The 45,304-nt window shown below is 63.2% G+C and carries 45 protein-coding genes and 2 pseudogenes (1 of these 47 only partly in view); 16 read left to right on the forward strand and 31 right to left on the reverse strand.

The window, feature by feature from the left end:
- From truA to accD, 5 genes are all read left to right on the forward strand, one after another.
- Nucleotides 1-680 carry the 3' portion of a tRNA pseudouridine(38-40) synthase TruA gene (gene truA, locus B7Y64_RS05260; protein WP_024814417.1) on the forward strand. Its footprint begins 190 nt before the window's first position, so the window shows 680 of its 870 coding nt (coding positions 191-870); its start codon lies off the left edge, out of view; it ends in the stop codon at nucleotides 678-680.
- A 14-nt stretch (nucleotides 681-694) separates the two neighbouring features.
- On the forward strand, nucleotides 695-1,456 hold the full coding sequence (locus B7Y64_RS05265; RefSeq protein ID WP_291324001.1) for a phosphoribosylanthranilate isomerase: 762 nt from the start codon (nucleotides 695-697) through the stop codon (nucleotides 1,454-1,456).
- The gene (gene trpB, locus B7Y64_RS05270; protein WP_291324000.1) at nucleotides 1,434-2,717 is read left to right on the forward strand and encodes a tryptophan synthase subunit beta; all 1,284 of its coding nucleotides are present in this window, start codon (nucleotides 1,434-1,436) and stop codon (nucleotides 2,715-2,717) included. Before B7Y64_RS05265 ends, trpB begins: the two co-directional genes overlap by 23 nt.
- The gene (gene trpA, locus B7Y64_RS05275) at nucleotides 2,714-3,523 is read left to right on the forward strand and encodes a tryptophan synthase subunit alpha (RefSeq protein ID WP_024814414.1); all 810 of its coding nucleotides are present in this window, start codon (nucleotides 2,714-2,716) and stop codon (nucleotides 3,521-3,523) included. Before trpB ends, trpA begins: the two co-directional genes overlap by 4 nt.
- A 114-nt stretch (nucleotides 3,524-3,637) precedes the next feature.
- Nucleotides 3,638-4,510 carry an acetyl-CoA carboxylase, carboxyltransferase subunit beta gene (accD, locus tag B7Y64_RS05280; RefSeq protein ID WP_291323999.1) on the forward strand — a complete coding sequence of 291 codons (873 nt, stop codon included), beginning with the start codon at nucleotides 3,638-3,640 and terminating at the stop codon, nucleotides 4,508-4,510.
- Nucleotides 4,511-4,614: 104 nt separating this feature from the next.
- Here the strand turns inward: accD and B7Y64_RS05285 are convergent, their stop codons facing one another.
- Nucleotides 4,615-5,166, reverse strand: a complete 552-nt coding sequence (locus B7Y64_RS05285) for a YggT family protein (RefSeq protein WP_291323998.1) — start codon at nucleotides 5,164-5,166, stop codon at nucleotides 4,615-4,617.
- Nucleotides 5,167-5,243: 77 nt separating this feature from the next.
- Here B7Y64_RS05285 and B7Y64_RS05290 point away from each other — a divergent pair, with 77 nt between their 5' ends.
- The 4 genes and pseudogenes from B7Y64_RS05290 (at nucleotide 5,244) to B7Y64_RS05305 (ending at nucleotide 8,746) form a co-directional block, all read left to right on the forward strand.
- Entirely contained in the window at nucleotides 5,244-5,882 is a 639-nt protein-coding gene (locus tag B7Y64_RS05290) for an LON peptidase substrate-binding domain-containing protein (protein WP_291323997.1), read from the forward strand.
- 187 nt (nucleotides 5,883-6,069) lie between these two features.
- Nucleotides 6,070-7,614 (forward strand): lysine--tRNA ligase, encoded by a 1,545-nt coding sequence (gene lysS / locus B7Y64_RS05295; RefSeq protein WP_024814411.1) that lies wholly within the window; start codon nucleotides 6,070-6,072, stop codon nucleotides 7,612-7,614.
- 246 nt (nucleotides 7,615-7,860) lie between these two features.
- Nucleotides 7,861-8,025: pseudogene (locus B7Y64_RS05300) on the forward strand (diguanylate cyclase response regulator); the annotation flags it as partial.
- A 52-nt stretch (nucleotides 8,026-8,077) separates the two neighbouring features.
- A complete protein-coding gene (locus tag B7Y64_RS05305) occupies nucleotides 8,078-8,746 on the forward strand; it encodes a mechanosensitive ion channel family protein (protein ID WP_291323996.1) in 669 nt (222 codons plus the stop codon).
- A gap of 19 nt (nucleotides 8,747-8,765) precedes the next feature.
- Here the strand turns inward: B7Y64_RS05305 and nagZ are convergent, their stop codons facing one another.
- The 21 genes from nagZ to B7Y64_RS05410 all read right to left on the reverse strand — a co-directional run bounded on the left by nagZ (nucleotide 8,766) and on the right by B7Y64_RS05410 (nucleotide 27,841).
- Nucleotides 8,766-9,935, reverse strand: a complete 1,170-nt coding sequence (gene nagZ / locus B7Y64_RS05310; RefSeq protein WP_291323995.1) for a beta-N-acetylhexosaminidase — start codon at nucleotides 9,933-9,935, stop codon at nucleotides 8,766-8,768.
- A 69-nt stretch (nucleotides 9,936-10,004) separates the two neighbouring features.
- Nucleotides 10,005-10,406: a holo-ACP synthase gene (gene acpS / locus B7Y64_RS05315; RefSeq protein ID WP_291323994.1), complete on the reverse strand. Its 402-nt coding sequence runs from the start codon at nucleotides 10,404-10,406 to the stop codon at nucleotides 10,005-10,007.
- A gap of 57 nt (nucleotides 10,407-10,463) precedes the next feature.
- Nucleotides 10,464-11,261, reverse strand: coding sequence for a pyridoxine 5'-phosphate synthase (locus B7Y64_RS05320; RefSeq protein WP_291323993.1), 798 nt, complete (start codon nucleotides 11,259-11,261; stop codon nucleotides 10,464-10,466).
- Entirely contained in the window at nucleotides 11,258-12,019 is a 762-nt protein-coding gene (gene recO / locus B7Y64_RS05325) for a DNA repair protein RecO (protein ID WP_024814405.1), read from the reverse strand. Before recO ends, B7Y64_RS05320 begins: the two co-directional genes overlap by 4 nt.
- A gap of 161 nt (nucleotides 12,020-12,180) precedes the next feature.
- On the reverse strand, nucleotides 12,181-13,185 hold the full coding sequence (gene era, locus B7Y64_RS05330; protein ID WP_291328478.1) for a GTPase Era: 1,005 nt from the start codon (nucleotides 13,183-13,185) through the stop codon (nucleotides 12,181-12,183).
- Nucleotides 13,182-13,865, reverse strand: a complete 684-nt coding sequence (gene rnc / locus B7Y64_RS05335; protein ID WP_291323992.1) for a ribonuclease III — start codon at nucleotides 13,863-13,865, stop codon at nucleotides 13,182-13,184. The genes era and rnc overlap by 4 nt, the downstream gene beginning before the upstream one ends.
- A complete protein-coding gene (locus B7Y64_RS05340; RefSeq protein ID WP_114656816.1) occupies nucleotides 13,866-14,228 on the reverse strand; it encodes a DUF4845 domain-containing protein in 363 nt (120 codons plus the stop codon). It lies immediately after the preceding gene.
- 35 nt (nucleotides 14,229-14,263) lie between these two features.
- The gene (gene lepB / locus B7Y64_RS05345) at nucleotides 14,264-15,238 is read right to left on the reverse strand and encodes a signal peptidase I (protein ID WP_291323991.1); all 975 of its coding nucleotides are present in this window, start codon (nucleotides 15,236-15,238) and stop codon (nucleotides 14,264-14,266) included.
- Complete coding sequence (gene lepA, locus B7Y64_RS05350) at nucleotides 15,238-17,046, reverse strand: translation elongation factor 4 (RefSeq protein ID WP_111865523.1); 1,809 nt, start codon at nucleotides 17,044-17,046, stop codon at nucleotides 15,238-15,240. Before lepA ends, lepB begins: the two co-directional genes overlap by 1 nt.
- Nucleotides 17,047-17,556: 510 nt before the next feature.
- On the reverse strand, nucleotides 17,557-19,023 hold the full coding sequence (locus B7Y64_RS05355; protein WP_114656818.1) for a DegQ family serine endoprotease: 1,467 nt from the start codon (nucleotides 19,021-19,023) through the stop codon (nucleotides 17,557-17,559).
- Nucleotides 19,024-19,530: 507 nt separating this feature from the next.
- Nucleotides 19,531-20,148, reverse strand: coding sequence for an RseA family anti-sigma factor (locus B7Y64_RS05360; protein ID WP_291323990.1), 618 nt, complete (start codon nucleotides 20,146-20,148; stop codon nucleotides 19,531-19,533).
- Nucleotides 20,149-20,218: 70 nt separating this feature from the next.
- On the reverse strand, nucleotides 20,219-20,845 hold the full coding sequence (gene rpoE / locus B7Y64_RS05365; protein WP_024814397.1) for an RNA polymerase sigma factor RpoE: 627 nt from the start codon (nucleotides 20,843-20,845) through the stop codon (nucleotides 20,219-20,221).
- 13 nt (nucleotides 20,846-20,858) lie between these two features.
- Complete coding sequence (locus tag B7Y64_RS05370) at nucleotides 20,859-21,287, reverse strand: hypothetical protein (RefSeq protein ID WP_291328480.1); 429 nt, start codon at nucleotides 21,285-21,287, stop codon at nucleotides 20,859-20,861.
- 193 nt (nucleotides 21,288-21,480) lie between these two features.
- Nucleotides 21,481-22,725 (reverse strand): beta-ketoacyl-ACP synthase II, encoded by a 1,245-nt coding sequence (gene fabF, locus B7Y64_RS05375; RefSeq protein WP_024814396.1) that lies wholly within the window; start codon nucleotides 22,723-22,725, stop codon nucleotides 21,481-21,483.
- 48 nt (nucleotides 22,726-22,773) lie between these two features.
- Nucleotides 22,774-23,013 carry an acyl carrier protein gene (gene acpP / locus B7Y64_RS05380; RefSeq protein WP_003058049.1) on the reverse strand — a complete coding sequence of 80 codons (240 nt, stop codon included), beginning with the start codon at nucleotides 23,011-23,013 and terminating at the stop codon, nucleotides 22,774-22,776.
- Between the two features lie 103 nt (nucleotides 23,014-23,116).
- Nucleotides 23,117-23,863, reverse strand: a complete 747-nt coding sequence (gene fabG, locus B7Y64_RS05385) for a 3-oxoacyl-ACP reductase FabG (RefSeq protein WP_291323989.1) — start codon at nucleotides 23,861-23,863, stop codon at nucleotides 23,117-23,119.
- Complete coding sequence (fabD, locus tag B7Y64_RS05390; protein ID WP_291323988.1) at nucleotides 23,860-24,810, reverse strand: ACP S-malonyltransferase; 951 nt, start codon at nucleotides 24,808-24,810, stop codon at nucleotides 23,860-23,862. Before fabD ends, fabG begins: the two co-directional genes overlap by 4 nt.
- A gap of 58 nt (nucleotides 24,811-24,868) precedes the next feature.
- Nucleotides 24,869-25,846: a beta-ketoacyl-ACP synthase III gene (locus B7Y64_RS05395; protein ID WP_291323987.1), complete on the reverse strand. Its 978-nt coding sequence runs from the start codon at nucleotides 25,844-25,846 to the stop codon at nucleotides 24,869-24,871.
- Nucleotides 25,846-26,898, reverse strand: coding sequence for a phosphate acyltransferase PlsX (plsX, locus tag B7Y64_RS05400; RefSeq protein ID WP_291323986.1), 1,053 nt, complete (start codon nucleotides 26,896-26,898; stop codon nucleotides 25,846-25,848). The genes B7Y64_RS05395 and plsX overlap by 1 nt, the downstream gene beginning before the upstream one ends.
- Nucleotides 26,899-27,006: 108 nt before the next feature.
- A complete protein-coding gene (gene rpmF, locus B7Y64_RS05405) occupies nucleotides 27,007-27,189 on the reverse strand; it encodes a 50S ribosomal protein L32 (RefSeq protein WP_005794249.1) in 183 nt (60 codons plus the stop codon).
- Between the two features lie 100 nt (nucleotides 27,190-27,289).
- Entirely contained in the window at nucleotides 27,290-27,841 is a 552-nt protein-coding gene (locus B7Y64_RS05410) for a YceD family protein (RefSeq protein WP_291323985.1), read from the reverse strand.
- Between the two features lie 25 nt (nucleotides 27,842-27,866).
- Here B7Y64_RS05410 and B7Y64_RS05415 point away from each other — a divergent pair, with 25 nt between their 5' ends.
- Both B7Y64_RS05415 and B7Y64_RS05420 read left to right on the forward strand, forming a co-directional pair.
- Nucleotides 27,867-28,466, forward strand: a complete 600-nt coding sequence (locus B7Y64_RS05415) for a Maf family nucleotide pyrophosphatase (RefSeq protein WP_291323984.1) — start codon at nucleotides 27,867-27,869, stop codon at nucleotides 28,464-28,466.
- Nucleotides 28,463-29,278 carry an SAM-dependent methyltransferase gene (locus tag B7Y64_RS05420; RefSeq protein WP_024814389.1) on the forward strand — a complete coding sequence of 272 codons (816 nt, stop codon included), beginning with the start codon at nucleotides 28,463-28,465 and terminating at the stop codon, nucleotides 29,276-29,278. The genes B7Y64_RS05415 and B7Y64_RS05420 overlap by 4 nt, the downstream gene beginning before the upstream one ends.
- Before the next feature lie 136 nt (nucleotides 29,279-29,414).
- Here B7Y64_RS05420 and B7Y64_RS05425 read toward each other — a convergent pair whose 3' ends face one another.
- The 4 genes from B7Y64_RS05425 to B7Y64_RS05440 all read right to left on the reverse strand — a co-directional run bounded on the left by B7Y64_RS05425 (nucleotide 29,415) and on the right by B7Y64_RS05440 (nucleotide 32,668).
- Nucleotides 29,415-30,473: a S49 family peptidase gene (locus B7Y64_RS05425; protein WP_291328483.1), complete on the reverse strand. Its 1,059-nt coding sequence runs from the start codon at nucleotides 30,471-30,473 to the stop codon at nucleotides 29,415-29,417.
- Nucleotides 30,474-30,564: 91 nt separating this feature from the next.
- Nucleotides 30,565-30,942, reverse strand: a complete 378-nt coding sequence (locus tag B7Y64_RS05430; RefSeq protein WP_024814387.1) for a Rieske 2Fe-2S domain-containing protein — start codon at nucleotides 30,940-30,942, stop codon at nucleotides 30,565-30,567.
- Nucleotides 30,943-30,978: 36 nt separating this feature from the next.
- Nucleotides 30,979-31,650, reverse strand: a complete 672-nt coding sequence (locus tag B7Y64_RS05435) for an HAD-IA family hydrolase (protein WP_114655621.1) — start codon at nucleotides 31,648-31,650, stop codon at nucleotides 30,979-30,981.
- A 7-nt stretch (nucleotides 31,651-31,657) separates the two neighbouring features.
- Nucleotides 31,658-32,668, reverse strand: coding sequence for an RluA family pseudouridine synthase (locus B7Y64_RS05440; protein ID WP_291323983.1), 1,011 nt, complete (start codon nucleotides 32,666-32,668; stop codon nucleotides 31,658-31,660).
- Between the two features lie 583 nt (nucleotides 32,669-33,251).
- On the opposite strand from B7Y64_RS05440, the gene B7Y64_RS05445 reads away from it, so the two are divergent.
- From B7Y64_RS05445 to queF, 4 genes are all read left to right on the forward strand, one after another.
- Entirely contained in the window at nucleotides 33,252-36,395 is a 3,144-nt protein-coding gene (locus tag B7Y64_RS05445; RefSeq protein WP_291323982.1) for an Rne/Rng family ribonuclease, read from the forward strand.
- Nucleotides 36,396-36,631: 236 nt separating this feature from the next.
- Nucleotides 36,632-37,408 (forward strand): peroxide stress protein YaaA, encoded by a 777-nt coding sequence (gene yaaA / locus B7Y64_RS05450; protein WP_291323981.1) that lies wholly within the window; start codon nucleotides 36,632-36,634, stop codon nucleotides 37,406-37,408.
- 8 nt (nucleotides 37,409-37,416) lie between these two features.
- Nucleotides 37,417-38,319 (forward strand): 2OG-Fe(II) oxygenase, encoded by a 903-nt coding sequence (locus B7Y64_RS05455; protein ID WP_291328485.1) that lies wholly within the window; start codon nucleotides 37,417-37,419, stop codon nucleotides 38,317-38,319.
- A 66-nt stretch (nucleotides 38,320-38,385) separates the two neighbouring features.
- Complete coding sequence (gene queF / locus B7Y64_RS05460) at nucleotides 38,386-39,231, forward strand: NADPH-dependent 7-cyano-7-deazaguanine reductase QueF (protein WP_291323979.1); 846 nt, start codon at nucleotides 38,386-38,388, stop codon at nucleotides 39,229-39,231.
- 15 nt (nucleotides 39,232-39,246) lie between these two features.
- Here the strand turns inward: queF and B7Y64_RS05465 are convergent, their stop codons facing one another.
- The 5 genes and pseudogenes from B7Y64_RS05465 to B7Y64_RS05485 form a co-directional block, all read right to left on the reverse strand.
- A complete protein-coding gene (locus tag B7Y64_RS05465; protein WP_291323978.1) occupies nucleotides 39,247-39,516 on the reverse strand; it encodes a hypothetical protein in 270 nt (89 codons plus the stop codon).
- Between the two features lie 103 nt (nucleotides 39,517-39,619).
- Nucleotides 39,620-41,185, reverse strand: a pseudogene (locus B7Y64_RS05470) (methyl-accepting chemotaxis protein).
- A gap of 93 nt (nucleotides 41,186-41,278) precedes the next feature.
- A complete protein-coding gene (locus tag B7Y64_RS05475; RefSeq protein WP_291328491.1) occupies nucleotides 41,279-42,469 on the reverse strand; it encodes a DNA polymerase IV in 1,191 nt (396 codons plus the stop codon).
- A gap of 149 nt (nucleotides 42,470-42,618) precedes the next feature.
- Nucleotides 42,619-43,833 carry a type II toxin-antitoxin system HipA family toxin gene (locus B7Y64_RS05480; RefSeq protein WP_291328487.1) on the reverse strand — a complete coding sequence of 405 codons (1,215 nt, stop codon included), beginning with the start codon at nucleotides 43,831-43,833 and terminating at the stop codon, nucleotides 42,619-42,621.
- Nucleotides 43,834-43,871: 38 nt separating this feature from the next.
- Nucleotides 43,872-44,936, reverse strand: coding sequence for a helix-turn-helix transcriptional regulator (locus B7Y64_RS05485; RefSeq protein ID WP_291323976.1), 1,065 nt, complete (start codon nucleotides 44,934-44,936; stop codon nucleotides 43,872-43,874).
- Nucleotides 44,937-45,127: 191 nt separating this feature from the next.
- Here B7Y64_RS05485 and B7Y64_RS05490 point away from each other — a divergent pair.
- A partial coding sequence (locus B7Y64_RS05490) for a DUF4372 domain-containing protein (protein ID WP_291328493.1) occupies nucleotides 45,128-45,304 on the forward strand: 177 nt, incomplete at its 3' end.

Consider the following 45,304-nt stretch of genomic DNA (forward strand, 5'->3'; position numbering starts at 1 on the left):
CGGGCCGCACCGACGCGGGGGTGCACGGTCTCATGCAGGTTGTGCACTTCGACACGCCACTCCAACGCCCAGCGTCGTCCTGGGTGCGAGGCACCAACACCTTTTTGCCAGCGGATATTGCGGTGCAATGGGCGCAGCCGGTGCCCGATGGCTTTCACGCACGCGCAAGCGCCATTGCGCGGCGCTATGCCTATGTGCTGCTGCAGTCGCCCGTGCGGCCCAGCGTGGATGCGGGCCGTGTGGGCTGGGTTTTCTACCCACTCGACCATGCTGCGATGCTGCAGGCAGCGCAACAGCTGTTGGGCGAACACGATTTCACCTCGTTCCGGGCTTCGGCTTGCCAGGCCAAGTCACCCGTCAAGACGCTGCAGCGCATCGAGATCACCCGCACGCCATCCAGCATGGCCGCGCCGCCAGAAGGCTTCGCGCCCTGTTACTGGCGCTTCGAATTTGAAGCCAACGCTTTTTTGCACCACATGATTCGCAACATCATGGGGTGCCTGATTGCCGTGGGGCAGGGAAAAAAACCACCGCAATGGATCGGCGAAGTGCTGGCTGCGCGCTCACGCGACGCTGCGGCACCCACCTTTTCGCCCGACGGCCTGTATTTTCAGGGCCCGGTCTACGAACCCCATTGGGGCCTGCCCAACCGCACGGCTGCGTATGATTGGCTGCCCTGAGCACCATCATCACCATGAGCAGCCCGTCGTCCGAAAAGCCACTTCCCCTCCCCTGCATTCGCACCCGCATCAAGATTTGCGGCCTGACACGCGAACAGGATGTTGACGCTGCCGTTGCCGCAGGCGCGGATGCCATCGGTTTCGTGCTGTATGCGCCCAGCCCTCGTGCCGTTACGCCGCAAAGGGCTGCCGAACTGGCCGCGCGCTTACCACCGTTTGTCACCCCGGTGCTGTTGTTTGTCAACGAGTCTGCTTCAAATATCATAGCTGCTAGCGCTTTGCTGGCGGGCGCTACCATCCAATTTCACGGTGACGAAACGCCGGCGGAATGTCTGGCCGCCACCTTGGGTGGCGCCCGGCCGTTCCTTCGCGCCGCGCGCATTCCCCTTGGCGACGGTGCGGCACGGTTCGACCTCGTAAAATACGCCCATGATTACTCGAAAGCCCAAGCCATTCTGCTCGACGCCCATGTCGACGGTTACGGCGGCGGCGGCAAGGCATTCAATTGGTCACTCCTTCCACCAAGCGTAGCCTCTCATCTCGTTTTGTCTGGTGGACTCACGCCTGCAAACGTGACCGATGGCATTCTGCAAGTACGCCCGCGTTGCACCACGCTGGCCGTTGATGTCAGCTCCGGCGTCGAGGCCGATGGCCCCGATGGCCACCCCCAGCGGGGCATCAAGGACGCCGACAAGATCCATCGCTTCGTAGCCGCCGTGCGTGCGGCCGATGCACAACTTGCAAAGAATCCCCATGAATTCCTACCAGCACCCTGATCCCTCGGGCCACTTCGGCCCCTACGGCGGCAGCTTTGTCAGCGAAACCCTGACCCACGCCATCCAGGAACTGCGCGAGACCTACGCCCGCTACCAGAACGACCCCGCGTTTCTGGCCGAGTTTCACTACGAACTCAAGCACTTCGTTGGCCGCCCTTCACCGGTTTACCACGCTGCGCGCACCAGTCGCGAAATGGGCGGCGCGCAGATTTATCTCAAGCGCGAAGACCTCAACCACACCGGCGCCCATAAGATCAACAACGTGATCGGCCAGGCCATGCTGGCCAAGCGCATGGGCAAGCCGCGCATCATTGCCGAAACCGGTGCCGGCCAGCACGGTGTGGCCACGGCCACCATCTGTGCGCGCTATGGACTGGAATGCGTGGTGTACATGGGCGCCGAGGATGTGAAGCGCCAAAGCCCCAACGTGTACCGCATGAAACTGCTGGGCGCCACCGTGGTGCCCGTGGAATCGGGCAGCAAAACCCTGAAAGACGCGTTGAATGAAGCCATGCGCGACTGGGTGGCCAATGTGGACAACACTTTTTACATCATCGGCACGGTGGCGGGCCCTCACCCCTACCCCATGATGGTGCGCGACTTCCAGAGCGTTATCGGCAAGGAATGCATCGAGCAGATGCCCGAAATGCTGGCCGCCCAGAAGGCCGCCACCGAGCAACCCGATGTGGTGGTGGCCTGCGTGGGTGGCGGCAGCAACGCCATGGGAATTTTTCATCCCTACATTCCGTTTGAAAAGACCCGCCTGATCGGCGTGGAGGCGGCCGGCGAAGGACTGGAATCGGGCAAGCACTCGGCATCGCTGCAAAAGGGCAGCGCGGGCGTGCTGCATGGCAACCGCACCTTCATCCTGCAGGACGCCAATGGCCAGATCACCGAAACCCACAGCGTCAGCGCGGGCCTCGACTACCCCGGCGTGGGCCCCGAGCACGCGTGGTTGCAGGAAATCGGTCGTGCCGAATATGTGGGCATCACCGACAAGGAAGCGCTCGATGCCTTCCACTACCTGTGCCGCACCGAAGGCATCATCCCGGCGCTCGAGTCGAGCCACGCCGTGGCCTACGCCATGAAACTGGCCAAAACCATGCGCGGAGACCAGTCCATCCTGGTCAACCTCTCGGGCCGTGGCGACAAGGACATTGGCACCGTGGCCGACCTCAGTGGCGCTGATTTTTATTGCCGCCCCAGCTGCCAGGGGCAGTCCGTCAAGGGCGGCGAGCAACCCGTCAAGGTGGTCAAATGAGCCGCATCGAATCCACATTTTCCGCACTTAAGGCGCAGGGCCGCACGGCGCTGATTCCCTATGTGACCGCGGGCTTCCCGTTTGCCGATATCACCCCCGCGCTCATGCACGGCATGGTGGATGCCGGGGCCGACGTGATCGAGCTGGGTGTGCCGTTTTCCGACCCCATGGCCGACGGCCCTGTCATCCAGAAAGCGGGTGAAAAAGCTTTGGGTCTGGGTATCGGCATGGTTCAGGTGCTGGACCATGTGCGCGAATTCCGCAAGCGCAACAGCACCACGCCCGTGGTGCTGATGGGCTATGCCAACCCCGTGGAACGCTACGACCAGATTCACAGCCAGGGCGCCTTTGTGCGCGATGCGGCCGCGGCAGGCGTTGATGGCGTGCTCATCGTGGACTACCCACCCGAAGAATGCGAAGCCTTTGCCGCCAGCCTGCGCGCGCATGGCATGGACCTGATCTTTTTGCTCGCCCCCACCAGCACCGACGAACGCATGGCGCAGGTGGCGCGGGTGGCCAGCGGCTATGTGTATTACGTGTCGCTCAAGGGCGTTACGGGATCGGGCGCGCTGGACACCACTGCAGTCGAACAGATGCTGCCCCGCATCCGCCAGCATGTGCACATCCCCGTGGGCGTGGGCTTCGGCATCCGTGATGCGGCCACCGCCCAGGCGATTGGCAAGGTGGCCGATGCGGTGGTGATCGGCAGCCGCATCATCCAGCTGATTGAAGACCAAGAACACGCCAAAGTGGTGCCCATTACCATCGACTTCCTGCGTGGCGTGCGCAAAGCGCTCGACGCATAATGCAGCCCGGCGCGCGCCTCCACCAGGAGGCAGCGCGCCACAGATTCACTCCGGCCTGCCCACGAATGCCCACCGACTCCGGGCCGAGGCCGTGCCACCGAAGAGGAGAACACCATGTCCTGGCTCGAAAAACTTCTGCCCTCCAAAATCCAGCAAACCGACCCCACCGAGCGCCGCCAGGTGCCCGAAGGTCTGTGGATCAAGTGCCCGAGCTGCGAAACCGTGCTCTACAAGGCCGACCTGGAGCTAAACCAGAACGTCTGCCCGCACTGCAGCCATCACCACCGCATCGGCGCGCGGGCGCGGCTGAACGCCTTCCTCGACCCGGAAGGCCGCTACGAAATCGGCCAGGAAGTCTTGCCAGTGGATGCGCTCAAGTTCAAGGACAGCCGCAAGTACCCCGAGCGCCTGAAGGAAGCCCTGGAAAACACGGGCGAGACCGACGCCCTCATCGTCATGGGCGGTGCGGTCAAAAGCATCAACCTGGTGGCAGCCTGCTTCGAATTTGACTTCATGGGCGGCAGCATGGGCAGCGTGGTGGGCGAGCGCTTTGTGCGCGGCGTCGAAACCGCTATCGATCAGAAGTTACCCTTCCTGTGCTTTACCGCCACGGGCGGCGCGCGCATGCAGGAGGGGCTGCTGTCGCTCATGCAGATGGCCAAGACCAATGCCGCACTCACCCGCCTGGCCAAAAAAGGCCTGCCCTTCATCAGCGTGCTGACCGACCCCACCATGGGCGGTGTAAGCGCTGGTTTTGCCTTTGTGGGCGACATCGTCATCGCCGAACCCAAGGCCCTGATCGGATTTGCCGGCCCGCGCGTGATCGAATCCACCGTGCGTGTGACGCTGCCAGAGGGTTTTCAGCGCGCCGAGTTTCTGCAGACCAAGGGCGCCGTGGATTTCATCTGCGACCGCCGCGAACTGCGCAACACCGTGGCCAGCAGCCTGGCCATGCTGCAGCGCCTGCCTGCCGACGCCGTCGTGTAAAGCCGTGCGGCCGCTGCTCGGCTATCGACAGAATTACTATCAAATAAATAGCATGCTGCGCTTACTGGATAAGGGCTGCATGCTGATTTGGCACAAAATCACCCTCACCCCTGCAGCACGCCTGCTTGCAGGTGCCCCAGGATGATCATGGCAACCTGCAGCAACACCAGCACGGCCAGCGGCGATAAATCCACCCCGCCGACCAGCGGAATAATGCGCTGAAACGGCCGCAGCACCGGTGCACACAAACGTGCCACCACGTCCGCAATCGGCGAGCGGGTCGACATCCATGACATGACCGCATGGACAATCAGCAAACCAATCAGCCCCGAGATGGCCACCCGCACCAGGCCAAAAAGCGCCAGCCAAGGCAGCCAGGCCCAGGCGGCACCGGCACCCAGAATCAGCCACAGCAAAAAATACTGGACCAATTGCAGCAACACAGCTGCAGCCAGGCTGGAAAGGTCCCAACGCCCCACCGGCGCAATCACGCGCCGCAGCGGCATGACCAGCCAGTCAGTGAGTGCAAACACCAGCCCGCCAATCGGATTGGAGAACGGCACCCGCTGCCACTGCATGTACAAACGCAGCAGACACGCCCCGGTCAACAGGCCACCAACGACATCGAGCAGGAAAGAGGCGATCTGGTAGAGCATGGATGAGACAAATTGGAGTGGACCGGGTACGAAAGCAGACTGCGCCATGGGATGATAGCGACCGAAGAGCTTCGCCCATGACACAACCCCTCACCCTGTCATCCCTTCCGCTGTTTCCGCTCAATTCCGTGCTGTTTCCAGACGGAGTGCTGGCGTTGCGCGTGTTCGAGGTGCGCTACCTCGACATGGTGCGCAAATGCCACCATGCGGGAGCCCCGTTTGGCATCGTTGCACTCACGCAGGGCAACGAGGTGCGACAGGCCGGCGCACCCGATGAGCGATTTCACGACATCGGAACCCTGGCGGTCATCGAAAAGCTCGACAACCCGCAACCCGGACTGATCACCCTGCTGTGCCGCGGCAGCCAGCGTTTTCGCATCACAGAGCGCAGGCATTTGCCGCACGGCCTGTGGATTGCCGATGTGGAGCAACTGGCCACAGACCTTGCGGTATCCATTCCCGAGGACCTTCTGACCACCGCGACAACCTTGGCCCAGGTGCTGGCATCCTTGCGCGAACGCGACACCGGCTCCGGCACGGCCGTGCACCCCACCCCCGCCCAGCTGAACGACTGCGGCTGGGTCGCCAACCGCTGGTGCGAACTGCTGCCCATTCCCCTGGAACTCAAGCAGCGGCTGATGGAACTCGACAACCCCTTGGTCCGACTGGAACTGGTGGGGGATGTGCTGGAACGCACAGGAATTTCGCCTTCCTAGCCGAATGCCCCACAACCGCTATTTATTGCACCACGTCCTGGAATGGCCGCGCTCTGCCTTACATCATCGATAGAGTCGGCTTCATCCGCGCGTTGCCGATGCAGCCCGAACCCTGCCGATAACCCATAAAATCCACGGTTTGGCTGCCACCAGCCCCCACATTCCACGTCCCGTAGCCACGGCACCTATGTCAGAACAAAACCACGCCCCCGCCCCCCACGACGAAAACCAGCTCATCGCCGAGCGCCGCGACAAGCTGCGCGCCTTGCGCGAGGCCCATGCACAGGGCGCAGGCGTCACGTTCCCCAACGATTTCAAGCCGGCGCACCACGCTGCCACGCTGCAGGACCAGCACGCCAGCAAGGACGCACAATCGCTTGAAACCCACGCTGTTCATGTGAGCGTGGCGGGACGCATGATGCTCAAGCGGGTGATGGGCAAGGCCAGTTTTGCCACCGTGCAGGATGGTTCGCTGGGCGAAACCGGGGGGCGCATCCAGCTCTACATCACGCGTGACGCGCTGGGTGAAGACCTGTATGCGGCCTTCAAGCACTGGGATCTGGGCGACATCATCGGTGCCGAGGGCACGTTGATGAAGACCAAGACCGGCGAGCTGTCGGTCAAGGTGACCACCCTGCGGCTGCTGACCAAAAGCCTGCGCCCCATGCCCGACAAGTTTCATGGCGTGGCCGACCAGGAGGTCAAGTACCGCCAGCGGTACATCGACCTGATGACCGATGAGGCTGCACGCAAGCGCTTCGTGGCGCGCAGCCGTGCTGTCAGTGGCATCCGCGATTTCATGGTGCAGCACGGCTTCCTGGAGGTCGAGACACCCATGCTGCACCCCATTCCGGGCGGCGCCAACGCCAAGCCGTTTATCACGCACCACAACGCGCTCGAACAAGAGATGTACCTGCGCATCGCGCCGGAGCTGTTCCTCAAGCGCCTGCTCGTGGGTGGTTTCGAGCGGGTGTTTGAGATCAACCGCAACTTCCGCAACGAAGGCATCTCGGTGCGCCACAACCCCGAGTTCACCATGATGGAGTTCTATGCGGCCTACTGGAACTACCAGGACCTCATGGGCTTTACCGAACAGCTCGTGCGCGATGCCGCCCTGAAGGCCGCTGGCACGCTGCAGCTGTCGTACCAGGGCCGCGAGGTGGACTTGAGCCAGCCGTTTGCCCGCCTGACCATTCGCGAAGCCATCTTCCAGCACACCGAGGCCGGCGCGCATGTGGACGATGCGGCGTGGCTCATCAGCGCCCTCAAGAAGCTGGGCATGTCGGAACAAAAGAACCAGCTTTCCGGGCGCACCCTGGCCAGCCTGCAGGTGCTGTACTTTGAAGAGACGGTGGAAGACAAGTTGTGGCAGCCCACCTTCATCATGGAGCACCCCACCGAGATTTCGCCGCTGGCCCGCGCCAACGACCAGCGCCCCGAAGTCACCGAGCGCTTCGAGCTCTACATCACCGGGCGCGAATTCGGCAACGGCTTCAGCGAGCTGAACGACGCCGAGGACCAGGCCGCGCGCTTTCATGCCCAGGTGGCTGCCAAGGACAGTGGCGACGACGAGGCCATGTATTACGACCACGACTTTGTGCGCGCGCTCGAATACGGCATGCCGCCCGCCGGCGGCTGCGGCATCGGCATTGACCGCCTGATGATGCTGCTGACCGACAGCCCCAGCATCCGCGACGTGATCCTGTTCCCGGCCCTGCGGCGCGAGTCTTGACCGCCTGGTGCCGTTCAGGCGTGGGCGCCCGCCCGCATCCCGGCAGATGAAGGCAGGCGACCCCGCGGTGCAAAAAAGCCCGCCAGCCAATGCGGGCCACAAGGAAACACCGTGACAGCCCCCACGCCCCTGCCGCCCCCTTCGCCTGCGGCCCCACCCATCGGGGCCGCATTGGCGGACCCCCCATTTTCCGCGCTGGTCGTGAAAGACGTGGGCTCGGTGCGTGCTGCGCTGTGCGTCGCACCCACGCTGCACGGCGGCATCAGGACCTGCGTGCCCGATGACAGCACCAACGCAGAGAGCATGGTCATGCGGGCCGACCAAGTGCTTCATACCGCCAAGGTGCAAGGCCGCAACCGCTGCTTCAGTTTTAAGATGCCGATGGACACGGTGGAGCAGTTGAACGGCTGACTGCCGCTGTGCCGCCTTTTTTGACACCATAGTCCCCATGGCCATTTCCCGAATGCAACTCTTGAAAGCCCGCCTGCCCGAATGGGTGCAGGACTGGCTTGAAGTCATCATCCCCGGCTCGCAAATCCTGCTGATCCTGGTTGTGGCATGGCTGTTGCAGCGCACGCTGCGCCGCCTGGTGCGCCGCGCCAGCGCGCACTACCAGTTGCCCGATGAATTGCTGGTGCCCATCAACGGCCTGATCCGTTGGCTCATCATTGCCAGCGCGCTGTTGCTGGTGCTTGAACGCATGGGCGTCTCGGCCACGGTGCTATGGACGGCTTTCACGGGCTTCGCCACCGTGGGCGCGGTGGCATTTTTTGCCGCCTGGAGCGTGCTGTCCAACCTGTTTTGTGCGCTGCTCATCTTCACGGTGCGGCCTTTTCGCATTGGGGACTACATCGAGGTGCTGGACACCGCAGACAAGCCCGGCGCCAAGGGCCGCGTGGTGGATATCAATCTGCTTTACACCACGCTGGAGGACCATGGCGCAGCGGTGGGCCACACGGCGTGGCTGCAGATTCCAAACGCACTGATCTTTCAGCGCGTGGTGCGCCGCTTTCAGCATTACCCGCCACCCGCAGAGGCTGCGCCACCAACGGAGCCGACCGCGCCGGTGCAAGCCGTGGCCGCACCCCTGCAGCCGAGTGCCCTGCCCGTCAGCACCGCACCGGGGCCATAGAGCAGACCTGCGACAAAAGTCAGGGCAGCAAATCCAGCGCCTGCAAATAGGCGGGCTGGTACATCAGCTCATCCCACGCCTGCGGCAGGGTTTCGGGCAGCAGCGCCAGGCGACGCGATTCGCTGTCCACGCTGGGCTGCCAGCGGCCCTGTGAAAGGGCAGCGTCGAGGCCGTCGATGAGTTCGTCCACAGCCTCGCCGTTGCCCACGCTCTGGTTGCACAGCAGCACCAGGTCGCAGCCTGCGGCAAGGGCCGCGATGGCGGCGTCGGTGTAGCTGACCACCTGGCCGTCAAGGCGCCGCGCTCCCTCCATGCTGAGGTCGTCGCTGAAGATGGCGCCGTCAAACCGCATCTGGCGGCGCAGGATGTCCTGCAGCCACCGCTGCGAAAAGCCCGCCGGGCGGCTATCGACCTTGGGGTAGATCACATGGGCCGGCATCACGCTGGTGAGCGTGCTGCTGAGCCAGGGATACGGCGCGGCGTCGTCGGCCAAAATGGCCTTGAGGCTGCGCTTGTCCACCGGCACCTCGGTGTGCGAGTCGGCCTTCACAAAGCCATGCCCCGGAAAATGCTTGCCGCAGTTGGCCATGCCCGCCTGCAGCAGACCGTGCATCAGGCTCTTGGCCAGCAGCGCCACCACGCGCGGGTCGCGGTGGAAGGATCGGTCGCCGATGACGCCGCTTCGGGACGTGCCGGGCCGCCCCAAGCTTTCCGAGCCCCCTCGGGGGGCAGCCAGCGCTTGCGCTGGCGTGGGGGCCTCATCCGTCCAGTCGAGGTCCAGCACGGGCGTGAAGCTGAAGTCCACGCCACAGGCGCGCAGCTCGGTGCCCAGCACGTAGCCCGCCGCCGTGGCGGCGTTGATGGCGCGCAGCGCGCCACTGCCGGGCACGGCCTTGGCACCCTTGCCGTCATCCATCCACATGTCACCCAGCGCCCGCATGGGCGGCAGGTGGGTGAAGCCATCGGTGCGAAAACGCTGCACGCGGCCGCCTTCATGATCCACACAGATCAGCAGGTCATCGCGCACGGCCTTGATGCTGCTGGTGAGCTGCAGCAGCTGTGCGCGGTTTTCCCAATTGCGGGCGAACAGGATCACGCCGCCCGTCAGCGGGTGGGCCAGGCGGCGGCGGTCGGCGGCACTGAGTGTTGTGCCGGCGACGTCCAGGATGAGGGGTGCGTGTTCGGTCATCGGGCTTCCAATCGTGAAATTGCTATATAAACAATAGCTGACTGCGCTTATTCAACAAGCGCTAAATGGCTATTTTGCTTGAATTTTCTCCACCACGCAAAAGCTGGCGGCGTAGTCGGTTTCGTCGGTCACACTCAGGTGCGCCGTGAGGCCTTTGGCCTCGAACCATTCCCTGAGAGCACCGTGCAGCACGATCACCGGCTGGCCGCTGGGCAGAGACCCCACCTCACACGCGCGCCAGGTCATGGGCATGTGCATGCCCAGCCCGATGGCCTTGCTGAAGGCTTCCTTGGCGGAAAAGCGCGTAGCCAGGTAGCGCACGCCGCGCTCGGGCCACCGCGCGCTGCGCGCACGCCAGGTGGCCAGCTCGCCATCGGCCAGCACCTTTTCGGCAAACCGCTCGCCGTGGCGCTCCAGACTGGCCGCGATGCGGCGCACATCGCAGATGTCGGTGCCAATGCCGTAGATCATGGTTTTGAATGAAATATGCCTCTAGCGCTTGATAAATAAGCGCTAGCAGCTATCAAATCAGGAGTTTTTCTCTGCTGCAAAGCCTGCATCGATGCACGCTTGGTAGGCCTGCACGGTGGCGGCATAGCCCAGCTCCAGTGCATCGGCAATCAAGGCGTGACCGATGGAGACTTCGAGCACGCCGGGCACCTCGCGCACAAAGGCGGCGAGGTTGTCGCGGTTGAGGTCATGCCCGGCATTCACGCCCAGGCCGGCATCCAGCGCCGCCTGGGCGGCGGCGGCGTAGCGCTTCAGCTCCTCGGCTTGCTGCGGCGTGCCCCAGGCTGCGGCGTAGGGCTCGGTGTACAGCTCCACCCGGTCCGCACCCACGGCCCGGGCAGCGGCCATCTGCTCAGGCACCGGGTCCATGAACAGGCTCACACGCACGCCCAGGCTGCGGCACTCGGCAATCAGCGGCGCCAAGCGCTCGGCATCCTGCGGGAAGCTCCAGCCGTGGTCGCTGGTGAACTGGTCTTCGCTGTCGGGCACAAAGGTAACCTGCTGCGGCCGCATGCCCTGGCCCGCAAGCTCACGGATGAAGTCCATCAGGTTCTGCGACGGGTTGCCTTCGATGTTGTATTCGCGGTCGGTCCAGGCGCGCATCAGCGCCGCCAGTTCGAACACGTCCTGGCGGCGAATATGCCGCTCGTCGGGCCGGGGGTGCACCGTGATGCCCTGGGCACCCGCCTGCAGGCACAGCTGGGCCGCGCGCGTGACGCTGGGAATGCCCAGGTGGCGCGTGTTGCGCACCAGGGCGACCTTGTTGACGTTGACCGACAAGGCGGTGCGTTGCGGGATATGTTCAGACTTTTTCATAAGGACTGCAGGTCGATCATGAGCTGGCGGGTGCGCAGCGTGGGGCTGCCGCAATGGTATTGCAGCAAGGCCCGCAGCTGGGGTTTGAGTTCGGCGGCCACCGGGGCGCAGGCACGCAAGGTGGCGGTGTAGCTGGCCGCATCGTCCAGCGCGCGCTGCAGCGCTTGCCACTGGCTGCCGGGCAGGCCGGCACGGTCGGTGGAAGACGCCGCACGCAAGCCCCCTTCGGGCACCAGGGTGTAGCGCGTGTCGGGCAGCAGCGGCGCAAACGTCATGGTCTGCGCATCCAGGCTGGGCAGCAGGCCGATCTCGCGCAGCAGCAGCAGCTCGAAACTGCGCAGCACGGGCTCCAGGGCATCGCCATGCTCGCTGGCCAGCACCCGCACGACCCCCGCATAGGCATCGAACAGCGCAGGGTGCGGATCGGCGCGCGCCAGCAGGCGCAGCAACAGCTCGTTGAGGTACATGCCCGACAGCAGTGCGTCGCCCGTGGGCATCACATGCCCGCCCACCCACTCGGCGCCCTTGAGCGTGTGGATGTCGGCCGTGCCGTCGCCAGCCAGGGTGTAGGTCACCAGCAGGGGCTGCAGCGGCAGCAGCACAGGACGGAAGTTGGAGCTGGGCTTCTTGGCGCCCTTGGCCACCAGGGCCACGCGCCCCTGGCGTCGGCAAAACACTTCCAGAATCAGGCTGGACTCGCTCCAGTCGTAGCTGTGCAGCACGAAAGCAGGTTCATCGGCAATGCGGCGCACTGGCATGAAATAAACGCTACGCCATCCCTCAAAAGGCGGCGGAGCAGGCCATGCCAGCGGACGCCGTGGAACGGGCTTTGCCCGACCACTGGCGTCGTTCCCCTTCCCGCAGCGCGCAGCGATGCGAGAGAAGGGGGAAGCGGCGCAGCCGCTCAGGGGGATGGTCGCTATTCATAGCCGAACGAGCGCACGCGCGCTTCATCGTCTGCCCAGCCAGAGCGCACCTTGACCCACAGCTCCAGGAACACCTTGGCGTCCATGAGTTTTTCCAGTTCCTGGCGGGCTTCGGTGCCGATGCGCTTCAAACGCTCGCCCTTGTCGCCGATGACCATCATCTTGTGGTTGTCGCGCTCGACCACGATGGTGGCAGCGATCTTGACCATGCGTTTGTGCGCCTTGCTGGCTTCTTCATCGAACTTGTCGATGACCACCGTGGAGGTGTAAGGCAACTCATCGCCCGTAAAGCGAAACAGCTTTTCGCGCACGGTCTCGGAAGCGAGAAACTTCTCGCTGCGGTCGGTCAGCTCGTCTTCGGCGTACCACCAGGCTTGCTCGGGCAAGTATTTGGCGCAGATGCCAAACAGCCGCTCGATGTCGCCCTTGTTCTTGGCCGACATCGGCACGAATTCAGCAAACGGGTGGCGCTCCTGCATGCTCTTGAGCCAGGGCGCCAGTTCGGCGCGGCGGTGCACCATGTCGAGCTTGTTGGCCACCAGCAGCGTGGGAATGCCGGGCTTGAACAGCGAGAGCACCTTGGCATCGGCCAGCGTGAAGTTGCCGGCCTCGACGACAAACAGGATCAGGTCCACATCGCCAATCGCGCCCATCACGGTCTTGTTGAGCGATTTGTTGAGCGCCGTGGCGTGGCGGGTCTGAAAACCCGGCGTATCGACAAAGACAAACTGCGTCTGCTCCCGCGTGCGGATGCCCGTGATGCGGTGCCGCGTGGTCTGCGCCTTGCGCGAGGTGATGCTGATCTTCTGGCCCACCAGGGCGTTGAGCAGCGTGGATTTGCCCACGTTGGGTTTGCCCACGATGGCGATCACGCCGCAGCGCTGGCCCGGCACGGCTGCCGGTGCGCCCGCAGCCGCCAACATGGCGTCCAGGTCATTTTGCACCGGAGCGCTTGCTGGGCTTGCGCCATCAGCTACATCTTTAGTAGCATCGTTCATATGTTTTTCGCTTTCAGTGTGGCCAGCATGGCGGCGGCGGCGGCCTGTTCGCCGGCACGGCGCGAACCGCCGATGCCCCGTTCGACCAGACCCAATTCGGTGATTTCGCACTCCACATCAAAGGTCTGGCGGTGCGCCGCCCCTACCGTGGCCACCACGCTGTATTGCGGCAGCTTCATTTTGCGGCCCTGCAGCCACTCCTGCAACGCGGTCTTGGGGTCTTTGGCGGCGGCCTGCATCTGGGGGTTGATTTCCACACCCTGAAAAAGGCGATGCACCAGCGCCTCGGCACTGGCATAACCAGCATCAAGATACACGGCGCCAATCAGGGCTTCGAGCGCATCGGCCAGGATGGAAGGCCGCTGCTGGCCACCGGACTTGGACTCGCCCTCGCCCAGGCGCAGCACATCCGACACCTGCAGGCGCAGCGCCAGCTGGTGGAGGGTGTCTTGCTTGACGAGGTTGGCGCGCACGCGGGAGAGATCGCCCTCGGGCAGATCGCTCAACCTCTGGTACAGCAGACTGGCCACGGCCAGATTGAGCACCGAATCGCCAAGAAACTCCAGGCGTTCATTGTGGTCCGCTGAAAAGCTGCGGTGCGTGACGGCGCGCTGGAGCAGCGAGGCGTTGGAGAAGGCGTGCTGCAGGCGGTTCTGCAGCGCTAGTAGAGCCGGCTGCACCTAGTTGGTCTGTGCATCAAAGCGATACACCAGGTAGGCGGGGCCTGCCAGGGGAATCTCGCGCGCATACTTGAAGGACACCACCACCTTGTCGCCACGCTTGGTGATTTCGAGGTCCGAGCCCTTGACCGAATTGATATCGTCAATGGCTGCCGCGCGGTCAAAAGCGGCCCGGATGGCGGGCACGGTGCTCTCTATCTTGGCCTTCTCGATGGCCTTTTTGGCCGCGACATATTCCAGAAAAATCGGAACGGACTGCCCACCAATGGCAAAGGCTGCCACCGCAAACAAACCGACAAAAATCAGCCCGAAGAACGACAGGCCGCGCTGGCGCGACCGACTGGCTGTGCGATGCATGCTCATGTTTTTACCCTCTCGTTGTTGTGTGTCTGCTGTATTCAATGAAACGATCCAATCCGCTTGAGGTTGCCGAAGTTCATCCAGACAAAGAACGCCTTGCCCACGATGTTGGCCTCTGGCACAAACCCCCAGTAGCGTGAATCCAGCGAATTATCGCGGTTGTCGCCCATCATGAAATAGTGCCCCTGTGGCACCTTGCAGACGACGCCTTCAACGCTGTAGCGGCAGTTGTCGCGGTAAGCGAAGTTGCTGGCACCTTGCACAAAAGCAGGCACATCGGAGTTGTTCAGCAGCCGGTGCGGCTGCCCACCCAGCTGCTCCTCGTACTGCTTGAAATAACGCATTGCGTCTTCGTCAAAGAAATCGGGCATCGCCTTGGTTTCGACGGGCTTGCCATTCACGGTGAGGCGCTTGTTCAGGTAGGCCACCTCATCGCCGGGCACGCCCACCACCCGCTTGATGTAGTCCAGGCTGGGCTGCGGCGGATAGCGAAAGACCATCACATCACCCCGAGCGGGTTGGTTGCCCTCAATGATTTTGGTATTGATGACCGGCAGCCGCACACCGTAGGTGAACTTGTTGACCAAAATGAGGTCGCCCACCAGCAAGGTGGGGATCATGGAACCCGAAGGAATCTTGAAAGGTTCAAACAAAAACGAGCGCAGGAAAAACACCGCAGCGATCACGGGGAACAACCCCGCGGTCCAATCCAGCCACCAGGGCTGCATCAGGATGCGGCCCTTGGCCTCGTGCACATCTACATCCACCTTCTGGATGCCCATGCGGTCGAGTTCGGCGCGGCGTTGCACGGCCGCATCCTCGATGGCCTGCGCCGCCCGGCGCCTGCGCGGCAGAAAAACCAGGCGCTCGGCCAGCCAGTAGGCCCCTGTGACCACGGTGGCCAGGAACAGCAGCAAAGCGAAGTTGCCCTCGATGGCACCCATGTACCAGGCGCCGACGTAGCCCGCAAAGGCAGCCAGCACCAGCGAAGTCAGGATTTGCATGAACTGCATCAATCTTCCACCTGCAAAATGGCGAGGAATGCCTCTTGGGGCACCTCGACCGAGCCAATCTGTTTCATGCGCTTTTTGCCCGCCTTCTGCTTTTCGAGCAGCTTGCGCTTGCGGCTGACGTCACCGCCGTAGCATTTTGCCAGCACGTTCTTGCGCAGCGCCTTGATGGTTTCGCGCGCAATGATGTTGGCGCCAATGGCGGCCTGAATGGCCACGTCATACATCTGGCGGCTGATGATTTCGCGCATTTTGGCCACCACGGCACGACCGCGGTACTGCGACTGCGAGCGGTGCACGATGATGGACAGCGCGTCCACCTTTTCGCCATTGAGAAGAATGTCGACCTTCACCACATCGGAAGCACGGTACTCCTTGAACTCATAGTCCATGGAGGCATAGCCGCGCGACACCGACTTGAGCTTGTCGAAGAAGTCGAGCACGATCTCGCCCAGCGGCATTTCATAGGTGAGCATGACCTGGCGCCCGTGGTACGCCATGTTCATCTGCACACCGCGCTTCTGGTTGGCCAGCGTCATCACCGGGCCCACGTAGTCCTGGGGCATGTAGAGGTGCACCGTGACGATGGGCTCGCGGATTTCCTCCAGCCGCCCCTGGTCGGGCATCTTGGACGGGTTCTCGACCATGATCACTTCGCCATCGGCCCGGACCACCTGGTACACCACGCTGGGCGCGGTGGTGATGAGGTCCTGGTCGAACTCGCGCTCCAGTCGCTCCTGCACGATTTCCATGTGCAGCAAACCGAGGAAGCCGCAACGGAAACCAAAGCCCAGCGCCTGGCTGACTTCGGGCTCGTAATGCAACGATGCGTCATTGAGCTTGAGCTTTTCGAGGGCGTCGCGCAGCGAGTCGTATTCGCTGGCCTCGGTGGGGTAAAGCCCGGCAAACACCTGGGGCTGGATTTCCTTGAAACCGGGCAGCGCTTCGGTGGCGGGGCCCGCGTTGTTGGGCAGCTTCTTTTCGAGCGTGATGGTGTCGCCCACCTTGGCCGCCTGCAGCTCCTTGATGCCCGCAATGATGTAGCCCACCTGACCGGCATCGAGCGAATTGCGTGGCTCGTTGGCCGGTGTGAACACACCCAGGTTGTCGGCGTTGTAAACAGCGCCCGAGGCCATCATCTTGATGCGCTCGCCCTTGAGCAGGCGGCCATCGACCACGCGCACCAGCATCACCACGCCCACATAGCTGTCGAACCAGCTGTCGATGATCATCGCGCGCAGGGGGCCCGTGGCGTTGCCCCTGGGCGCTGGCACCTTCGCGACAATGGCTTCGAGAATTTCGTCAATGCCCATGCCGGTCTTGGCCGAACAGGGAATGGCGTCGGTCGCGTCGATACCGATCACATCTTCGATTTCCGCCTTGGCATTGTCGGGATCAGCGTTCGGAAGATCCATCTTGTTGAGCACGGGAACCACTTCCACACCGAGGTCCAGCGCGGTGTAGCAATTGGCCACCGTCTGCGCCTCAACACCTTGCGATGCGTCCACCACCAGCAGCGCACCCTCGCAGGCCGACAACGAGCGGCTCACTTCATAAGAGAAGTCCACGTGGCCCGGTGTGTCGATCAGATTGAGGTTATAGACCTGCCCGTCCTGGGCCTTGTATTGCAGGGCAGCAGTCTGTGCCTTGATGGTTATCCCACGCTCTTTCTCGATGTCCATCGAGTCAAGCACCTGCGCCTCCATGTCGCGGTCCGCAAGTCCGCCACACCGCTGGATCAAGCGATCGGCCAACGTCGATTTGCCATGGTCGATGTGCGCAATGATGGAAAAATTTCTGATGTGTTTCATCAACGGGAAGCGTCAAGTAATTGAATTGAAACGGCGCGGACAAGAAAAAAGGGCGCGTCGAATGGCGACGCGCCCTGAACCAACAATCATTGGCAACTGCGAAGGTTGGAGCCTCATTGTAGGCAAAAAGCCTGAACCCATGAGCCATCAACCCCACATGTGAAGCGCGTTGCTGCAGTGCAACAAGCATTTTATACACAACTTATTCACAAGCAGCATCCGAGCAACATGGGACAACTTGTGGGCTAGCTGCGGATCTGTGGTGCAGGGGCCATGCCCATTTCACAATATGATCCCAGCGCCGACTCATATGTCGATATGTGTTGAACGCAGGGCCGCATTCTATCCAATCTGATCGATGCGCAGTTTTCCGGGTGAGCGAAAACCAACCCTCATCTTCCGAAATTAATTTGGCCGCAGTTGCTCTCGGCGGCGATCCAGACGAAAGAAATCCCGGATATACACCCGGGATTTCCCTGCGCGCCCTCAGGGCGCCCCCTCAGTGCCAGCTTATTTGGAAGGGCGAATCAAGGCATATTGGGCCCATTCACCCCGACGGTACAACACATTGATGGGCTTGTTCTTGTCCACCTTGGCCAGCGCCGCCTCCAAATCCTTGACCCCGCCAATTTCGGTGTTGGCGATGGAAAGGATGACGTCACCCTCGCGCAGGCCGGCACGTGCAGCGGCATCGGTGGCCGAATTCACCACCACCCCACCCCGGATGTTCAGCTCTTTCTTTTGCGCATCGGTCAGCGCGCTCACCGATAACCCGATCAACTGTGCAGCAGCCGAGGCTTTTGGTTTTTCTTCCCGCTCCGCAGCCTTGCGCACCGGCTTGTCGCCCTCGATTTCCGCGATGGTGAGGCTCAGGTCCTTGGCGGTGCCGCGGCGGAACACCGTGACCGTGCTTTTCGTTCCGGGCTTGGTGTTGCCCACGAGGCGCGGAAGATCTGCCAGCTTGTCGATCGCCTTGCCATCAAAACGGGTGATGATGTCGCCCGCCTCGATGCCTGCCTTTTCAGCGGGCGACCCGGACTCCACGCCCGTGACCAGTGCGCCCGATGCCTTGCCAAGGCCAATGGATTCGGCGACATCTTTGGTGACCTGACCAATCTGGACACCGATGCGCCCGCGGGTCACGCGGCCAGACGCACGCAGTTGCTCACTGACCCGAATGGCCTCGTCCATGGGAATCGCAAACGAGATGCCCATGAAGCCGCCAGACCGCGAATAGATCTGGCTGTTGATCCCCACCACCTCGCCGCGCATATTGATCAATGGCCCGCCAGAGTTGCCGGGATTGATGGCCACGTCGGTCTGGATGAATGGCAGATAGTCCCCCGTATCGCGTTGCTTGGCGCTCACGATACCGGCGGTGACCGTGCTCTCCAGGCCAAACGGCGAACCGATGGCCATCACCCATTCACCCACCTTCAGGCGGCTGACGTCTCCCACCTTCACAGCGGGGAGTCCTGTCGCTTCAATTTTGACCACAGCCACGTCGGTGCGCTTGTCGGTCCCCACGATCTTGGCCTTGAACTCCCGCTTGTCCGTCAGGGTGACGATGACCTCGTCAGCGCCGTCCACGACGTGCGCATTGGTCATCACGTAACCGTCGGCCGTCAGGATGAATCCCGATCCCACGCCCCGAGGCTGCTCCTCGTCGGGCTGGGGCCGCTGAGGCCTTTGTTGCCGGGGCATGTTGGGCATGGGCACACCAAAACGCCGAAGAAACTCAAGCATGTCTTCATCCATGCCGTTGGTGTTGGTACGGGCCGACACCTTCTCGGAGGTGCGAATGTTCACCACCGATGGCCCCACCTGCTCCACCAGTTCGGTAAAGTCCGGCAAGCCACGCGACGCGGCAGTTTGCGCATGGGCTGCACCATGGGGCACGACCACCAGACTCGCTGCTCCCATCAGCGCGCCTGCGAGTGCATACGAGTGCAGTTTTTTCCAATCGATCCTGAGCATCATCGACCTTTCTTGAATTGTGGCAATGGTTACGAACAGATGTTGTATGCCTGTGAAGGCAACAGGAGTCACTTGGTTCCCTGAAGCACACGCTCCGTTGTACCCCACGCAACAGCTGGCGCGATCCAGCATACGGTGCATGCACGTGGGCGCCCTGCCCAAGTGGCTCGCATCAGATGCAGGGATTGCAGTGGAATCGCGTTGTGAGCAACAGGCCAGGCGCCGGTCAGGCGTCCGGCGGCGATAAAGCTTTGGTATATCGCCCAGGATTGCTAGCAGTTCTCGGGCCAGTCTGGATGCATCCCGTGTCTTCAGGCGAGCAGCTTTAGCCCCAGCAGGACGACGCGCATTACCTCATTGCGCCGGAAGATGGCACGAGGCGCGCCATGTGTCGCCTCTACGCGCTTGATTTGCCGGGATCCGCTGCCAGCATGCGTGGCTTTGGCGCGCGCCATTGCCCCACAGAACCGGCGGCACGACAAACTTGTCCAGGCAATTGCGTTGGCATTAGCGGGCAGGGGCCTCAAAAGTGGCATTGCGCAGAAAACCTGCGGGCATCTGCAATGCGGACGTGCTTCCAAATTGTTTGTGGGCGGCTAAAAGCTCATCCAGGCGCGGGTCGCGAATCATGACCTGCTGGCCATCGTTGACCGAAACGCTTGCCACGGCAGCTGCCGGCTGGGAAGGCGCAGGCGCGGCAGCCAATTGGGCGCCAGAAGTCGCCCCGCCCTGCAACCCCGCCAAAGAACTCCAGCCAATGGCGGCTACGGCGGCCAATGACGCAAATCCGGCAGCCATCTTCCAGAGGAAAACCGATGAATTTGCGGCAACCGCCGTCTCGGGCATAGCAACCTGTTGCACCTCCGGCATGGCTTCGGACAGACGCCCGTACAGGGGCTCTTGCGCCAGTTGCTCGCGAAGCCGCATCACCATGGACTGATTGCCCGGCTGGTGTCGGGCCAGTTCGGGAGCACGCAAGACATCACCCACCAGATGATAAATCTGCCAGGTGGATTGACCCTCGTCCTGCGTCGCGAATTGCAGGGCCTGCGCCAGTTCCTCGCCCTGCAGTTCCCCGTCGGCCAAGGCCGACAATTGTTCGCGTTTCATCAAGTCTGTGTTCATTGCGTCACCTGCCAAACATCATCCCGGCCCCAATGGCCGCATCCATGTACCGCCTCCGAAGAAACGTCCATCACCAGCGCTTGCCCGACTGGTTTTCCAGCAGCGGGCGCACGCGCGCAGAAATCGCCTCTCGGGCACGAAAAATCCGCGACCGTACCGTTCCGATGGGGCATTCCATCGCCGCGGCAATTTCTTCGTAAGTCAATCCTTCTATCTCACGCAAGGTCACCGCTTGGCGTAAATCCTCCGGCAATGCCTCCATGGCCGCATTCACGGCCTCGGCAATTTCACGTGCTGCAAGAATGGTTTCGGGTGTTTCTTCGGAAATTAGTTCATGTCCAAGGCGGGAAGTTTCATCTTCGTCATCACCGCCACGCAGAGCGTTTTCCGAAATGACGGGATTGCGCTTCATGTCCATGAGCGCCTTTTTCGCCGTGTTGACGGCGATCCGGTACAGCCAGGTATAAAACTGTGCCTCGCCACGAAACTGGTGCAGCGCCCGGTAAGCACGGATAAAAGTTTCCTGCGCAATATCCGGTACGAGGTCCGTGTCCCGCACCATGCGCCCAATCAGACGTTCGATGCGCCGCTGGTATTTGATGACCAGCAATTCGTAAGCGCGCTGGTCGCCCGCAACCGTGCGCTCCACCAGTTGGAGGTCGCTGTCTGTGGGGGCTGCAGGGGAAGTTACGGTCATTGTCACTTTGAATTCACGCTGGCGGGCGTCTGGCCGCAGCGGGTTCGTCGGCCGGGGTGGCCTCGGGCTTGGGGCGCGAATATACCGCACGCCGCAGATCGCCCCATCGTTCAGGAGCGCCCTGACGCTCCAGCCATAACCAGGTGCGGCGCCCACCTGGTTCATCCAGACAAACCCACAGGTGACTTTGTAGATCCAACCTTACCCACAGGGCTCCCTTCAGGGGATGCGCCGGGTCGCCAGGCGGACCGGCCTCCAGGTGCCAGCGAACACCATCCCACTGCAGCACCCCATCCAGCCGCTGGCGCCAGAAATGCACAACCGCACCCGCAGCACACAGCCAGACGCCCAGGGCTACGGACAATCGCGCCGCCGAATCGGCAGCCCCTTGCAAAAGCCAGAACCACAACCCGGCACCGCCCGCACCCCACAGGAAAAGCATTCCCCACAGCAGCACCGAACCCTGTCCGACGGGATATCGGACAGGTGGAGCAGAAAAATAATGGGAGCCGCGGCGCATGATCAGCGTCGCCAAGGTAATTGCGGACAGCTGGACGATCCCAGCGCGCGGAGCGAAGCAGGGCAAAAAACCGTTTCAGGCTTGTCACCAACAAGGGCTGGTGACAGCAACCGCATCAAATCCGCTTGAAGACCAGCGTGCCGTTGGTGCCGCCAAAGCCAAAGTTGTTCTTGACGGCGATGTCGATCGGCATGTCCCGCGCCGTATTGGCACAAAAATCCAGATCGCACTCGGGATCCTGGTTGAAGATATTGATCGTCGGCGGTACCTTTTGGTGGTGCAACGCCAGTACGGTGAACACGCTTTCAATTCCACCGGCACCACCGAGCAGATGGCCTGTCATGGACTTGGTGGAGCTGATCACGGTCTTGTAGGCATGATCGCCCAAGGCCGCCTTGATGGCGTTGGTTTCGTTGAGGTCGCCCAGCGGAGTGGACGTGCCATGGGCGTTGAGGTAATCCACCTGATCGGCGTTGATGCCGGCATTGTGCATGGCGTGCAGCATGGCGCGGCGTGGGCCATCCATGCTCGGAGCCGTCATGTGGCCGGCATCGGCACTCATGCCAAAACCGCTCAGTTCGGCATAGATCTTTGCACCGCGCGCCTTGGCGTGTTCGTACTCTTCGAGCACCATCACGCCCGCACCCTCGCCCAGCACAAAACCGTCGCGGTCTTTGTCCCAGGGGCGGGAAGCGGTTTTGGGGTCGTCATTGCGTGTGGAAAGTGCACGCATGGCGGCAAAGCCACCCACGCCCAGGGGCGACACGGTGGACTCGGTGCCGCCCGCCACAGCCACATCGGCATCGCCGTATTCAATCATGCGACCTGCCTGCCCAATGCAGTGCAGCCCGGTGGTGCACGCAGTCACCACCGAGAGGTTGGGCCCCTTGAAGCCAAACCGCATCGAAACGTGCCCAGCCACCATGTTGATGATGGAAGCGGGCACGAAAAAAGGAGTGATGCGCCGAGGACCCCGTGCGGTCAACTCGGCGTGGGTGTTCTCGATCAGCGGCAAGCCGCCGATACCAGAACCGATCACGCAGGCAATGCGCGTTGCCAGTTCGTCGTGCAGGGCCTCACCCGTGGGCAAGCCTGCATCCTGCACAGCCTGGGCCGCCGCAGCGATGCCGAAATGGATGAAGGCGTCCATCGCGCGCGCATCCTTGGCGCTGATGTAGGACTCCAGATCGAATCCCTTGACCTCGCCTGCAATCCTGCAGGAAAAGTTCGACGTGTCGAACTTGGTGATGAGATCAATGCCGGACTTACCGGCCAGGACATTGGCCCAGGAATCCGCCACCGTGTTACCCACGGGACTGACACACCCCAGGCCGGTCACGACAACGCGACGACGGCTCATGCGTAAAAACCTTCTGCTGATCGCTCAAGACAGGCGCGGGACGCCCGCTCAGGCTTTCTGGTGGGTGTTGGCGTAGTCGATGGCGTTTTGCACCGTCGTGATCTTCTCTGCGTCTTCGTCAGGAATTTCGATGCCAAACTCGTCTTCGAGTGCCATCACCAATTCGACGGTGTCCAGCGAATCAGCGCCGAGGTCGGCCACAAAGGCTTTTTCGTTGGTGACCTGGGACTCTTCAACGCCAAGTTGTTCGGCAATGATTTTTTTGACGCGTGCTTCGATATCGCTCATGGTTTCCCTCTGGGGGTTGTGAATGAATCCGCGATTCTAGCCGCTTGAGGAAACCCCTCAACACGACCCGTCGCACGGATGAACCGACGTTAACTCTCAACAATTACATGTACATGCCGCCATTGACGTGCAATTCCTGCCCCGTCACATAGCCCGCCTCACGCGATGCCAGGTAGGCCACCGCATGGGCAATGTCGGCAGGCTTGCCCAGATGGCCCAGGGCGATCTGGGACTGCAGCGCCTTTTGCTGCTCTTCGGGCAGATTTGCCGTCATGTCGGTTTCAATGAATCCCGGCGCCACGCAATTGACCGTGATGCTGCGGCTGCCCAGTTCGCGGGCCAGCGCGCGCGTCATGCCAGCCACGCCAGCCTTGGCGGCTGCATAGTTGGCCTGCCCGGCATTGCCCGATGCGCCCACCACGCTGGTGATGCTGATGATGCGCCCAAAGCGCTGCTTCATCATGGGGCGAATCACCGCACGGCTCACCCGGAAAACAGCCTTGAGATTGGTGTCCAGCACGGCATCCCAGTCTTCGTCTTTCATGCGCATGGCCAGCGTGTCGCGCGTGATGCCGGCATTGTTCACCAGCACATGCAATCCGCCTTGCTGCTTGACGATGGAGTCCATCAGCGCCTCGATGGCCGCGCCATCGTTGACATTCAGGTTGGCGCCCCGGCAGCCCGGGTAGGCTGACAGGACCTTGCTGATGCGCTCTGCGCCCTCGTCCGTGGTGGCGGTGCCGACCACCTGGTAACCACGCACTGCTAGCTCCAGGGCAATCGCGGCACCGATGCCGCGCGATGCGCCGGTGACCAGCGCCACCTGGGCTGGGGATACAGAATGCGTCATGCCAACAACTCCCGGGTTTCGGCCAGCGTGGCCGGATCAAACAGTGCTGCGCCGACCAGTTCAGGGTCGATGCGTTTGGTCAGGCCCGCCAGCACCTTGCCGGGGCCACATTCAATGATATGGGTGATGCCACGGCCTTTCAGCGCCTGCACACACTCAACCCAGCGCACAGCACCAAAGGCCTGGCGGTACAGCGCGTCACGAATGGCGTCGGCGTCCTGCTGCACGGCCACATCCACGTTGTTGAGCACCGGAATCTGGGGCACAGCCAGCACCACATCGGCCAGCGCCATGCGCAGCTTCTCGGCGGCAGGCTTCATCAGGCTGGAATGGAATGGTGCCGACACGGGCAGCGGCAGCGCGCGCTTGGCACCCGCTGCCTTGAGCAGCTCGCAGGCCTTGTCCACACCCGCCTTGGTGCCAGCGATCACGGTCTGGATCGGGTCGTTGAAATTCACGGCCTCGACCACTTCGGTCGATCCCGGACCAAAGGATGTAGCCGCCTCGGCGCAACCAGCAATCACCCGGGACGCCTCCATGCCCAGAATGGCTGCCATGGCCCCCGTACCCACCGGCACGGCCTCTTGCATGGCTGCGGCGCGCAAGCGCACCAGCGGCGCTGCCTGTGCCAGTGTCAGCACGCCGGCAGCCACCAGCGCTGAATACTCGCCCAGCGAATGCCCGGCCACGGCCAGCGGCATGGCCCCGCCTTCGGCCTGCCACACGCGCCATGCGGCTACGCCAGCCACCAGCATCACGGGCTGGGTGTTGGTGGTCAGGGCCAGCGCTTCCTTGGGGCCTTGCTGAATCAGCAGGGCGAGATCCTCACCCAACGCATCGGATGCCTCTTGAAGAACCTGTGCCACGACCGGGTGATCACCCCAGGCGTCCAGCATGCCAACAGATTGCGAGCCCTGTCCGGGAAAGACAAATGCAAAGGATTTCATAAAACTACAGTATTTATAAGAAATATGCCTTTAGCCCTTATACAGCAAGCGCTAAAAGCTATAATTTCAGGAGCACCGCACCCCAGGTAAAGCCCCCGCCCACCCCTTCCAGCAGCAGGGTTTCACCCTTCTTGACCTGCCCGGTGCGCACGGCATGGTCCAGCGCCAACGGAATCGAGGCTGCCGACGTGTTGCCGTGCTGGTCCACTGTGACCACCACCTTGTCCATGGACAGCTTCAGCTTCTTGGCCGTGCTCTGCATGATGCGGATGTTGGCCTGGTGCGGAATCAGCCAGTCGATGTCAGCATCGGTCATATTGGCTTTTGCCAGCGTGGCACGCGCCGCTTTGTCGAGCACACCCACCGCCAGCTTGAAAACGGCCTGACCATCCATCTTGAGCAAGGGATCGCCCAGAACGGCGCCGCCCGAGACGCTGCCCGGCACGCACAGGATGCCCACATACTGGCCGTCAGCGTGCAGATCGCTGGCCAGGATACCGGGCGTGTCAGAAGCCTCCAGCACCACCGCGCCGGCCCCATCGCCAAACAGCACGCAGGTGGTGCGGTCCTTGAAATCCAGAATGCGACTGAAAACCTCGGCCCCCACCACCAGCGCACGCTTGGCGGCGCCGGTCTGGATCATGGCGTCTGCCACCGTGAGGGCGTAGACAAAGCCACTGCATACCGCCTGCACGTCAAAAGCGGGACAACCATTGGCGCCCAGCTTGTTTTGCAATATGCAGGCCACCGAGGGGAACACCATGTCGGGCGTAGAGGTGGCGACGATGATCAGATCGATGTCTTGCGGCTCGCAGCCGGCGGCCTCCAGCGCCTTCTTGGCCGCCTCCAGACCCAGATCGCTACAGGCCACATCGGGCGCAGCGAAGTGGCGCGCCCGAATGCCGGTGCGCTCCACGATCCAATCGTCAGAGGTCTGGATGCCGCTCTGGGCCAGCTCGGCCACCAGATCGGCGTTGGTCACCCGGCGGGGGGGCAGGTAGCTGCCGGTGCCGGTAATGCGGGAATAGCGTCTCATCAATGTGTTGTCGCCGCAGCACCCGGCGTTGGCTGGGCATTGGCGGCCCCCAGCAGGGGCGCCGCATGCGCAATCCGGGTCCGGACACGGTCGAGCAGGTTGTTGCGGGCTGCATCATACGCCCGGTTCAACGCCTGCTCGAAGGCCATGGTGTCGGCCGAACCGTGGCTCTTGAACACCAGTCCGCGCAGGCCCAACAACGCCGCGCCGTTGTAGCGGCGGTAATCTATGCGCTTCATGAGCGCTTTTAGCACCGGATAGGCGAAGATGGCGGCAATTTTTGTCAGGATATTGCGCGAAAACTCTTGCTTGAGCCCGCCCACCACCATGGTCGCCACACCTTCACTGGCCTTCAACGCCACATTGCCCACGAAACCGTCACACACCACGATGTCCACGGTTCCCTTGAAAATGTCATTGCCTTCCACGTTGCCATAAAAATTCAGGTCACCTGCATTGGCAGCAGATCGCAGCAGTTCCCCGGCTTTTTTGATGACTTCGCTGCCCTTGATGATTTCTTCACCAATATTGAGCAAACCCACCGTGGGCTCTTCGACGCCCTTGAGCACTGACACCAGCGCAGAACCCATGACGGCAAACTGCAATAGGTGCTCGGCAGAGCAGTCCACATTGGCCCCCAGATCGAGCACCGTGGTGGCACCACCCTGGGCATTGGGCATCTGAGTGGCAATGGCTGGGCGGTCAATGCCATCGAGCGTCTTGAGGATATAGCGGGCAATGGCCATCAAGGCACCCGTGTTACCGGCGGAAACCGCAGCGGCAGCCGTGCCATCCTTTACCTGCTGAATGGCAACGCGCATGGACGAGTCCTTCTTGCGGCGCAGGGCAATCTCAACAGGGTCGTCCATGGCAACCACCTCGGTGGCCAGCACCACGGTGGCGCGCTCGTGCGAAAACGATTGCAGACTGTCCTTCAGACCGACCAGCAGCAGATGGGCATCGGGATGATGATTGAGGAACTGGCGGCACGCCGCGAGCGTGACGCGGGGGCCGTGGTCGCCCCCCATGCAGTCAACAGCCAGTGTGATCATGGGCGACTTGTCCGGCCGGCAGTGCGGGCCGAAAGAAAAATACAACGGTCAAAACAAAGGCCCGAGCTACAAATGCAGTAGCAACGGGCCTTGTGGAGAGGGCTAAAGTCAGGCTTCAGACTTGTTCTTCAGCACCTGACGGCCACGGTAGAAGCCGTTGGGGCTGATGTGGTGGCGCAGATGCGTTTCACCGGTGGTGGGTTCCACAGCAATGCCCGGCACGTTCAGGGCATTGTGCGAGCGGTGCATGCCGCGCTTGGAAGGGGACTTTTTGTTTTGCTGAACGGCCATGATGGCTCCTGGTCTTGAATAGGGTTGGTAAAAACGCGATCAGCCCAAAAAAGACCCGAGGGGATTCGCGTGAAGCCCACGATTATATCCCAAACGCCAATTACTGTCCCTTTTCTTCTTTGCGAAGGCTTGCCAACGCAGCGAAGGGGTTGGGTTTTTCTGCACTGGCCGCCTCAAAATCGTCGTCGCTGGAGGCCAGCGGCACGGCCGAGGGGCACTCATCGTGGCGCGGAACCACAGGAAGGGCCATCAGCAACTCATCCTCGATCAACTCGCGCAAATCGAATTCACGGCTCAGGGCCAGCAGATCTTCCTCACTCTCGTCGTCCAGCGCCTCGGCCGTGGCTTCGTCGGCCACGAAACGAAACGAGCGCTCCACGGCCAATGGCACATCCACCGGCGTCAGGCAGCGCTGGCATTCCATGGGAAAAGCGGCCTGCACCTTCATGTGCAGCCACACCTGACCGCTGTCACCGAGTTCCGTGCGCAGCTCGCCCGTGGCCGTCCAGTCCACCCGCAAATCGGGATGCAGGCCCTTGGCCTCCTGGGACAACCGCTCGTATTTCAGCAGCGAGTCGTGCCCGGACAGGTGTCCGCTTACCTGAGCGAAGGCCTTGACATCGAGCCGGTCGGGAGAGAATTCCTTGGTCATGGCGGCAGTGTAAGAGAATCGCCCGATGCAACAATCCCCCACCCCGCAACGCCCATTGGTATTGGGCTCTACTTCGCGTTACCGCCACGAACTCCTGGCCCGTCTGAACCTGCCTTTCGTCGTAGCAGCTCCCGAGGTTGACGAAACCCCGCTGGCCGAAGAAACACCGCGCGACCTGGCTTTGCGCCTGGCCGTGGCCAAGGCCCGCGCAGTGGCCCGCCAGCACCCACAGGCGGTGGTGATCGGCTCGGACCAGGTGGCCGACCTGGGTGGTCACCCGCTGGGCAAACCGGGCACGTACGAGCGTGCGACGGCCCAGTTGCGCCAGATGCGCGGCCAGACCGTGATTTTCCAGACGGCGGTGGCCGTGGTCTGTGAGGCCACGGGGTTCGAACAGGTGGATCTGGCGCCCGTGGAGGTGCGCTTTCGCGCACTGTCCGACGATGAGATTGAACGCTATCTGCGCGCCGAAGAGCCCTACGATTGCGCGGGCAGCGCCAAAAGTGAAGGCCTGGGCATTGCGTTGCTCGACGCCATCCTGAGCGACGACCCCACTGCCCTGATTGGCCTGCCGCTGATCCGCACCTGCCGCATGCTGCGCGCCGCCGGGGTGGTCTTGCCATGAGCACGCGCCCCACCACCCCGTCCGACGCGCCCAGCTTCACCGCCACCAACGGCACGCTGTACCTGGTGCCCGCACCGCTCGACTTCGGCTGCGACACCCAGGCGCCGCTGCAAGACGCCTTGCCCGATGGCACGTTGAAAACGGCGGCCCGCCTTACGCACTGGATTTGCGAGAACGCCAAGAGCACACGCGCCTACCTCAAGCGCATCGAGCCCCTGCATCCGCTGGCCGCTTCGCTGCAGCAGCAAACCATCACCGAGCTGCCGCGCGAGGTCCACAAGAAAGGCGACCATGGTGAAAAGGGGTCGGCGCCGTTTGATGCCCGCCCGCTGCTGGCCGCCGCACTGGTGGGGCACGACATGGGACTGATCAGCGAAGCGGGCATGCCTGCCGTGGCAGACCCCGGCTCATCGGTGGTGCGCGCAGCACACGATCTGGGCATTCCGGTGGTGCCACTGGTGGGCCCCGTCTCACTGCTGCTGGCGCTGGCGGCCAGCGGCCTCAACGGCCAGAATTTCGCCTTTACCGGCTACCTGCCAGTGGATGCGCAAGAGCGCAGCCAGCGCATCCGCGAGCTGGAATCTCTGGCGCTCAAGACCGGGCAAACCCAGCTCTTCATCGAAACCCCCTATCGCAACGCAGCGCTGTGGCAGGCGCTGGTGCAGACCCTGCAGCCCCACACGCGGCTGGCCATGGCAGGAGGGCTGACATTGCCCCAGGCCCAGATCCGCAGCCAGCTGGTGCGCCAGTGGCGCCAATTGCCATGCCCCACCGACAACCGCACACCGGTGGTATTCGCCCTGGGGCGTTAGGCACGTTAGGCATTGCGATTGAAAATTTGCTATCTATTTAATAGCTATTAGCGCTTACTGGATAAGCGTTAAGGGCATATTTCTTCAAAACATTGCCCCCCCCTCTGCTGCCCCCACCAAGCCGGGGCCAATGCGTTCAACGCAATTGCACCGTGGCGGGGGTTGCCAGGGCCTTGGCGGCGCCCACGCCCATCGCTGCGCCAAAACGCTTGACCAGGCGTTCGGCCACGTTTTCACGGCGGGTGTAGTCGATGATGTCTTCGGCCTTGACCACTTCGCGCGCCACAAAGTCAAGACTGCCCAGCTTGTCGGCCAGGCCCATTTCAATGGCCTGCTGGCCCGTCCAGAACAGGCCGCTGAAGGTTTCCGGCGTGGGTTTGAGGCGATCACCCCGCCCGGCCTTCACCACGCCAATGAACTGCTGGTGGATCTGGTCCAGCATGGTCTGGGCGTATTCACGCTGCGTTTGCGTCTGTGGACTGAAAGGATCGAGAAATCCCTTGTTCTCGCCCGCAGTGAGCAGGCGGCGTTCCACACCCAGCTTTTCCATGGTGCCCGTGAAGCCAAAGCCGTCCATCAGGACGCCAATGCTGCCCACGATGCTGGCCTTGTCCACAAAAATCTCGTCGGCTGCCGCCGCAATGTAATAGGCGGCCGAAGCGCAGGTTTCTTCCACCACCGCATACACAGGCTTGCCGTGTTTGGCCTTCAGGCGCAGGATTTCATCGTTGATCATGCCGGCCTGCACCGGGCTGCCACCGGGCGAGTTGATCAGCAGCACCAGTGCCTGCGAGCCTTCGTCTTCGAGGGCGCTGCGCATGGCGGCCACCACCAGCTCGGCGCTGGCTTCGGCGCCTGCGGCGATTTCACCCTTGATATCCACCACCGCGGTGTGGGGCGCCAACTTGCTGGCGCCACTGGTGCTCTGGTCCAGGGCCGCCCAGGCCACCAGCACGGCCACCAGCAGCCAGGTCAGGCGAAAGAATATCTTCCAACGCCGTGCACTGCGCTGCTCGTTGAGGGCTGCAAACGCCAGCTTTTCCAGCGTGGCCCGCTCCCAGCCGAGCTCCAGCGCCGCCTTGGGGCGAGCTGCCGAGGCCGCTCCTGATTCAGTAGCTGCTTGCGCCCACAGGTCGGGCGGTACAGACGGTTTTGTGCCAGAACCAGAACCGCCGGGTTGTTGCGAATCACTCATCTCACACCTCCCACCGGGACATGCCAACGCGGGCCGGTGCACCCACAGCGGGGGTGCAGCGCATGAACAAAAGAGCGAGGGTGTAATGCATCTAGAACTCGACGGGTTGCAGGTTGTGGGCAGTATGCCAGTGCACCACCCCGTCCACTTCGGACAGGGCGATTTTCACCAGCCCGCCGCGGCATGGGCCGCCCACGCAGGCGCCGGTGTCTGGCCGATAGGTCGCACCGTGCGTGGCGCAAAGCAGCCACTGGCCGGTGTCGTCAAAAAAGCGGTCGGGCTGGTAGTCCATCTCCATGGCCACATGGGAGCACCGGTTCAGGAAGGCGTGGGGCCGCCCCTCGAAGCGGATGGCAAAGGCCCGGCAGGTCTGCCCGGCATACACCACGTCAAAAGGCACGGCCAGGTGGCGCTCCTGCAGGTCGGCGCTGTTGCACAGCGCGATGGCGATGGAATCGGCGGTGGTCATGGGCAAGCGGGCACGGGTGATGCGATGGCGCGCAAGTTAGGCATGGGACAGCAGCCAGTCGTGCAACTCGCGCACCGAATGGGCCACATGCAGCGGATTCAGCACGTCAAAGGCCGCAGGCTCATGGGCGCCGTAGCTCACGCCCACGCTGGCACACCCCGCCGACAGCGCCATTTGCAGGTCGTGGGTGGTGTCGCCAATCATGAGCAGGCGCTCGGGCGGCACGTCGAATTCGGCCATCAACTCCTGCAGCATCAGGGGATGGGGTTTGCCGGCCGTCTCGTCGGCGGTGCGCGAGCCGTCGAAAACGCCCTTGAGCTGCACCGAATGCAGCGCCTCGTCCAGCCCCCGCCGGCTTTTGCCGGTGGCCACGGCCAGCAGATGGCCTTGCGCCCGCAGGTCACCCAGCAGGGGCAGCACGCCGTCGAACAGGCTCAGGTCGTCCTGGTGCTGCAGGTAGTGGTAACGGTAGCGGTTGCCCAGCTCGGGGTATTTTTCGGGCGGCACATCGGGCGCAGCATGGGCCAGGGCCTGGGTGAGTGCCATGCCGATCACGTAGGAAGCGGCTTCGTCGGTGGGCACGGCACCGCCCACGTCGCGCACGGCCTCCTGGATGCTGCGCACGATGATGGCCGTGGAGTCGAACAGCGTGCCGTCCCAGTCAAAGGCGATCAGGTCAAAGCGGCGTGGGCGGGAGGTCGCAGGCATGGGGCAATCAGGCGGTTGGAACGAAGTCGGCAAGCTCCGGCGGCAGTTCGGCGTTCAGCAGCACGCGTTCGCCGGTGGCCGGGTGCGTGAACTGTAACCGCCACGCATGAAGAAACATGCGCCGCATCCCCAGCTTGTGCAGGCGTTTGTTGAGGTCGAAATCACCGTATTTGTCGTCCCCCACGATCGCGTGCCCCTGGCTGGCCAGGTGCACACGGATCTGGTGGGTGCGGCCGGTCTTGATGGTCACCTCCAGCAGGCTCATGGCGGGCAGGCCTTGCGCCGGTCGGGCCGGCAGCAGCTGCCGCACCTTGACCAGCGTGACCGAACGCATGCCGTCAGGGTCATCGGCGGTGGTCACCCGCACGCGGCGTTCGCCGTCGGCCTGCAGGTATTTGTGCAGCGGCAGATCGATCACCTTCTTGTTGGGGGCCCAGGTCCCCGTAACCAGCGCCAGATAGGTTTTGCCGGTTTCGCGTTCACGGAACTGGTCTTGCAGGTGAGTGAGTGCTGACCTTTTTTTTGCCACCAGCAGGATGCCCGATGTTTCGCGGTCCAGCCGGTGCACCAGCTCCAGAAACCGGGCCTGGGGCCGCGCCTGGCGCAGTTGCTCGATCACGCCAAAGCTCACGCCGCTGCCACCATGCACCGCCACGCCAGCGGGCTTGTCCAGGGCAATCAGGTGTTCGTCTTCGAGCAGGATGGGGAACTCGCGCGCCGGAGCAGGCCGCTCGGCCTTTTCAGCCACCTTGTCGGAGATGCGCACGGGCGGCAGGCGCACCACGTCGCCCGCCTCCACGCGGGTGTCGGCGTTGACCCGGCCCTTGTTGATGCGCACCTCGCCACTGCGGATGATGCGATAGACATGGGTTTTGGGCACGCCTTTGAGCTGGCGTATCAGAAAGTTGTCGAGGCGCTGGCCCGCAGAGTCTTCGTCGACCTCCACCAGGCGCGCTGCGGGAGCGGGAGCGGCGGGGGTGCGGTCGGATGACGGTTTGCCCCCTATAATGTGTTTCACCTGCGCGTCAATGTGTAAGTGGTTGATTTGTCTGGAGTTTAGTCCACACAGCCCTTGCATTTGCGCAGGCAGGTCGATGCCAGCGGGCGTCGTACCGGCAGATTGCAGGCCAGATGCCTGCAGTGGCCTGTACGCCGTGCGGCGGGCTGACAAATTGAAACACTGATACGGAATCCCCCAAGCTGGCAGATTCGCCCCACCAGGGCGCAATCTGCCAGCGGATCGAAGCGAGCATGTGGTTGCTGATGGCATTGATATTGACTCTCTGGCGGTGGCGCTTGCCCCCGCTTTTGGGCGTCATATTGCCTATAGCGCGCACCCTGCCTGCGCATACAGCTATTATTTCAATAGCAAAACTGCGCACACTCCCACTCGCCCCCATCCACCCGCCCTTGCCGCCCCCGTTGAGCTAGCGCTCGACGGCACTGCGGCATCCCCGGCAATTCCCTTCGTTTCAATGCGTCAGTCCAGGCATTCACAGCTCCGGTAGAGCTTGTTTTTGGTTTGGAACTGCGGGTGGCAGCCCGCGCAGCCCTGTTGGCTGCGCCGCTGCCCTCCGCAAAACACGCAAAGGAATCGCATCATGAAGCGGATGCTCATCAACGCCACGCAGCCCGAAGAACGGCGCCTGGCCATCGTCGACGGACAAAAGCTCCTCGACTACGAAATCGAAATCGAGGGGCGCGAGCAACGCAAGGGCAATATCTACAAGGCCGTCGTCACGCGCGTCGAGCCTTCGCTGGAAGCCTGCTTTGTGGATTACGGCGAAGACCGCCACGGCTTTCTGCCGTTCAAGGAAATTTCGCGCAGCTACTTCGCCCCGGGTGTCTCGCCCAACCAGGCACGCATCAATGACGTGATCAAGGAAGGCCAGGAACTGCTGGTCCAGGTCGAAAAAGAAGAGCGCGGCAACAAGGGCGCTGCCCTGACCACCTTTGTCTCGCTGGCCGGCCGCTACGTGGTGCTGATGCCCAACAACCCCCGTGGCGGTGGCGTTTCGCGCCGCATCGAGGGCGAGGACCGCGCCGAGCTGAAAGAGGCGATGGACCAGCTCGAGTACCCCAACGGCATGAGCATCATCGCGCGCACGGCCGGCATTGGCCGCAGCGCGCCCGAGCTGCAGTGGGACCTGAACTACCTGCTCAAGCTGTGGAACGCCATCGACGGCGCGGCCAAGGGCGGCAAGGGCGCCTTCCTGATTTACCAGGAATCGAGCCTGGTGATCCGCGCGATCCGCGACTACTTCAACAACGACATCGGTGACATCCTCATCGATACCGACGACATCTACGAACAGGCGCAACAGTTCATGGCGCACGTCATGCCCGAGCATGCCGCCCGTGTGAAGCGCTACCGCGACGATGCTGCCCTGTTCAGCCGCTTCCAGATCGAGCACCAGATCGAATCGGCCTACGCCCGCACCGTGCAACTGCCCTCGGGCGGCGCCATCGTGATCGACCACACCGAAGCGCTGGTCAGCGTGGACGTGAACTCGGCCCGCGCCATCAAGGGCGGCGACATCGAGGAAACCGCCACGCGCACCAACCTGGAAGCCGCCGACGAAGTGGCCCGCCAGATGCGCCTGCGCGACCTGGGCGGCCTGATCGTGATCGACTTCATCGACATGGAGGAGAGCAAGAACCGCCGCGAAGTGGAAAACCGCCTGCGCGACGCACTGCGCCAGGACCGCGCCCGCGTGCAGTTCGGCACCATCAGCAAGTTCGGCCTCATGGAAATGAGCCGCCAGCGCCTCAAGCCCGCCCTGAGCGAAGGTTCGTCCATCCCCTGCCCCCGTTGCGGCGGCTCGGGCCACATCCGTGACACCGAATCGTCGGCCCTGCAGATCCTGCGGATCATTCAGGAAGAGTCGATGAAGGACAACACGGCCGCCGTGCACTGCCAGGTGCCGGTGGAAGTGGCCTCGTTCCTGCTCAACGAAAAGCGCACCGAGATCGCCAAGATCGAACTCAAGCAGCGCGTCGCCGTGCTGATGGTTCCCAACAAGACGCTGGAAACCCCCAACTACCGCCTGGAACGACTCAAGCACGACGACCCGCGCCTGGACCACATCGAAGCCAGCTACAAGCTCGCAGAAGAAGTGGAAGACCCCACGGCCGTGACGCGCCGCTCGCAAGAGCCCACCAACAAGCAGACCCCGGTGATCAAGGGTGTGCTGCCAGATGCGCCCGCGCCCATCGCAGAACCGCGCGAGCCGCGCCCCGAAGGCGCCGTGCGCCCACCGCGCGCGGGCCAGCGCCCGGCCGCTGCTGCCCCGGTGCAAGCCGCCGCACCCGCTCCTGCGGCACCGCGCGCCCCTGTCGCGGCCCAGGAACAAGGCTTCTTCGGCTGGCTCAAGAGCCTGTTTGGCATGGGTGACGCCCCGGCATCCGCTCCGGTGGCAGCCCCCGCACCGGCCGCTGCGCCCGCCGAAGCCGGCACACGCAGCGAACCCCGCCGCGACGGCCGCAATGGCGAAGGCCGTGGCCGCCGTGGTGAACGCGGCGCAGGCCGCGACGGCAACCGCGAAGGCGGTGCCCGTGATGGCAACCGCGAAGCTGCCGGTGAAGGCCGTGGCCGCCGTGGTGAACGCTCGGCTGAGGGCCGCGCCCCGCGCGACGGCGAAGGCCGTCCTCCCCGTGGCGAAGGCGAAGGCCGCAATGGACGTGAAGGTCGCGAAGGCCGTGAAGGTGGCCGTGGCCGCCGCGACGAGCCCCGCAACAACGCTGCTGGCGCCGACGCCGACAATGCCGCCGCCCAGACCGCCATCCAGGCGCAGGTGACGGGCCCGAACGGCAATGGCGCCGAAACGGCTGGCACCCAGCCCCGTGGCGAACGCGGCCCCCGCCGTGAACGCGGTGAAGGCCAGGGTCGTCGTGAACGCGGCGAACGCGCACCCCGCGCGGCAGAGTCCCGGGAAGACACCGGCGCCCCCACGCCCGACTTCGCGGACACCGCGCCGCTGGCATCGCTGCCCGATCTGGACCTGACCGGCAACGACGTCGCACCGGCCGCAGAAGAACGCCGTGAGCGCCGCTCACGCGACCGCTATGGCCGTGACCGGCGCGAACGCGGTGAACGCGGTCCCCGCGACACGGTGGAATCGGCTGCCCCCGCCATGATGGAGCTCGACACCTCGGCCCCGGTTGCCGCCACTGCGACCGAAGCCCAGGAAGAGCCGGCACGCCGCAGCTACTTCAACGCGGCTCCGGCACCGGCGCAAGCACCCGCAGCCCCTGCGCCAGCGCTGGTACCCGCTCCTGCACCCGTGCCAGCACCCGCACAGCCCCGCGCCGAGACCGCCGTGCAAGCTGCTGCCCCCGTGCCAGCACCTGCTGCCGCACCGGCACCGGCGCCCTTGGCCGCCGCGCCAGCGCCAGCGCCCGCTCCTGTGGCGGTGGCTGCAAAGTCCGCACCCGCGGTGTCACCGGCGCCTGCCGCAGCCCCTACAGCGGCACCGGCCCAAGGCATGCCCCGCGTCCAGGGCTTTACGCTGCCGCTCGATGCGCTGCACCAAGTAGCTGCTGCGTCGGGCCTGCAATGGGTGAACTCGGATGCTGAAAAAATCGCCGCCGTACAGGCAGCGATTGCCGCCGAGCCACAACCCATCCGCGTGCCGCGCGAGCGCCCGCCCGCCGTGGTGCTGGACGAAGGCCCGCTGGTGCTGGTGGAAACCCGCCGCGACCTCTCTGCCATGACGCTGCCGTTTGAGCAACCCCCAACGGCTTGATGCCCTGACAGGTCTGCCGCCCCCCGGGCCGCAGTCACCACCAAAGAAGGCGGCCTGGGCCGCCTTCTTTCATTGCAGCCCGCAAATACCCGTGGGGGCCAGCAGCAACCCGGCACCGGGTACCATTTTGGGTCGCTGTGGCCACCGCACGCATGCAGCACCCCGCATCGCCAGCGCCTGCAGTGTCCCGGCCACCGCCTGCCTTGCCCTCCGAGATCCACAGACCTTCCGCCAACATGCTGTTCCTGCTGTCTCCCGCCAAATCGCTCGACTACGACACGCCTTTGCCCGAGGGGCTGCCGCACACCGTGCCGCAGTTCGTGCCGCAGTCGGCGCAGCTGATCGAGGTGCTGCGCCAGAAATCCCCCCAGGACATCGCCTCGCTGATGGGTCTGAGCGACAAGCTCGCCGCCCTGAACGTGGCGCGCTACGAGGTGTGGCAACCGAAATTCACCGCCACCAACGCACGCCAGGCCGTGCTGGCCTTCAACGGTGATGTGTATGAAGGCCTGCAGGCCCGCACGCTGACCGCGCCCGACCTGGACTGGGCGCAAAACCATGTGGCCATCCTCAGCGGCCTGTATGGCGTGCTGCGGCCGCTCGATCGCATGCAGCCCTACCGGCTGGAAATGGGCACGCGCCTGGCCACCGATGCGGGCAGCAACCTCTACCAGTTCTGGGGCAGCCAGATTGCCGAGCACCTCAACACCCGCTTGCGTGCCGACACCACACCCGTGGTGGTCAACCTGGCTTCGCAGGAGTATTTCAAGGCCGTGGACCGCAAGGCCCTCAAGGCGCGCGTCATCGACTGCGTGTTCGAGGACTGGAAAGCGGGCGCCTACAAGATCATCAGCTTTCATGCCAAGCGCGCGCGGGGCCTCATGGCGCGCCATGCCATCACGCACCGCATTGCCACGCCCCACCAGCTCGAAGGGTTTGACCTGGAGGGCTATGCCTTTGCCCCCGCCGCCTCCGAGCCCGAGCGCCTGGTGTTCCGGCGCAAGGCGGCCTGAGCAGCATCATGGCGACGCGTTCTGACCAGCGCACCCCGGCAGGGGCAAGCACGGCGCAACCGGCCCGCCAATCCATCACGCCCGAGCTGCGCGACTGGATTGCCGAGCAGGCCAGCGCCGGCTGCTCGCCCGCCGCCCTGCGGCAATCCCTGCGCGCAGCGGGCTGGGACGACGACGTGGCCGCGCAGGCGCTGGCCGATGCGCTGCAAGCACCCACCAGCAACAGCCCCGAGGCCCACCACCGCGCACCGCCCCTGGCCGTGCCCGCACCGCTGCTGGCAGATTCGCCCCCGTTTCTGGATGCGGGCGACCGGCAGGTCGGCGTGCTGCTCACCCTCGCGCAGCCCCGCCTGGTGGTGTTTGCCAACCTGCTTGCGCCCGAGGAATGCGACGCCCTGATCGCCGCCGCCGCCCCGCGCATGGCGCGCTCGCTCACGGTAGCCACCCAGACGGGCGGCGACGAAATCAACGACGACCGCACCAGCGACGGCATGTTTTTTCAGCAGGGCGAGAGCCCGCTGATCCAGCGCATCGAAAAACGCATTGCCCGCCTGCTGAACTGGCCCATCGAAAATGGCGAAGGCCTGCAGGTACTGCACTACGGCCCCGGAGCCGAATACAAGCCGCATTACGACTACTTTGACCCCGCCGAGCCCGGCACCCCCACCATCGTGCGGCGCGGCGGGCAGCGCGTGGGCACGCTGGTGATGTACCTGAACACGCCCGAAAAAGGCGGCGGCACCATCTTCCCCGATGTGCAGGTCAAGGTGGCACCGCAGCGCGGCAACGCCGTGTTCTTCAGTTACGAGCGCCCCGATCCGTCCACGCGCACGCTGCATGGCGGCGCGCCGGTCATTGCGGGCGACAAGTGGATTGCCACCAAATGGCTGCGCGAGCGCGAATTTATATAAAAACAGGCTCTAGCGCTTTCCCGATAAGCGCAAGCAGCTATTAATTTAATAGTAAAAGGATAGACCATGACCACGCCGGAACAATCGCAGCTGGGCAAAACATCGGCGTATGCCGATCAATACGACGCCTCGCTGCTGTTTCCCATCCCGCGCGCGGGCAAGCGCGCCGAGATCGGCATTGCGGGCGCAGCACCCTTTTTTGGGGCCGACCTGTGGACGGCTTTCGAGCTGTCGTGGCTGAACTTGCGCGGCAAGCCGCAGGTGGCGCTGGCGCACATCACCGTGCCCTGCGAAACACCCAACATTGTCGAGAGCAAGTCCTTCAAGCTTTACCTCAACAGCTTCAACAACACGCGCTTTGCCGATGCGGCTGAAGTGCAGGCACGCATCCGCACCGACATCAGCGAAGCCGTGTGGCGCGGTGCCGACCGCGCCGCCACCGTGGGCGTGAAACTGCTGCTGCCCGAACTGTTTGACCGCGAGCCCGTGCACGAACTCGATGGCCTGAGTCTGGACCGGCTGGACGTGGAATGCACGCGCTACCAGCCCGCACCCGAATTGCTGACCGCGGCCTCTGGCGAAGCGCCCGTGTCCGAGGTGCTGACCAGCAACCTGCTCAAGAGCAATTGCCTGGTGACCGGCCAGCCCGACTGGGGCAGCGTGCAGATTGCCTACAGCGGCCCGCAGATCGACCAAGAGGGGTTGCTGCAATACATCGTGAGCTTTCGCAACCACAACGAATTCCACGAGCAGTGCGTGGAACGCATCTTCATGGACCTGTGGACGCGCTGCAAACCCATCAAGCTGATGGTGTACGCCCGCTACACGCGCCGCGGCGGGCTGGACATCAACCCCCTGCGCACCAGCCACCCTCACGCGCTGCCGGCCAATGTGCGCACGGCGCGGCAGTGAGGGTGGGTTGCGCAGTCAGGAACGGCGCTGATCGAGCCAGTCGCAGCGCAGCTTGTGGCGCCGGTGCGCGCTACCGCGCCAGGTGACATAGAGGCTGGGGAACAGCATGCCCACACAACACAGGGGTGCGCCCCACCACTGGTCAAACAGGTAGGTGGGAAACCAACCCACCCAACCCATGAGCCAGAAGGTCAGGACCGCATCCCACAAGTGGTATTCCAAGGGGTGGTCGGCCTTGTGATCCACATGCCATTGCTTGATGCGTTGCAGTTCTTCGAGGGTCATTGGAATCTCCCGGCGCGACGGGGACTACAACGTAAGTCTGACGTAAGTTTTCGTCAAGATGCCGGTGTGCCACCCGGCACACCGTATCGGGATGACACCACCCTCAACGCACGCGGAACACTTCCAGCGTGCGGCCCAGCACGGCCGCGCTGTCGCTCATGACGCGCGAGGAGGCAGCCGATTGCTCCGCCAGCGCAGCGTTTTGCTGCGTGTCGCGGTCCAGCAGGGTGACGGCCTCGTTGACCTGGGAGATGCCTTCGGACTGCTCGCGCGCCGCCTCGCCCATCTGGCCCATGAGGGAGTTGACGTGCGCGACCGACTGCACCACCTGGTCGATGGTCTGGCTGGCCGACTGCATCAGCCCGGCACCGCGTTCGATGTTGGTGGCCGAATCGTTGATCAGCCCCTGGATTTCCTTGGCCGCCTCGGACGAGCGCTGCGCCAGGCTGCGCACCTCGCCTGCCACCACGGCAAAGCCACGGCCCTGCTCGCCTGCGCGTGCGGCCTCAACGGCCGCATTGAGCGCCAGGATGTTGGTCTGGAAGGCGATGCCCTCGATGGTGGAGATGATCTGCCCCATCTTGCGCGAAGACTGCTCGATGGCACTGACCACTTGGCTGACCTGGGCCACCGCCTGCCCGCCCTGGGTCGCCAGCTCGGAACTGTGGCGGCTCTCACGCACCACTTTTTGTGCGGCCTCGTTGGAGTTTTCCACCGTGGCGGAGATCTGCTCCATGGCGGCGGCCGATTCTTCCAGGCTGCTGGCCTGCGACTCGGCCCGGCCCGACAGGTCCTGCGCGCTCTGGGCGATTTCCGCCGAGATGCCGCTGAACCGCTCCATCTCTTCCATCGCGTCGCCCACCACGGCCCGGATGTTGAGTTGCAGACGCTACACGCGCGCCATGACCTTGCCCAGCACATGGGTCATGGGCAGCTCGGGCTCGCGGTGCGTGAGGTCGCCAGCGGCCATGCCGTTGAGCAGGCGGCGCAGGCTGCGGATGGGCAGGGTCATGCCCACGTGGTAGCGCGCCAGCACCAGGCCCGCCGTCACCAGCCAGGCCAGGGTGTGCAGGGCCACGGCCGTGCCATCGTTCCAGCCCATCCAGCCTGGCACCAGCGACACCAGCATGAGCGGCAGCAGCATGGCCGCCAGGCGCAGCGTGGGGCCCGCGCGGTAGCGCTTGCGCAGGTTGTTGTCCCACATGCTGGTGCTGCGCACGCCACCGGCATGGATGCGGATGGTCTGGCGCCCGGACTCGCGCTCCTGCTTGACGCGCGCATACAAGGCCTCGGTGGCCTGAACCTGCTCGCGCGTGGGCTTGGTGCGCACCGACATGTACCCCACCGGTTTTCCCTGGCGCATGATGGGGGTGACGTGGGCCTGCACCCAGTAGAAGTCGCCATTCTTGCGCCGGTTCTTCACAAAGCCCGTCCAGCTGCGCCCGCGGCCTATGGTGGACCACATGTCCTTGTAGGCCTCGGGCGGCATGTCCGGGTGGCGGATCAGGTTGTGCGGCTGGCCCATGAGTTCTTCCATGGTGAAGCCACTCACACGGGCAAAGGGCGCGTTGCAGTGTGTCAACAACCCTTTGGTATCGGTGGTGGACATCAGCAGCTCGTCGGCCGGGAAGTCGTATTCGTTGTTGGTGACGGGAAGGTTGAAGCGCATAGGTAAGTCCTGCCGAAAGGTTCCGCACGGAAACGGTGCAAACCATTGTGCCGTGGTTTGCTGACACAAAAATTTACGTGATTTCCCTGATGGTCAGAAAAGCCCCAGCGTCTCTCCCTGCGCCGGGCCGGGGGAGTGCGCAGCGGCAGGGTGCAAAGCCGCCTCGGCCACCGGCACCAGCGAGGCCACACGCACACCCAGCAGGCGCAGGCGCTGTTGCAGCGGCACGCGCTTGAGGCACTGGCCCGCCACGCGGCGCAGCATGGCGGCGTCCTGCGTGGCCTGGCCAATGGTCTGGTCGCGCGTGGCGCCGCGAAAGTCCGCATAGCGCAGCTTGATGCCGATGGTGCGGCCCGCATAGCCCTTGCGCTGCAGGTCCTGCGCCACCTGCTCGCACAAGGCCGTGAAGATGCGGCCCAGCTCGGCGCGGTCGTGCACGGCGTGCAGATCGCGCTCGAAGGTGGTTTCGCGGCTGATGCTCACGGGCTCGCTTTCAGTCACCACCGGGCGCTCGTCGCGCCCCCAGGCGGCATCGTGCAGCCAGGCCCCCGTGGCCTTGCCAAAGTGCTGCACCAGCCAGGCGCGCGATCGCGCGGCCAGCTCGCCGATGGTGTGGATGCCGTGGGCCGCCAGCTTGTCATCGGCCTTGGGGCCAATGCCGTTGATCTTGCGGCAGGCCAGCGGCCAGACCAGCGGTTGCAGGTCGCCCTCGTGCACGATGGAAATGCCCTTGGGCTTGTGAAATTCGCTTGCCATCTTGGCCAGCAGCTTGTTGGGCGCCACGCCAATGGAGCAGGTCAGACCCGTGGCATCAAAAATGGCTTTTTGGATCAGCCGCGCCAGCACGCGCCCGCCCTCGCGCTGGCCGCCGGGCACGTGGGTGAAGTCGATGTAGACCTCGTCCACCCCCCGGTCCTGCATCACCGGGGCGATCTCGGTAATGGTGCTCTTGAACAGCCGTGAAAACCTGCGCACCTCGTCAAAATCCACCGGCAGCACAATGGCATGCGGGCACAGCCTGGCGGCTTTCATCATGCCCATGGCCGAGCCCACACCAAACTGCCGCGCCGCATAGGAGGCCGTGGTGATGACGCCCCGGCCTACGTAGTCCTTGAGCAAGGGAAATTCCGACACAGGAATGAAGCAAGGCTCCCGCGGGCCCGAACCATCTGGGTGCTGCAACAAGGCATCGTCCACCTTGCGCCTGCCACCGCCAATCACCACGGGCAAGCCCTTGAGCTGGGGGTAGCGCAGCAGTTCCACAGAAGCGTAGAACGCATCCATGTCCAAATGCGCAATGCGTCGCTGCTTGGCACAAGGCTGTACCGTGGCGGCCTGGTTATCGAGGGCGGTTTCAGGGTCAGGAACGGTCACAGCCGATATTGTGCGCGGCGCGTTGACAGCCTGCTGCCACACACCACACGGGCCCCACGTTAGAGAAAAGCCACCCTCTGCACCCTCAGTGCATCGCGGTCGATGCTGGCCTGCAGCAGTTCCATATCAGCACGACATACCCCCTGTTGCACAAAATGGACTTGCCAACCGTGCACCACTCGAGCGACCTGCTGGATCAGCTCCACGGCCCGAGCGCGCTGGATGCCGAATTCCCGCAGCTCCGTCAGCGCATTCTCCAGACTGGACTCCGCCCCCGCCAAGCCCACGGCCATCGCCTGGTAGCCCAGGTTTTGCAGTGTGGGCACCACGTCGTAGGCGGGGGTCAGTTCGTAGTAGCCATCCAGCCCCAAGCGCAGGCTATGGTTGCGCTCATGGTCGTCCGTGTTGTCCATGAGGATGTTAAACACCATACGCTTGAACAGCTCTTCGCGCTGCGCCACTTGCGTGTCGGGGTGGGCCAAGCGCAGCAGCACCGTGGCCAGCGCGCTGTAGCTCTCGGGCAACCGCGCCGCGCGCAGCGCTGTGCGGGCCGACAGGCAATGCAGGCGGTAGCCACCCACACGGTCAAAGCGCTCAATGGTCAACGCATGGCGCGCCTTGCCGTGCCGAGCAGGCACATGCAACACACCTGTGGCAGCAACGCGGATACCGGCCTGCGCAGCCAGGGTCATGGTGGCGTGTTCGACCAGCGGCGTGTCCACCGCATCGTCCAGCTCACTGAACTTGATGACGCAAGGCCCCGCATCGGTTTGCAGCAGCGCCTTGGGGCGTGCGCCGCCCAGCGTCACACCGGGCTGGATCAGGCGCTGCATCTCAGCCGTGACCGGGGCCTGGGTTTGCAGGTCTTCCATGGCAGCGCTGAGCTGTGCCAAGTCCCGTACCTGGGGGTATGGGCCCAAAGCACGCGGCACATAGCGGTCTGCAGACACCGATACGCCCAGCGCACCAAACCGGTCATCGCCCGCAAACAGCAGCATCTCCAAAATCGACAAGCGTGCAGGCCGGTCCACATGGCGGATGATGCGCTCGCCCCAACGGTCAGGTCGTGCATCGTCAATGGCACCTGGGGCACTGCTACGTTCGCCTGCTGTGAACTCTTGTCCCGTTACCAAGGGCAAGTCTTCGCTCAGAGGGAAATGCCACCAGTCCTCGCGGTACTGGAAGGTGGCACAGTCGGCCACAAGCTGGGACAAGCGCAACTCGCCCACCAAGGTGGGCTGCTCGGGGTTCACAAGCATCCACAAAAACATCATGTCTTGTGGGACATAACTGCTCGGCACAACTACTGCCGTCATTTGCCTCCCAACTGTCTTTGCAGAATCAACGCAGCCAACCCATTTGCAACCGACCCACCCGTCAAAGACTGCTTGTGTTTCTCAAGCATGCCTTCATGCGAATTCAAGGCGTTATTTTTGGCGAGCTGTTCAACAGCACCTGCTACAGATCCTTCCACAAGGGACTTCTGAAGCCTCGTGAGTTCATCCTCCCAAGAGTTCAAGGCATACCCCCTCATGTACTCCTCTTTGGCTCTTGCAATGGCCCCTCCTGTCGCAGACTCATGCAGTTTTTGAAATTCACTATCTCCAGAGCTGAGCGCTTGCAATTTCGCTTGCTCGTATGCAGCGCTTGCCGTAGAACCTCCCGCCAAAGACTCATGGAGCTTACGAAGCTCTTTCTCCCCAGAGCCGAGCGCATTCAACTTAGCAAACTCCGTTGCGGCACTTGCCACTGACTCGCTATTTAGAGACTTCTTGAGCTCATCGAGTTCTTTTTCAGGCCAACTCAAGATCTCTGGCTTCAAATATTCGGCTGAGGGATGTTCTCCCCATCTTGGGTCGCGCAGCTTTTCCGCTGCTGAGTAAACGGCCCCCAAAGAATGCCCAGAACCCGCACTGGTGGCAGCCTCATAAACACTGCCCTGTATCTGCGCAGGATGCGCTCTAGATTCTTGTGCAGAAGAGATGATGTTCACCGCCCTAGACGAGCGTATTTCTTGCTCTGCTGAAGCAACTCGAACGTCATGACTGGATTGTTTTTTTGCCTTGAAGGACTTCTTGCGAGCCTTAACCACCTCCCGCTCCAACGCGGCATGGTCGTTCTGCGGTGCAATCACATCGGCCACCGCCATCGCCGGATTCACCAGCCACATGCACATCACATAGCTGGCCATGGCCACGGATGGGTCGCCCCGTTCGATGCGCGCCATGGTGGGTTGCGAAACGCCCAGCCGACGTGCCCATTGGGCCTGCGTCTCGCCCCGCCGCTTGCGGGCGATGGCAATGTGCTGGCCTAGCCGTTCAATCTGCTGGAGGACGGCCTGGGGATGCTCGGCGGGGCTGATATTTTGCTTTGGCATTCATAGATAGTAGTTAAATCGACTTTTAAAGTAAATCTATGAATATTGCCAGTAGTGTCCGGTTTATTTTGAGACGACAAGCAGCAATGCCAATGCTGATGCGGGTTCCAGAGTATTCATGGGTGTCCACGATTTGAATTTCGTTTTGCTCATTTGCGATGCTCGCGGGTTTCAACGACCCGGGGTGGCGCATGAATGTGGGCAAGACGCTGTTCGCACAGGTGATGGAGTTTGTGCCTTGGAAGACCTTCTCGCGCATCATCGAACGTCACGATGGCGATGCAGGTGTTCGCACCCTGGGATGCGCAGACCTGTTTCGTGTCATGGCGTTCTCCCAGCTCACATGGCGCGAATCGCTGCGCGACATC

The sequence above is a fragment of the Acidovorax sp. 35-64-16 genome, assembly GCF_002281195.1.
In the GTDB taxonomy this organism is placed as follows: Bacteria; Pseudomonadota; Gammaproteobacteria; order Burkholderiales; family Burkholderiaceae_C; genus Acidovorax; species Acidovorax defluvii.

Excerpts from the sequence above, each read along its gene's own strand:
- B7Y64_RS05265 (WP_291324001.1), top strand. The coding sequence starts at position 695 with ATGAGCAGCCCGTCGTCCGAAAAGCCACTTCCCCTCCCCTGCATTCGC.
- trpB (WP_291324000.1), top strand. The coding sequence starts at position 1,434 with ATGAATTCCTACCAGCACCCTGATCCCTCGGGCCACTTCGGCCCCTAC.
- trpA (WP_024814414.1), top strand. The coding sequence starts at position 2,714 with ATGAGCCGCATCGAATCCACATTTTCCGCACTTAAGGCGCAGGGCCGC.
- accD (WP_291323999.1), top strand. The coding sequence starts at position 3,638 with ATGTCCTGGCTCGAAAAACTTCTGCCCTCCAAAATCCAGCAAACCGAC.
- B7Y64_RS05285 (WP_291323998.1), bottom strand. The coding sequence starts at position 5,166 with ATGCTCTACCAGATCGCCTCTTTCCTGCTCGATGTCGTTGGTGGCCTG.
- B7Y64_RS05290 (WP_291323997.1), top strand. The coding sequence starts at position 5,244 with ATGACACAACCCCTCACCCTGTCATCCCTTCCGCTGTTTCCGCTCAAT.
- lysS (WP_024814411.1), top strand. The coding sequence starts at position 6,070 with ATGTCAGAACAAAACCACGCCCCCGCCCCCCACGACGAAAACCAGCTC.
- B7Y64_RS05305 (WP_291323996.1), top strand. The coding sequence starts at position 8,078 with ATGCAACTCTTGAAAGCCCGCCTGCCCGAATGGGTGCAGGACTGGCTT.
- nagZ (WP_291323995.1), bottom strand. The coding sequence starts at position 9,935 with ATGACCGAACACGCACCCCTCATCCTGGACGTCGCCGGCACAACACTC.
- acpS (WP_291323994.1), bottom strand. The coding sequence starts at position 10,406 with ATGATCTACGGCATTGGCACCGACATCTGCGATGTGCGCCGCATCGCG.
- B7Y64_RS05320 (WP_291323993.1), bottom strand. The coding sequence starts at position 11,261 with ATGAAAAAGTCTGAACATATCCCGCAACGCACCGCCTTGTCGGTCAAC.
- recO (WP_024814405.1), bottom strand. The coding sequence starts at position 12,019 with ATGCCAGTGCGCCGCATTGCCGATGAACCTGCTTTCGTGCTGCACAGC.
- era (WP_291328478.1), bottom strand. The coding sequence starts at position 13,185 with ATGAACGATGCTACTAAAGATGTAGCTGATGGCGCAAGCCCAGCAAGC.
- B7Y64_RS05340 (WP_114656816.1), bottom strand. The coding sequence starts at position 14,228 with ATGAGCATGCATCGCACAGCCAGTCGGTCGCGCCAGCGCGGCCTGTCG.
- lepB (WP_291323991.1), bottom strand. The coding sequence starts at position 15,238 with ATGCAGTTCATGCAAATCCTGACTTCGCTGGTGCTGGCTGCCTTTGCG.
- lepA (WP_111865523.1), bottom strand. The coding sequence starts at position 17,046 with ATGAAACACATCAGAAATTTTTCCATCATTGCGCACATCGACCATGGC.
- B7Y64_RS05355 (WP_114656818.1), bottom strand. The coding sequence starts at position 19,023 with ATGCTCAGGATCGATTGGAAAAAACTGCACTCGTATGCACTCGCAGGC.
- B7Y64_RS05360 (WP_291323990.1), bottom strand. The coding sequence starts at position 20,148 with ATGAACACAGACTTGATGAAACGCGAACAATTGTCGGCCTTGGCCGAC.
- rpoE (WP_024814397.1), bottom strand. The coding sequence starts at position 20,845 with ATGACCGTAACTTCCCCTGCAGCCCCCACAGACAGCGACCTCCAACTG.
- B7Y64_RS05370 (WP_291328480.1), bottom strand. The coding sequence starts at position 21,287 with ATGCTTTTCCTGTGGGGTGCGGGCGGTGCCGGGTTGTGGTTCTGGCTT.
- fabF (WP_024814396.1), bottom strand. The coding sequence starts at position 22,725 with ATGAGCCGTCGTCGCGTTGTCGTGACCGGCCTGGGGTGTGTCAGTCCC.
- acpP (WP_003058049.1), bottom strand. The coding sequence starts at position 23,013 with ATGAGCGATATCGAAGCACGCGTCAAAAAAATCATTGCCGAACAACTT.
- fabG (WP_291323989.1), bottom strand. The coding sequence starts at position 23,863 with ATGACGCATTCTGTATCCCCAGCCCAGGTGGCGCTGGTCACCGGCGCA.
- fabD (WP_291323988.1), bottom strand. The coding sequence starts at position 24,810 with ATGAAATCCTTTGCATTTGTCTTTCCCGGACAGGGCTCGCAATCTGTT.
- B7Y64_RS05395 (WP_291323987.1), bottom strand. The coding sequence starts at position 25,846 with ATGAGACGCTATTCCCGCATTACCGGCACCGGCAGCTACCTGCCCCCC.
- plsX (WP_291323986.1), bottom strand. The coding sequence starts at position 26,898 with ATGATCACACTGGCTGTTGACTGCATGGGGGGCGACCACGGCCCCCGC.
- rpmF (WP_005794249.1), bottom strand. The coding sequence starts at position 27,189 with ATGGCCGTTCAGCAAAACAAAAAGTCCCCTTCCAAGCGCGGCATGCAC.
- B7Y64_RS05410 (WP_291323985.1), bottom strand. The coding sequence starts at position 27,841 with ATGACCAAGGAATTCTCTCCCGACCGGCTCGATGTCAAGGCCTTCGCT.
- B7Y64_RS05415 (WP_291323984.1), top strand. The coding sequence starts at position 27,867 with ATGCAACAATCCCCCACCCCGCAACGCCCATTGGTATTGGGCTCTACT.
- B7Y64_RS05420 (WP_024814389.1), top strand. The coding sequence starts at position 28,463 with ATGAGCACGCGCCCCACCACCCCGTCCGACGCGCCCAGCTTCACCGCC.
- B7Y64_RS05425 (WP_291328483.1), bottom strand. The coding sequence starts at position 30,473 with ATGAGTGATTCGCAACAACCCGGCGGTTCTGGTTCTGGCACAAAACCG.
- B7Y64_RS05430 (WP_024814387.1), bottom strand. The coding sequence starts at position 30,942 with ATGACCACCGCCGATTCCATCGCCATCGCGCTGTGCAACAGCGCCGAC.
- B7Y64_RS05435 (WP_114655621.1), bottom strand. The coding sequence starts at position 31,650 with ATGCCTGCGACCTCCCGCCCACGCCGCTTTGACCTGATCGCCTTTGAC.
- B7Y64_RS05445 (WP_291323982.1), top strand. The coding sequence starts at position 33,252 with ATGAAGCGGATGCTCATCAACGCCACGCAGCCCGAAGAACGGCGCCTG.
- yaaA (WP_291323981.1), top strand. The coding sequence starts at position 36,632 with ATGCTGTTCCTGCTGTCTCCCGCCAAATCGCTCGACTACGACACGCCT.
- B7Y64_RS05455 (WP_291328485.1), top strand. The coding sequence starts at position 37,417 with ATGGCGACGCGTTCTGACCAGCGCACCCCGGCAGGGGCAAGCACGGCG.
- queF (WP_291323979.1), top strand. The coding sequence starts at position 38,386 with ATGACCACGCCGGAACAATCGCAGCTGGGCAAAACATCGGCGTATGCC.
- B7Y64_RS05465 (WP_291323978.1), bottom strand. The coding sequence starts at position 39,516 with ATGACCCTCGAAGAACTGCAACGCATCAAGCAATGGCATGTGGATCAC.
- B7Y64_RS05475 (WP_291328491.1), bottom strand. The coding sequence starts at position 42,469 with ATGGATGCGTTCTACGCTTCTGTGGAACTGCTGCGCTACCCCCAGCTC.
- B7Y64_RS05480 (WP_291328487.1), bottom strand. The coding sequence starts at position 43,833 with ATGATGTTTTTGTGGATGCTTGTGAACCCCGAGCAGCCCACCTTGGTG.
- B7Y64_RS05485 (WP_291323976.1), bottom strand. The coding sequence starts at position 44,936 with ATGCCAAAGCAAAATATCAGCCCCGCCGAGCATCCCCAGGCCGTCCTC.